This is a genomic window from Roseateles asaccharophilus (genome assembly GCF_004362405.1).
GTDB classification, from domain to species: Bacteria; Pseudomonadota; Gammaproteobacteria; order Burkholderiales; family Burkholderiaceae_C; genus Kinneretia; species Kinneretia asaccharophila.
Window position 1 is genome coordinate 201031 of record NZ_SNXE01000004.1, and the last position, 56415, is coordinate 257445.

A 56415-nucleotide genomic window follows, 5' to 3' on the forward strand; every position below is an offset into this window, starting at 1 on the left:
CCACCAGCAGCAGCACCGGCAGCACCAGGGCAATCGGCGTGATGGTGCGCCAGGCCAGGCGGCTGGCCAGGCGCTCACGCACCGCCAGCTCCTGGGCCACCTGCACGACCTGTCCGCCCGTCTGCATGGAAAGCACGCGGTAGGCCCGGCCATCCTCGCCCATCACATCGGCAAAGCCCATGACGGCGCGCTGGGGCAGGCGGGCCCGGGGCGGCGGAGCAAACAGCTGCAGGCCGTCCAGGCTCCAGCCCTGGATGATGAGCTCCAGCTCCTCGGGCATCACATGGCGTGCCCCGGGCGTCGCACCGCTGATGGACAGCGCCGTCTGCTGCATCTGGTAGTCGAAGATGGCATCGGCCTCGGCCAGGGCGGTGCGGTAGGCCGAGACGCCCTGCAGCAGGGCCGCCAGGCAGACCGCGCCCAGCACGAAGAGCATGAGACGCCGCCTGAGCGAGGGGGCCCGGTCGCGCAGCGGCTCGCTCATTGCTTGGGCACCAGATAGCCCAGGCCGCGCACGTTCTGGATCAGACCGGCGCCCAGCTTCTTGCGCAGGCCGTGGATATAGACCTCCACCGCATTGCTGCTGATCTCGTCCTTCCAGCTGTAGAGTTTTTCCTCCAGCTGTTGACGCGAGAGCAGCAGGCCGGGCCGGGCCAGCAGGGGTTCCAGCACCGCCCATTCGCGCGCCGTCAGCTGCACCGGCTGGCCATGCACCGAGGCCTCATGCGTGGCGGGGTTCAGCACCACCCCCATATGCTCGTACACCGGCTCGGCCACCCCCTGGGCGCGACGCAGCTGGGCACGGATGCGGGCCAGCAGCTCGTCCAGCTCGAAGGGCTTGATCACATAGTCGTCCGCGCCGGCATCCAGCCCCTCGATACGCTGGGCCAGAGCGTCGCGCGCGGTGGCGATCAGCACCGGCAGACGCTGCTTGCGGGCACGCAGGGCGCGCAGCACCGACAGCCCGTCACGCTTGGGCAGGCCCAGGTCCAGCAAGAGCAGGTCGTAGCTCTGGGACTGCAGGGCGGCGTCGGCCAGTTCGCCGTCGCGCACCCAGTCCACCGCATAGCCCTCGGCGCGCAGCAGGTCCAGCAGCTGCTCGCCAATCATCGCGTCGTCTTCCACCAGCAGTAGGCGCATGCGCCTATTCTCGCCCGCGGATGAGTCCCCAGGCTTAGACCCCGCTTAAGCCGGGCGCCTTGCGGGGGCTCAGGCCTTGAGCTTGAGCATATGAACCACGACGCGGGCCGTGGTCATCTCGGACTCCACGAAGCTGCGGAAATCGCTGCCCGCGCGGTAGGCCCCCACCCAGTCATTGCGGCGCAGCAGCTCGGTCCAGTCGGGCGAACGGGCGCCACGCTCGATCAGGGCCGCCAGGGCCTGGCTCTGGGCTTCGCTGATGCCGGCCGGCGCGAAGAGGCCGCGCCAGTTCGCCAGATCCGTGTCGATGCCGCCCTCGCGCAGGGCGGGCAGACCATAGCGTGAGCGGCGCGAACTCACGGCCAGCGCCCGGATGCTGCCGGCGGCCATGGCATTGCGGAACTCGCTGTAGCCGGAGATGCCGATCTGGGCCTTGCCTTCGGTCAGGGCGCGGACCGCGTCATTGCCGCTGCTGGTGGCCAGATAGCTGTAGTTGTCGGGGTTGCCGCGGCGTGCGCGCAACATCATGCCCAGCAGCATATGGTCCACCCCGCCAGCGGAGCCCCCGACCACGGTGGCTTTGTAGTCGGGACGCCCCAGGGCCTCGGCCAGATCCTTGAGGCTGCGCAGCGGCGAGCTGGCGGGCACCGCCACCACCATGTAGTCGCTGGTCAGACCGGCGATCGGATTGAGCTGGCTGAGCTCGACCTTGGGTCGGTGCAGGGCCACGCCGCCCAGCAGCACCAGGCCACCCACCATCAGGGTATTGGGCGTGCTGGCATAGCGCTCGACGAACTGGGCCAGGCCCACGGTGCCGGCCTTGCCACCGATGTTCTCGTACTGGACGCGTTCGACCAGCTTGGCGCTTTGCAGGGCGGCGCCGAAGGCGCGCCCCGTCTGGTCCCAGCCACCGCCCGGGTTGGCGGGAATGACGATGCGCAGCTCGGGCAGGGGCTCGCTCTTCTGGGCCCAGGCGGGTGCGGTGCACAGGCCGGCCCCCGCGCCGATCAGGATTTGACGTCGTTGCAGCATGGGGTGTCTCCCTAGACTTGTTCGTGAATAGTTGGCAAAAGAGCGGCGAGTCTAGGGGCCGACTCCTGCCACGGCCGCCGCGCTCGGCACAAAGGCGCCGGGGCCGTGCAATCCTTGGCACTCTGCGACCCCACTCAAGAAGCTTGCCCGCCACCCCGCAATCCATGGCTACAATGCGCCCCGTCAGGAGAGAGCTCGCTCGCGCGAGCCGCCGAAGGCGCAGTGGCACCGGTTGATCCCACGCTGCGAACGCTCAGGCAAAAGGACTGACAAGACGCTCTGACCCGAGCGTTCCTCACTGGAGAGAGGCGGACCTCTGAGTCCGTCCACCGAAGGGGCAAGCTTCTGGCGATACGCCGGGTGCCAATCTCTCAGGTAAAGCGGACAGCGAGGGCATATCCCCCACTCCCATATCGGGAGTGGCCATCAGATGATGCCCTCGGAGTTTCTCCCCATGTCCGCCGCCGAACTTCTCAAGACCCCGCTGCACGCGCTGCACCTCGAACTCGGCGCCAAGATGGTGCCCTTCGGGGGCTACGACATGCCGGTGCAGTACCCCCTGGGGCTGATGGCCGAGCACAAGCACACCCGCGCCGCCGCGGGCCTCTTCGACGTCTCGCACATGGGCCAGGTGCGCCTGGTGGGCGCCGATGCCGCCGCCGCGCTGGAAACCCTGGTGCCGGTGGACATCGTGGACCTGGGTGTCTTCAAGCAGCGCTATGCCCTCTTCACCAATGAGCAAGGCGGCATCCTGGACGACCTGATGGTTTGCCGCCGCCCCGACGACCTCTTCGTGGTCGTCAACGCCGGCTGCAAGGCCCAGGACATTGCCCATCTGCAGGCCAAGATCGGCGGCCGCTGCGAGGTCATCCCCATGCCCGAGCAGGCCCTGCTGGCCCTGCAGGGCCCCGAGGCCGTGACCGTGCTCTCGCGCCTGAACCCGGGCGTGGCCCAGCTCACCTTCATGACCGGCGGCTTCTTCGAGTTGGACGGCATTCCCACCTTCCTGACCCGCTCCGGCTACACCGGCGAGGACGGCTACGAGATCTCGGTCCACCAGGACCAGGCCGAGGCCCTGGCCCGCAAGCTGCTGGCCCACGCCGAGGTCAAGCCCATCGGCCTGGGTGCGCGCGACTCGCTGCGCCTGGAAGCCGGTCTGTGCCTCTACGGCCATGACATCGACACCGGCACCACGCCCGTGGAAGCCAGCCTGACCTGGGCCATCCAGAAGGTGCGCCGCGCCGGTGGCGCGCGCGCCGGCGGCTACCCCGGTGCCGCCGTGATCGACCAGCAGCTGGCCGAGGGCGCCGCCCGCAAGCGCGTGGGCCTGCTCAGCAGCGAACGCATGCCGGTGCGCGAGGGCGCCAAGCTGGTGGATGCCAGCGGCGCCGAGGTCGGCGTGGTCACCAGCGGCACCGTGGGCCCCACCGTGGGCAAGCCGGTGGCCCTGGCCTATGTGGCCAAGGAACACGCCGCCCTGGGCACCGAGCTCTTCGCCCTGGTCCGCGACAAGCGCACGCCCATGACCGTGAGCGCCACGCCCTTCACGCCCAACCGTTACTACCGCGGCTGATCCCGGCCCGGCCTCATTTCAGCCCACCTCTTTTTTGCACGGAGCCTCCCCATGAGCATCAAGTACACCCCCGACCACGAATGGGTCCAGATCGAAGCCGACGGCGTCGTCACCGTGGGCATCACGGTCCATGCGCAGGACGCCCTGGGTGATGTGGTCTTCGTGGACCTGCCCGAGGTGGGCAAGAGCTTTGCCGCCAAGGAGGTGGCCGGCGTGGTGGAGTCCGTGAAGGCCGCCGCCGATGTGTACATGCCCGTCAGCGGCGAGATCACCGAGGTCAACGAAGAGCTGCGCAACGACCCGGCCCTGGCCAATAGCGACCCGCTCAAGGCCGGCTGGTTCTTCAAGGTCAAGCTGGCCAACCCGGCCGAGCTGGACGGCCTGATGGACGCCACCGCCTACGACGAGCTGGTCAAGAACAGCTGATCCATTCCGCCGACCCAGTGTCGCGAAAACGGGCACAGCGGGTGCCCGTTGTTGTATCCCGAGGAACTCCCATGTTGATGTCTGCGCACCCGTCCCTGTCCGAGCTGGAAAACGCCGCCGAATTCCAGGCCCGTCATATCGGCCCCGATGCCGCCGATGAGGCAGCCATGCTGTCCGTGATCGGCCAGGCCTCGCGCCGCGCCCTCATCGAGGCGGTGGTGCCGGCCAGCATCAAGCGCAGCGTGGGCATGGACCTGCCGGCCGCGCTGAGCGAGGCCCAGGCCCTGGCCGAGCTCAAGACCGTGGCCCAGCAGAACCAGCTGCTCAAGAGCTTCATCGGCCAGGGCTACTACGGCACGCTGACGCCCGGCGTCATCCTGCGCAACATCCTCGAGAACCCCGCCTGGTACACCGCCTACACGCCCTACCAGGCCGAGATTTCCCAGGGCCGCATGGAAGCCCTGGTGAACTTCCAGACCATGGTCACCGACCTGACGGGCATGGCCATCGCCAACGCCTCCATGCTGGACGAGGCCACCGCCGCCGCCGAGGCCATGACCCTGGCCGCCCGCGTGGGCAAGAGCAAGAGCCAGGTCTTCTTCGTGGCCGACGATGTGCTGCCGCAGACCCTGGAAGTGATCCGCACCCGCGCCGAGCCCCTGGGCATCACGGTGCAGGTGGGTCGCGCCGAAGACGCCGGCAAGACGGAGTGCTTCGCGGCCCTGGTCCAGTACCCGGGCGTGAATGGCGAGATCCGCTCGCTGCAGACTATTGCCGACGCGGTGCACGCCCATGGCGGCCTGCTGATTGCCGCGGCCGATCTGCTGGCCCTGACCCTGATCAAGGCCCCGGGCGAGCAAGGCGCCGACATCGCCGTGGGCACGACCCAGCGCTTCGGCATGCCCATGGGCAATGGCGGCCCGCACGCCGCCTATATGGCCTGCAAGGACGAGTTCAAGCGCAGCCTGCCCGGCCGCCTGGTGGGCGTGAGCGTGGACAGCCACGGCAAGCCCGCCTACCGCCTGGCCCTGCAGACCCGTGAGCAGCACATCCGCCGCGAGAAGGCCACTTCCAATATCTGTACCGCCCAGGTGCTGCCGGCCGTCGTGGCCAGCATGTACGCGGTCTACCACGGCCCGCAAGGCCTCAAGCGCATTGCCCAGCGCGTGGCCAGCTACACCGCCATCCTGGCCAAGCTGCTGGGTGAGCGTGTAGCCAACCGCAGCGCCTTCGACACCCTGGAAGTGAAGACCGGCGCCGACACCGCGGCCGTGCTGGCCGCCGCCGTGGCCGCGGGCATGAACTTCCGCCGCGCTAGCGAGACCAGCGTCTCCATCTCGCTGGACGAGACCAGCACCCGCGCCGACCTGCTGGCCGTGCTGGCCGTGTTCGGCATTCGCAAGCAGTTGGCCGATCTGGCCGAGTTCGACAAGGGCATCGCCGCCCTGATCCCGGCCGAGCTGGTGCGCGTCAGCGCCTATCTGAGCCACCCGGTCTTCAACACCCACCACTCCGAGACCGAGATGCTGCGCTATATCCGCGCCCTCTCGGACAAGGACCTGGCCCTGGACCGCAGCATGATCCCGCTGGGCTCCTGCACCATGAAGCTGAACGCGACCAGCGAGATGATCCCCATCACCTGGCCCGAGTTCGCCCACATCCACCCCTTTGCCCCGCGCGAGCAGCTCAAGGGCTATGAGCTGCTGAACGAGCAGCTCACCGCGTGGCTGTGCCAGGCCACGGGTTATGCCGGCATCAGCCTGCAGCCCAATGCCGGCTCGCAGGGCGAGTACGCCGGCCTGCTGGCCATCAAGGCCTATCACGAGTCGCGCGGCGAAGGCCATCGCAAGATCTGCCTGATCCCCGAATCTGCCCACGGCACCAACCCCGCCTCGGCCCAGATGGTGGGCATGCAGGTGGTGGTGACCAAGTGCGACAAGGAAGGCAATATCGACCTGGCCGACCTCAAGGCCAAGTGCGAGCAGCACAGCGACAAGCTGGCGGCCATCATGATCACCTACCCCTCCACCTATGGCGTGTTCGACACCCATGTGAAGGAGATCTGCGCCCTGGTGAAGAGCCATGGCGGCCGTGTGTATGTGGACGGCGCGAACATGAATGCCCTGGTGGGCGTGGCAGCGCCCGGCGAGTTCGGCGGCGATGTCTCGCACCTGAACCTGCACAAGACCTTCTGCATCCCGCACGGCGGTGGCGGCCCGGGCGTGGGCCCGGTCTGCGTGGTGGCCGATCTGGTGCCCTTCCTGCCGGCGCACCGCTCGGCCGGCATCGGCGTCGCCAGCAATATCGGCGCCGTCTCGGCCGCCCCCCTGGGCAATGCCGCGGTGCTGCCCATCAGCTGGATGTATGTGCGCATGATGGGCGCCGAGGGCCTGACGGCCGCCACCGAGGTGGCCATCCTCTCGGCCAACTATGTGGCCGCCCGCCTCTCGGAGCACTACGACATCCACTTCAGCGGCAATATCGCCGGCGTGAAGGGCGGTGGCGTGGCCCATGAGTGCATCCTGGACCTGCGCCCGCTCAAGGACACGAGCGGCGTGAGCGCCGAGGACGTGGCCAAGCGCTTGATCGACTACGGTTTCCACGCGCCCACCCTCTCCTTCCCGGTGGCCGGCACCCTGATGGTGGAGCCCACCGAGAGCGAGTCCAAGTTCGAGCTGGACCGCTTCTGCGACGCCATGATCGCCATCCGCGGCGAGATCGCCAAGGTGGAGAGCGGCGCCTGGACCCGCGAGGACAACCCCCTGGTCAACGCCCCGCACACCGCCGAGAGCCTGCTCAAGAGCGAGTGGACGCATGGCTACGGCCGCGACGAAGCCGCCTACCCGGTGGCCTCGCTGCGCCAGCAGAAGTACTGGGTGCCGGTGGGCCGCGTGGACAATGTCTACGGCGACCGCAACCTGTTCTGCTCCTGCGTGCCCCTGTCCGAGTATCAGTAAGCCCCTCGCCCGGCCCATCATCCGTCACACCGGGCCGGGCTGTCCCCCGAGGGGACGCAATTCCTTCTTGGGGCGGCCCGGCGAAGGAATTGCCCGCGCCAACCAGGAGCCAGCATGGCAGTTTCCGTTTTCGACCTGTTCAAGATCGGCATCGGCCCGTCGAGTTCCCACACGGTGGGACCGATGCGCGCGGCGCGTCTCTTCGGCCTGCGGCTCAAGCACGAGGGCCTGTTGACGCAGACCGCGCGCGTGCAGGTCATCCTCTACGGCAGCCTGGGTGCCACCGGCAAGGGCCACGGCAGCGACAAGGCGGTGCTGCTGGGCCTGGCCGGCCATGAACCGGACACGGTGGACGTGGAGGCCATCCCGGCCCTGCTGGACGCCATCCGCGCCGGCGCACTGAACCTGATCGGCGAGCACGCGCTGCGCTTTGACGAGCCCAAGGACCTGGTCTTCAAACGCCGCGAGTCCCTGCCCTTCCATGCCAATGGCATGCGCTGCCTGGCCTTCGATGCCGAGGGCCGGGAAATCGCCAACCGCGTCTACTACTCGGTGGGCGGCGGCTTTGTGGTCAGCGACGAGGTGGCTGCGGACGGTTCCAAGCAGAAGGTGATCGCGCCCGACGCCACCGTCCTGCCCTACCCCTTCAAGACCGGCGACGAACTGCTGGCCCTGACCCGCGAACACGGCATCTCCATCGCCGAAGTCATGCGCCGCAACGAGCGGCACTGGCGCTCCGACGAGGAAACCCGCGAGGGCCTGCTCAAGATCTGGCGCGTGATGCAGGACTGCGTGACGCGCGGCTGCCGTACCGAGGGCATCCTGCCCGGCGGCTTCAAGGTCAAGCGCCGCGCCGCGCAGCTGCACCGTGACCTGACCAGCAACCCCGAGGCCGCGCTGCGCGACCCGCTGCAGGTGATGGACTGGGTGAATCTCTACGCCCTGGCCGTCAACGAGGAAAACGCCGCCGGCGGCCGCGTGGTCACCGCGCCCACCAATGGCGCGGCCGGCATCGTGCCCGCGGTGCTGCACTACTACTCGCGCTTTGTGCACAACGCCAGTGACGAGGGCGTGGTCGACTTTTTGCTGACCGCCGCCGCCATCGGCATCCTCTACAAGGAAAACGCCTCCATCTCCGGCGCCGAGGTCGGCTGCCAGGGCGAGGTGGGCGTGGCCTGCTCCATGGCCGCAGCGGCCCTGTGCCAGGTCATGGGCGGCACACCCGAGCAGGTTGAGAACGCGGCCGAAATCGGCATGGAGCACCATCTGGGCCTGACCTGCGACCCCGTGGGCGGCCTGGTGCAGATCCCCTGCATCGAGCGCAATGCCATCGCCTCGGTCAAGGCCATCAACGCCGCCCGCATGGCCCTGCGCGGCGACGGCACACACTTCGTGAGCCTGGACAAGGTCATCAAGACCATGCGCGACACCGGCGCCGACATGATGACGAAGTACAAGGAAACCGCCCGCGGCGGCCTGGCGGTGAATATCGTCGAGTGCTGAGCCGGGACAGCCCTAGAGGCTGTGCAGCTCGGACTTCAGGTACCAGGACTGCATGCGCTGACCATCCCAGACCAGGCTCACATGCTCGGCCTGGCGGGCCGGAGGCTGGGTGGCGCGCGGCGTGAACAGGGCCACGCAGCTACCCCCGGGTCGGCGCACGCTGTCATAGGCAATGCCCAGCGCGCCAGCTGCGCGCTGCTCCAGGGCAAAGCGCTGCGAGGCTTGGTAGCTCTGCGCGTCGTGCAGCTCGCCGCCTTGCCCACGCACATCCAGCAAACGAGCCCGCACCGCGACGCGGTAGCAGCGCAGGTCCAGCTCCAGCGGCGGCTCGGCGGTACTGGCGAGGAAACGTGCGCGGTGGTGGCTGACCTCGGCCACCGCCGTCTCCAGCGACTCGGCCGCGTAGTAGACGCCGTAGCTGCCGTCCGAGAAGCGCGAGCCCTCGGGGTTGAGATGGGTGAAGGCCGCCATGATGGCGCTGGTGCCGGGCCCGCTGATTCGCTCGGACGGCGGCACCAGGCTCAGATCGCCCACCTGCTGGCGCAGGCGCGGATTGCCCAGGGCCTCGATGGCGAACACGATGTCCAGATCGGCGGGCACGGCAACCCGCTCGAAAAGGCTGACCGGCGGAAAACGGCTGGGGATGAGCCGACAGCTGTCGGGCCAGAAGAGATCGCTCTCGGGTACCACGCTCAAGCCCAGCCCCCGCGCTGCGCATCCAGGTACTGGCGCACCGCATAGAGATCGGACACCTGGCCGCCCAGCATGCGCTCCAGGGCCGTGCCGCCGCCAAACAAGGGGGCGCTGTTGGCGCGGCGGATCCAGGCATTGGCCCGTTCTGGGAGGGGCAGCAGGATCTGCAGCGCGGCGTAGATGCCAAAGAGGTGGGAGAGGCGCTCCAGGGTCGCGCCGTCCAGGCCGCGCCTGATGCGCCCCGCTTTCCAGTCAAAGAAGGTGGTGCGGCCGCAGCCCAGCAGGCGCTGCTGCTCTTCATTGCTCAGACCCCAGGCCTGGGCGATATTGAAAAAGGTGCGCAGCCCCGCAGCCGCGGCGGCCACAGACGCCAGGTCGTAGGCCGGGACGGCCGACTCCCGGACTTGGTGAGCGCTGAGTGCCATCGGGATGCCTCCAACAGGAATCTGCCCCTGATGGCACTCAGTGTAAGTCCATTAAAGAACTTTTTCCATTGATTAGTTCGTTGCAGAACTCATCATCCGACCCTGCCGCCGCTAAGGCCGACTTACTTCTTGGCGCGAATCTTGGCCAGCTCGGCCTGCGCCTCATTCCACAGCTCCATGCCCACCTGGGTGGCCACGGTGGCGTTGATGCGAGTGAGCTTGTCGCGCATGCGGGCGGTCTCGGCGGGGCTCAGCTCGGTGATCTGCATGCCCTTGGCCTTGAGATCGGCGAGTGCACGCGCGGCTTCCTCGCGGGTGTCCTTGCGCTCGAAGTCGCGGCTCACCACGGCAGCCTTCTGCAGCACGGCGCGCTCGTCCTTGGACAGGCCATCCCAGAACTTCTTGCTGACGGTCACGATCCAGGGTGCATAGACGTGATTGGTCACGGTCAGGTACTTCTGCACCTCATAGAACTTGGCCGAGAGAATGGTGTTGTAGGGGTTCTCCTGGCCATCCACCGCCTTGGTTTCCAGGGCCGTGAAGAGCTCCGAGTACGGCAGGGGCACGGCATTGGCGCCCAGGGTCTTGAAGCTGTCCAGGAAGACATTGTTCTGCATCACGCGCAGCTTGATACCCTCCAGGTCTTCCAGCTTGGCCACCGGGCGCTTGTTGTTGGTGAGGTTGCGGAAGCCGTTTTCCCAATAGACCAGCCCCACCAACCCCTTGTCTTCCAGCTTGGCCTTGATCTTCTCGCCCACGGGCCCGTCGAGCAGCGCATCGGCTTCCTTGGTGTTATTGATCAGGAAGGGCGTGTCCCACAGGGCCATTTCCTTGGTGATACCCACCAGGGTGGCGGTGGAGCCCACCATCATTTCCTGGGCACCGCCGATCAAGGCCTGCTGCATCTGGGTGTCCGGGCCCAGGGCGGCGCCACCGATGGCACGCACCTTCATCTTGCCGCCCGACAGCTTTTCCACCTGCTCGGCAAAGACCTTGACCGCACGGCCCTGATTGCTGGCCTCGGCCAGACCATAGCCAAAGCGGATCAGTCGCGGCTTGATGTCCTGGGCCTGGGCCAGGGGGGCCAGTGCGGCCAGGGCCACGGCAGCCAGCAGGGTACGGCGAAGCGTCTTCATCATGGAGTCTCCTTGGTTGATTGAGCAGGGGCAGGAATTCGTCAGCGCATCCACGCCACGGGCGCGGTCACGATCTGGGGAAACACGACAAACAGGGCCAGGATCAATGCATAGGTGATCAGGAAGGGGTTCACGCCCCGGATCACCTGGTGCATGGTCAGGCGCCCCACGCCGGCGACCACGTTCAGCACGGTGCCCACCGGCGGCGTGATCAGGCCGATGGCGCCGTTGAGCACGAACATCAGACCGAAATACACCGGATCGATCCCGGCCTTGACGGCAATGGGCAGCATCACGGGCGCAAAGATCAGGATGGTGGGGGTCAGGTCCAGCGCGGTGCCGATGATGACCAGCACGATCATCATCACGGCCATCAGCAGGCGTGGCGACTCGATCAGCCCACCCAGCCAGCCACTGAGCAGGCCGGGTAGATCCGCCAGGGTGATCATGTAGCTGGCCACCTGGGCACCTGCGCACAGGAACATCACGATGGCCGTGGTCTTGGCCGCGCGCACCAGCACCTGGTGCAGCTCGGGCAGGCTGAGCTCGCGATGGATGAACAGCGCCACCACCAGGGCGTAGAAGGCCGCCACCACGGCGGCCTCGGTGGGCGTGAACACGCCCGACTTCATGCCGCCAATGATGATCACCGGCATCAGGATGGCCCAGAAGGCCCGGCCGGTGGCACGCAGGCGTTCGACCATCGGCAGCGCCGGCACGCCCGGCAGGTCCAGCTGGCGCAGCGTGATCTTCCAGGCCACGATCAGGCCCAGGCCCATGATCAGGCCGGGCACGATGCCCGAGAGGAAGAGCGCCGAGATCGAGGTATTGGTCGTCACGCCATAGATGACGAAGGGCATGGACGGCGGGATGATGGGCGCGATGATGCCGCCCGAGGCGATCAGGCCGGCCGAGGTGTGCATGGGATAGCCATGCTGGCGCATCATGGGCAGCAGGATGGTGGCCAGGGCCGCGGTGTCGGCCAGGGCCGAGCCGCTCATGCTGGCCATCAGCACCGCCGCGCCGATGGCCACGAAACCCAGGCCGCCGTGGATATGCCCGACCCAGGCCTGGGCCATGCTGATGATGCGGCGGCTGATGCCGCCGGCATTCATCAACTCCCCCGCCAACACAAAGAAGGGCACGGCCAGCAGCGGAAAGCTGTCAATGCCGGCCACCAGGTTCTGGGCCAGCAGCTGGGTGTCCCAGAAGTCCAGGGCCCAGGCCATGCCCGCGCCGGTCAGCACCAGGGCAAAAGCCATGGGCATGCCGATGGCCATGAGCACCAGCATGCCGGCCGAGAACATCAGAAATGCGAGCGCTTCATTGCTCATGAGGGTCTTCTTTCTTGCTCAGCCCGGGGCTTACTCGACATCGACTTCATGACCCAGATCCAGGGCCTCGCCGCGGATCAGCTGCCACAGAGCCATCAGGGCTATGGCTACGGCGCACAGCAGGGCCGGCAGCGGCAGCAGGGCCATCGGATAGCCCAGCACCACCGAATGGCTGTCCATGCCCACCACCACCTGCTGCCAGGCGCCCCAGGCCAGCAGGACACAGGCCGTGATCACCGACAGCCGGATCAGCACCGTCATGGCCTGTAGCGCGCGGGGCTTGCTGCGCAGGGGCAGCAAGAGGCTGGTGAAGGCCATGTGCTCGCCGCGCGGATAGGCCGCAGTGGCACCGACAAAGACCATCCAGACAAAGAGCAGCCGCGACAGCTCCTCACTGGCCGCAATGCCGCTGCCAAAGCCGTAGCGCAGCACCACGTTGACGAACACGGCCAAGGCCATCACAGCCAGACAGGCCGCCATGAGCGCATCGGTGCATTTGCGCAGGGTTTCACTCATGCTTGTTCTCCTTGTACGCATCCAGCCAGGACAAGGCCCGCTGCAACTGGATGTCGGGGGCCAGTTCGGCCGGCACCGCCACAACGCCCGGCTCGCCCACCGGCGACTCCAGGGCTGCAAACTGGCTGTCCACCAGGCTGGCTGGAAACAGGTGCTGGGCCGCGCGGGCCGCCACACGGCTCAGGGCCAGCTCACGCGAGATCTCGATGAAGACAAAGCCCAGATCCGCTCGGGCCGCGCGCAGGCGCTCACGATACGCCCGTTTCAGCGCCGAACAGGCCAGCACCACGCCTTGGGGATGGGCCTGCAGCTGACGGCCCAGCTCGTCCAGCCAGCCGGCGCGATCGGCGTCATCCAGCGCAATGCCGGCGCGCATCTTGGCGATCGAGGCCGGGGCATGGAAGGCATCACCCTCCACATAGGTCCAGCCCAGTGTCTGCGCCAGGGCGGCACCCAGACTGGACTTGCCGCAACCGGCCACACCCATCACCACCACTGCCTTCATTGGGATAGCGCTATCCAAATCAATCAAACAAAAGGCGGCGAGCTCAAGAGCCGACACCACCCGATACACCCAAGCGGCTTCCAGACGACGGCTAGGGGCCGGCCCGGATGGCAACCATGTTGGATAGCGCTATCCTAGCTTCTCGTTACCATCGGGTTACATCAGGGAAACTACTGAAATGAGCGCACATCGCGGCGAAACCACGCCGGCTGCGGAACGAGGGGCGCGTCGGCGCCGCTCCAGTGGGCGGGTCACCTTGCAGGATGTCGCGCAGGCGGCCGGGGTCAGTCCCATCACGGTCTCCCGTGCCTTGCGAGGTGAGCGCGCCGTGGCGCCGGACCTGGTGGCGCGGGTTCAGGCCGCCGTGGACCAGCTGGGCTATGTGCCCGACCCCGCGGCACGCGCCCTGGCCTCCAGCCGCAGCTCGCAGGTGGCGGTGCTGATCCCCCTGCTCTCCAACGCCCTCTTCGTGGATCTGCTGGATGCGGTACAGCGCAGCCTGCTGAGCGCCGGCTACCAGACCCTGATCGGCGTCACCCACTACGACCCGGCCGAGGAAGAGGCCTTGTTGCGCAGCTATCTGCTGCATCGCCCGGCCGGCCTCATCGTCACCGGCTTTGACCGCAGCCCGGCCGCCGCTGGCCTGATTGCGTCCAGCGCTGTGCCCTGTGTGCATGTGATGGAGACCAGCCAGCGCGAAGGGGTCTACAGCGTGGGCTTCTCCCAGAACGCCGCCGGCCGTGCCATGAGCGAGGCCTTGCTGGCACGCGGGCGGCGCCGCATCGCCTTTGCCGCGGCCCAGCTCGACCCGCGCACCCTGCAGCGCGCTGAGGGCTACCGGGCCGCCCTGCAAGCCGCCGGCTGCTACGACCCGACGCTGGAGTTCCTGGACCCGGCGCCCTCCTCCCTGGCCCTGGGTGGCGCCTTGCTGGAGCGGGTGCTGGCTGCCGCCCCCGAGGTGGACGCCATCTTCTTCAACAACGACGACCTGGCCCAAGGGGCGCTGCTGGCGGCGCTGCGGCTGGGCATCAAGGTGCCCGAACGCCTGGCCGTGGCGGGCTTCAATGATCTGACCGGCAGCGACCAGATGCTGCCGCCGCTCTCCACCGTGCGCACCCCCCGCAGCGAGATCGGGCGCGAGGCGGCCGCCATGCTGCTCAAGCTGATGCGCGGCGAGTCGCTGGCCGAACCCCACCGCGATCTGGGTTTCGAGGTGCTGATGCGCGGGAGCTGCTAAGGCCGAGACTGCGGGGACGCGTCTGAGCGCAATTGATGGGCAAATGAGCGGCGCTGCCATAGCCAGGCCACCCGCATGGGCCCTAGACTTTGTAACAAGTCAGCAGGAAGCGGGCGGCCCCGGCGCGCTCGGCTTCCAACATTGCCACGTTCAAACGCGGCCATGAGATGCCGCTTGAGCCAGCGGCTCGTCTTGACCATTCACCAGCCCGCAGTCCGCCCATTCCTGGGCGGACCGGCGCGCTCGACGCTGCGGCACGCCTGTGCCGTCCCCATCGCGGCCGATTCCAAGGGAATCCCGCAAGCACACGGAAATGCCCCATGCTTCATCTGCCCTACCTGCCTCATCTGGCCTACCTGTTCGCCGTCCTTTTTGTCACGGCGCTTGCCGCGCTGCTCATCCAGCACCGGCGCCTGCGCCGACAGGAGATTCGCATCAAGGTTCTCGTTCACCAGTCCAAGCAGCTGGTTCAGGCGCTTCAGCACTCGCAGGCCGAGGTGCGCTCGTTGGAGCGGCAGCGGCGTGATCTTTCCGAGCGACTCAGCAATGACGCCAACAAGCGCAGACGCACCGAAGCCCGTCTGCGCCAGCTGATCGTGCTGGAGGATGAGGTACCGCAGGCTCAGGCCTCTGCCAACCAGTCCGGCTTTTCCGACACCGTCCCCATGTCCCTGGACGAGCTTCCCATGCGGGCATGAAGACGGGCCGGGCGAATCACTTGGCCGGTAGCGCAGCCGCCTCTGGCGCCCCACTCCCCACGCTGCCCGTGGCCGGCTTGCGCTCCCGCACCAGGTAGGAATAGAGCACCGGCACCACGATCAGGGTCAGCAGGGTCGAGGTGATCACACCCCCTATGATGGCCCGGCCCATGGGAGCCTGGATCTCACCACCTTCGTTGAGCGCGATGGCCATGGGCAGCATGCCAAAGACCATGGCCGCGGTGGTCATCATGATGGGCCGCATGCGGATCAGGCCGGCCTGCAGCAAGGCATCGGCCACGCTGGCGCCAGCCTGGCGCGCATGGTTGGCGAAGTCCACCAGCAGAATGGCGTTCTTGGTGACCAGACCCATCAGCATCACCAGGCCGATCATGGAAAACACATTGAGCGTGGAGTTCCACAGCAGCAGGGCCAGCATCACACCGATCAGCGAGAGCGGCAGCGAGGCCATGATGGCAATGGGTTGCACAAAGCTGCCGAACTGGCTGGCCAGCACGATGTAGATGAAGATCACCGCCAGACCCATGGCCCCCAGCAGCCCCTTGAAGGCCTCGGCCTGATCCTTGGTCTGGCCGCCGACGTCGAAGGACAGGCCGGGCGGGAGCTGGGTCTCCTTGACCAGCTTCTGCACATCGGCCCCCACCTCGCCGGCGCTGCGGCCCTGCACGCCGGCAAAGATGGCCTCGCGGCGCTGCAGGTTCTGGCGGCGGATGACCTCAGGGTTGTAGACCGGCTCGATGCTGGCCACCTGGTCCAGGGCAATGGGAGCGCCATTGGCGGCATAGGCCACGGGCAGCTTGTTCATCTGCTCGATGCGCTCGCGCAGGGAGCCCGGCAGGCGCAGATTCACCTCAACCTGGGTGCCGTCCGGCGTGGTCCAGTAGGTGGCGGTTTCACCATTCACATAGGCTCGCAGCGAGGCGGCCACCTGGGGTGGGGTCAGCCCCAGCTCACGGATGGCCGAGTCCTTGAGCTTGACCGCATAGGCGGGCAGACCAGGCTTGGCCGACAAGTCCACGTCCACGATGCCTGGGATCTTCTTGAGCTTCTCGGCAAAATCCTGGGACGCGCGCGTCAGCAGATCGGCGTCCGAGCCCAGGATGGCGACATAGATGGGCCGGTTGAAGCCTACCGACACCTCGATGCCCGGGATCTTGGCAATCGCCTCACGCGCCGCGTTCTCCACCTCTTTCTGCGTGCGCTTGCGGCTCTTGCGGTCCGTCAGCGCGATGTTCAGCGCCGCCTGATTGCGGCCAGTGGACAGGCCCTCGCCGCTGCTGCCCACCACGGTGGAGATGGTCTTGATCTCGGGGAAGGCCAGCAGAATCTCCTCCACCTGGGCCACCTTGGCATGGCTGCGCTCCAGGCTGGAGCCCACGGGCATGCGCAGATTGATCTGGGTAAAGCCCTGGTCGGTCTCGGGCACGAACTCGCTGCCCACCAGGGGCGTCAGGCCCAGGGCCAGCACAAAGCTGCCGGCACCGGCGGCCATGACCACGCCGCGCGGCGTGAGCGTGGCCCAACGCAGCCGGCGGGGCGCCGTCTTGTCGCGTCGGCCATCGGCACCAAAGGGGCGGCCGTAGACCGGCAGCAAGCACAGACGGTAGCGGCGTCCCGAGAAGGCCCAGCGCAGGGTTCGCTCATAGACGGCGTGCAGCAGGTCCATCATGCGGTCGGTGCCGCGGATCAGGGCGCCGATCACGGGCAGGCGCTTCATGCGCGTGCCGGGCGGATCGGGCCAGACGGAGGACAGCATGGGGTCCAGGGTGAAGCTCACGAAGAGCGAGACCAGGACCGCCACCACCACCGTGATGCCGAAGGGATAGAAGAACTTGCCAATGATGCCGCCCATAAAGGCCACGGGCACAAACACGGCGCAGATGGCAAAGGTGGTGGCCATCACCGCCAGGCCGATTTCATTGGTGCCGTCCTCGGCCGCACGGTGGTGATCCTTGCCCATGCCCACATGGCGCACGATGTTCTCGCGCACCACGATGGCATCGTCGATCAGCAGACCGATGCACAGCGAGAGCGCCATCATGGTCATGAAGTTCAGCGTGAAGCCGAAGGCATGGACCGCGATGAAGCTGGAGATCACCGCGATCGGCAGGGTCAGGCCGGTGATGATGGTGGAGCGCCAGCTGTGCAGGAAGAGGAAGACGATGGCCACGGTCAGCAGCGCGCCTTCGATGAGGGTGTGCTGCAGGCCCTTGAGCGAGCCCTTGACGAAATCGCTGCTGGCAAAGATCAGGCGCAGCTCCACGTCCTGGGGCAGGCTCTTGCGCAGCTCGTCGGCGGCGGCCTGCACCGCGTCGCCGGTCTTGACGATATTGGCGTCCTGCTGCTTGAAGATATTGAAGCTCACGGCCGGCTGGCCGTTGATGCGCGCCAAGCTGTCGGGCTCGCGCTCACGTTCCACCAGGGTGCCCAGGTCGCCCAGGGTCAGCACAAGATTGCCGCGCCGCGCCACCACCACGCTGGCGAACTGCTTTGGATCGCGCACCCGACCCTCCACGCGCAGCGAGGCGTCCTGGTAGCGGTCGGAGAGCAGGCCCACGGGCTGGTCGGCATTGGCCGCGGCCAGAGCCTGGGAAATCTCGGCCGGCGTGATGCCATAGGCGCGCAGGCGCAGCGGGTCCAGATCGATGCGCACCTCGCGCTGGCTCAGGCCGCCGATGTCCACGGTGGCCACGCCCTCCACGCGCTGCAGGCGCTTGGCGATGGTGAGCTCGCCGATCATGGACAGCTCCCGTGCCGAGCGGGTCTTGCTCATCAGGGCCATCACCACGATGGGCTGGCTGTTGTCGCCCTGGAAGCGCGAGATATTGGCCGGCTTCACATCCTTGGGGAATCGTGCCTGGGCCAGGGACAGGCGGTCGCGCAAGTCCTGCATGGCGCGGCCCATATCGGTGTCCAGCGTGAACTCCACGCTGGTCTGGGCCCGACCTTCGAAGCTGCGCGACTGGATGCGCTTGACCCCGGCGATGGAATTGATCATCTCCTCCAGGGGCTTGGCCACCTCACGCTCGACGGCCTCGGGGCTGGCGCCGGGGTAGCGCACATCGATCCAGGCGCCCGGCATGGAGATGTCGGGCATCTGCTCGACGCCCAGCTTGGCATAGGAGAACAAGCCCAGCACGCACAGGGCCACCATCACCATGGTGGCAAACACGGGGTGCCGGATGGAGACACGGGTCATCCACATGATTGATTCCTCCGTGTCGGCTTATTGGTGAGCGCGCGCGGCGCCGCTGGCGGCGCTGGCCACGGCCGCCGGCTGCTTGCCGGCCAGCACCAGGGCCTTGCTGCCCTCGCGCAGATTGTCATAGCGCGCGGCCAGCACCTGGCTCTCGGGACTCAAGCCCTGCAGCACCTCCACCCTGCCCTCGCGTGCGTCGCGCCGCCCGGTCGTGATGATGCGGCGCACCAGCGCCCCCTGCTCGATCAGCCAGACCTGCTCCTGGCCGGCATTGCTGCTCACGGCCGTCTGCGGCACGGTCAGGCGCTCGCGCTCGTCGGGCAGTTCGACCCGGGCCACGGCGTACTGACCGGCTCGGAATTGCTCCTTGGGATTGGCCAGCTCCAGGGTCACGCCGATGGAGCGGGTGCCGGGCTCGGCGGCTGGTGCGATGCGCGTGATGTGGGCCTGCACAGCCTGCTCCACCCCCTCGATACGCACCTGCACCGCCATGCCGGGCTGCAGACGGCTCACCTCATGCGTGCCCACCAGGCCGGCGAGCTCAAGGCGCGAGAGATCCACGATGGTCAGAATGGGCTGCTCAGCCGTCAGCTTCTCGCCGGGCAGGGCCTGGCGCTTGGCCACCACGCCGTTAATGGGCGAGACCAGGGCGGCCTGGCGCAGCCCGACCTGGCTGGTGTCGAGCTGGGCCTGTGCCACCTGCAGCTGGGCGCGTGCAGCTTCCAAGGCGGCGCGCGAGGTTTCGAGGGCGGTGGGGGCCACGAAGTTCTGCGCGGCCAGCCCCTCATTGGCCCGATGTTGGCGCTCGGCCTGGGCCAGCTGGGCCCGGGCGGACTCCAGGCTGGCGTGGCGCTCGGCCACACGCAGGCGCTGTTCTTCCAGATCGGCCTGCCCCAGGGCCTGACCGGCTCGCACACGGCTGCCCTCGCCCACGGCCAGGCTGAGCAGCGTGCCGGCCGACTTGCTGCGCACGATCACCGTGCCCGGCGCGACCAGGGGGCCGGAGAACTCGATCAGTCCGGGCATGGCGGCCTGAATCGGCCTGACCACCTCGGTGGGCCGGAATTCAAGCGCCGCCGGGGTCGACTTGTCGCCGGCCCCATCGGCGCTACCCGCACCCTTGGATGCCAGGACGGCCACACCGGCTCCGCCCGCCAGCGCCACGACCACCACACCATAAAGCCATTGCTTGCGCATGCTCTCCCCCACATCCGTCTCTGTAGAAAGTGCCGGCAGTGTAGGGAGGCGCCGGGCCGCCGCCGCCAGCACTTGCGACGAATCGCAGAAAGCGGGGCACGACCTGCACCGCCGGCCGACCAGATCAAGCGCTGGCGCTACCCTGCTCGTGCCAGCGCATGCTGCGCCAGCAGCAGAGCGCACCCAGCAGGCCCATGGCACTGGCCGCCCAGAACACGCTGGCATAGCCCGCATGCTGGGCCAGCCAGCCCCCACCCAGTCCCCCCAGCACCCCCGAGAAACCATAGCCCAGGACCGAATACAGGGCCTGACCACGGCCGCGCAGCGGGCCAGGAAAGTAACGGGTGATGAGCGCGATGCAGGCCGTGTGCTGCACGGCAAAGGTCAGGGCGTGCAGGCACTGGGCCAGCATCAGCAGCAGCAGACTCTGGCCGAAGGCCGCGGTCACGGCAAAGCGCAGCGCCGTCAGCAGGGCCGACACCAGCAGCCAGCGATGCAGGCTGGCGCTTTCCATCAGGCGCCCCTGGAAGGCGAACCAGGCGATCTCCACTCCCACGGATACGGCCCAGAGCAGCCCGACCATGCCCTTGCCATAGCCCAGCTCGATCAGGTAGAGACTGAAAAAGGCGTAGAGCGCCGAGTGCGCCAGCACGGTCAGAAAGAGTCCGGCGAAGAACCAAGCCACCTCTGGGCGACGCAACACGCTGGCGATAGGTGCAGCGGTGCCCTGCTCAGTACGCCTCACACGCTGCATGGGCAGGCGCCAGGCTGCCAGTACAACCAGACTCAGCAGCACCAGGGTGGTGGCGGCAAAGACTCGCAGACCCAACCACTGGTACCACCAGCCGGCCAGCACCACGCTGGCGAGAAAACCCACCGATCCCCAGACGCGCACCCGGCCATAACGGCGTGCGTCCATATTGCCCTGTTCATCGGTGATGCGGGCTGCCACCACCGTTTCGGTCAGGGGAACAATGGCGGCGTTGAAGCTGAACATCAGGAACACCACCAGGCCGAGCCCCAAGGGCCCGACGGGCAGCAAGAAGCCCACCCCCGCTACAAAGCTGGCCAGAGCGGCCACGCGAATGATCCAGACCCGCTGGCCGCTGCGATCCGCCAAAGCCCCCCAGGCATAGGGCGCGAAGAGCCGGGTCCAGCTCTGCAGCGAGACCAGCACCCCGATCGCGAAGACCGAGAGCCCGAGTTCCTTGAACCAAAGCGGCGCGTAGGGGTTGAAGGCGCCGATCGCCGCGAAATAGGCGCAAGACAGCAGTGCGCTGGCGCCCAGGGTGCTGCGCCCCGTGTCGGGCGCGCGCTCGTTCATCCGCGTTGACCGGGAATCGGGGGCTGGCTCAGCTGCACATCACCGCACTGGGCGCGGTGGCGCAGCGCATGGTCCATCAGCACCAGGGCCAGCAAGGCCTCGGCAATGGGCGTGGCGCGTATGCCCACACAGGGGTCGTGACGGCCGAAGGTCTCCACCTGGGTGGGCTGGCCGGCACGGTCGATGGAGGCCTTGGCCGTGCGGATGGAGCTGGTGGGCTTGATGGCCACCGAGACGCGCAGATCCTGACCGGTGGAGATGCCGCCCAGCACGCCGCCGGCGTGGTTGCTGGCAAAACCCTCGGGCGTGAGCTCGTCGCCATGCTCGCTGCCGCGCTGGGCCACCACGCCGAAGCCGTCACCGATCTCCACGCCCTTGGCGGCGTTCAGTCCCATCATGGCGTAAGCGATGTCGGCATCCAGGCGGTCATAAAGCGGCTCGCCTAGGCCCACCGGCACGCCGGTCGCCTCCACATAGATGCGGGCGCCGACCGAGTCGCCGGACTTGCGCAGCGCATCCATATAGGCTTCGAGCTCGGCCACCTTGCTGCTGCCGGCGGCAAAGAAGGGATTGAGCCCGGTCTGGCTCCAGTCCTCGATGGGGATCTCGATCTCGCCCAGGGCCGTCATGCAGCCGCGGAACTCGGTGCCATAGGCCGCCTTGAGCCATTTGCGCGCCACCGCGCCGGCGGCCACCGTGGGCGCCGTCAGGCGGGCCGAGCTGCGGCCGCCACCGCGCGGGTCGCGAATGCCGTACTTGCGCCAGTAGGTGTAGTCGGCGTGACCGGGGCGGAAGGTGTCGAGGATATTGCCGTAGTCCTTGCTGCGCTGGTCGGTGTTGCGGATCAGCAGGCAGATGGGCGCGCCGGTGGTCTGGCCCTCGTAGACGCCGGAGAGGATCTCCACCGCATCGGCCTCATTGCGCTGGGTCACATGGCGGCTGGTGCCGGGGCGGCGGCGGTCCAGCTCGGGCTGGATATCGGCCTCGGAGAGTGCCATGCCGGGCGGGCAGCCGTCGATCACGCAGCCAATGGCGGGCCCGTGGCTCTCGCCGAAATTGGTGACGCGGAACAGGGTACCGAAAGTGCTGCCTGACATGGGAATCCGTGGTTGCTGGGCCTCTTGATTCTAAGAGCAGGCGCACAAAGCAAAGGCGGCCCGCAGGCCGCCTTGGGGCGTGGGCGCGGCTGGCGCCCTTCGCGACTCGTGGATCAGAGCTTGGGTTCCGGCGAAGGGTTTTCCTCCAGCGGCCAGTCACGGATATAGGCCTTGAGCATGCGGTTCTCGAAGTCCTGGCTGTCCACCACGGCCTTGGCCACGTCATAGAAGGAGATCACGCCCTGCAGGGTGCGGCCGTTGAGCACGGGCATATAGCGCGCATGGCGGCCCAGCATCATGCGGCGCACCTCGTCGATCTCGGTCTCGGGCGTGCAGGTCAGGGGATGGTCGTCCATCACGCTGCGCACCAAGCTGGCGCCTACCGTGCCACCGTTCTTGACCACGGCCTGGATGACCTCGCGGAAGGTGAGCATGCCCACCAGATCGCCATGCTCCATCACGACCAGGGAGCCGATATCGAATTCGGCCATGGTGGCCACGGCCTGAGCCAGGGGCTGGTCGGGCGCAACGGTGTAAAGAGTGCCGCCTTTGACGCGAAGGATGTCGACGACTTTCATGATGAAACCTCCAGGAATCCAGGGACCCAACATAGCACACAATCCCCGCATCAAATACCTCGGAGACACCATGGCGGGCTACACCGACCCCGGCTTTGACACCTTGGCGCTACACGCGGGCGCTGCGCCCGACCCCGCCACCGGCGCGCGCGCCACGCCCCTGCATCTGAGCACCTCCTTTGTGTTTGAAAGCGCGGAGCACGCCGCCTCGCTCTTCAATTTGGAGCGCGCCGGCCATGTCTATTCGCGCATCTCCAATCCCACCACCGCCGTTTTTGAGGAGCGCATGGCCGCACTCGAAGGCGGCGTGGGCGCCATTGCCACCGCCAGCGGCCAGGCCGCCCTGCATCTGGCCATCGCCACCCTGGCCGGCGCGGGCTCGCACATCGTGGCCTCAGCCGCGCTCTACGGCGGCTCGCACAATCTTCTGCACTACACCCTGGCGCGCTTCGGCATCACCACCAGCTTTGTGCGCCCCGGCGATCTGGACGCCTGGCGCGCTGCCATCCAGCCCAACACCAAGCTGCTCTTCGGCGAGAGCCTGGGCAACCCGGGCCTGGACGTGCTGGACATCCCGGCCGTGAGCGCCATCGCCCACGAGGCCGGCCTGCCCCTGCTGGTGGACGCCACGCTCACCACCCCCTATTTGCAGCGCCCCGTCGAGCTGGGCGCGGACTTGGTCTATCACTCGGCCACCAAATTCCTCTCGGGCCATGGCACGGTGGTGGGCGGCGTGCTGGTGGACAGCGGCCGCTTCGACTGGCAGGTCGCCCATGACAGACATGGCCGCTTCCCGGAGTTGTGTGAACCCTATCCCGGCTTCCACGGCATGGTCTTCGCCGAGGAGAGCACGGTGGGCGCCTTCCTGCTGCGCGCGCGGCGCGAGGGCCTGCGCGACTTCGGCGCCTGCCTCAGCCCGCACAGCGCCTGGCTGATCCTGCAGGGCATCGAGACCCTGCCCCTGCGCATGCAGCGCCATGTGGCCAATGCCCAGAAGGTGGCCGAGTTCCTGGCGGGCCAGGCCCAGGTCAGCCGCGTCGGCTACCCCGGCCTGGAAAGCCATCCGGACCACGCCCTGGCGCAGCGCCTGCTGCCGCGCGGCTGCGGCTCGGTCTTCAGCTTCGATCTGCAGGGCAGCCGCGAGCAGGGTCGGCGCTTCATCGAGGCGCTGCAGCTCTTCTCCCACCTGGCCAATGTGGGCGACTGCCGCTCCCTGGTGATCCACCCCGCCAGCACCACGCATTTCCGCATGGACGACGCGGCCCTGGCCCAGGCCGGTATCGCGCCGGGCACCATCCGCCTGTCCATAGGCCTGGAAGACCCGGACGATCTGATCGCCGACCTCAAGCGCGCGCTCAAGATCGCGGCCAAGTAAGCCCCAGGACCTCGCACGATGAAACTCACCGTCAACGGCCACGAGGCCTATGCCTACACCGGCGGCCGCCCGCTGGACACCTCCCTGCCCTGCCTGGTCTTGCTGCACGGCGCCCTCAACGACCACAGCGTCTGGACCCTGCTGGCGCGCTGGTTCGCCCATCACGGCCATGCGGTGCTGGCGCCCGATCTGCCCGGCCATGGCCGCAGCGCCGGCCGGCCGCTGGAGAGCGTGGGAGCCCTGGGCGCCTGGGTCTGGCAGCTGCTGGACGCCGCCGGCTTTGCGCCCGATGCCCAGGCCGCCCTGGTGGGCCACAGCATGGGCTCCCTGATCGCGCTGGAGGCCGCGGCCCAGGCGCCGCAGCGCGCCCGCGCCCTGGGCCTGGTGGCCACGGCCTTTCCGATGAAGGTCTCGGAACAGCTGCTCAGCACCGCCCGCGAGCAGCCCGGGCGCGCCATCGCCATGGTCAACACCTTCTCTTTCGGCGGCATCGCGGCCAAGCCCTCCTACCCAGGCCCGGGCGCCTGGCTGCAGGGCGGGGAGCTGGCGCTCAAGCACCGGATCCAGTCACGCCAGAGCGGGCTCAATCTCTTCGAGCACGACTTCAGGCTGTGTGACAGCTATGCCCGCGGCCTGGAGGCCGCCGCCCAGGTGCGCTGCCCCACCCAGCTGATCCTGGGTGAGCGCGACCAGATGACGGCGCCCAAGCAGACCACCGCGCTGCAGGCCGCCTTCAGCGCGCCGCCCCGGGTGCAGCGCCTGAATGCCGGCCACTCCCTGATGGCCGAGGCGCCGGACGCCATGCTGCGCGCCCTGCGCGAGCTGCTGGGCGCCTGAGCGCCTGCGGGGCTACCAGCGGCAGCCCTTGTCGCTGCCCGCGCCCAGCACCAGGGGCACGGCGGCGAGCAGGCCCTTGTCGGCATGAGCCTCGCGGCAGTCCTTGCGGGCCGCATCCTCGATGCCCTGCTGCAGCTTGTTCTTGCGCTCGGGCGGGTGCGGCATGAGCTGTAGCACGCTGCGCGACTCCCGGCCCGAAATCTCACCGCCGCGCGGCAAGCTCAGATTGAGCTTGGGCGCCGGCGCGCTGGCGGCGGCCGAAGGCGGTGTGGCCACATCCTGACCCAGGCGCGCACCGGCATCGGGTGCGCCGATCACGGGCGGCGGTGGCAAGGCCGGCAGCATGGATGGCGTCGCCGCCACGGCGGGCAGGGCCTGACCGGGGCTCAGCGCTGCTGCCTGCGACGCATTGGGGCGCTGCAGGCCTTGGCTGCCAGCGCCATCGCTCGGCAGCTGCTGCAAGCGCCGCTCGGGCAGGTCCGGCAGCGCGGGCGCGAGCGGTGCCTGGCTCAGCGACTCGACCGCGCTGGCCGCGGCGCTCACCGGGCTGAGTGGGGCCAGGGCTTGCGAGGGTTTCGCGGGGGCCAGGGCCGCCGGGGCCGGCAGGCTGCGCGTCACCGGCTCGGGCAGAGCGGGCAGCTCCGCCTGGGGCAGCGGGCTGAGGCTGGACATGGCGGCCGCGGGCAGGCGGTCGGCAGCCAGCGGCGCGGGCGCGAGCTGGGGCAAACGCGGAGCGCGGGGTGCTGGCGGCAGCGCCTGCAAGGCCTCGGCCGCCAGCGTCGGCGCTGGTGCGAGAGCGCCGGTTGACGAGCTCGGCGCGCTGAGGGCGGGTGCGGGCAACTGGCGCAAGACCGGCGCGGGCAGGCTGGGCGCCTCGGGCAAGGGCTCCAGCGATGGCAGGGGCTTGATGGTCGCTGGCGTCAGGGCCGGCGCCGGCATAGGCGCCGGAGCCGCCACCGCCTCGCTCAGACTGGGCGCGACCGAGGTCGGCTGGGGCACGGGCTGAGGCTCGGGCTGGGGTTGCGGCTGAGGGGCCGAGGTTTCGCCTTCCAGCACCTGACCGGACTGCGCATTCCACAGGCCCTCGCGCGCGGCGCCAGGTGTTGCTGGCAAGCGCCTGGACTCCTCTTCACGACGCACCTGGCCGCCGATGCGCTCCCCGCGTGCCTGGCCCTTGGGCCCCTGTGCCAGCCGCGGAGTTTCGGGCGGCGCGGCGCGCGGCGGGCCGGGGCGGGGGTCGCTCGCCTCGCCGCTGCGCAGGCGCACGCTCAGCGAGCCCCAGACGCCCTCCCCCGGCTTGGCACTGCCGCCCGGGGCATTGCCCACCAGCAATACCAGCAGCAGATGCAGCAGCAGGGCCAGCAGCAAGGCGCGGCCGAGCTGCGGATCGCGGCTCAGCGCGGCGGCCAGGGCCGAGGGGATGGGGAAGCGAGGCCCGCCCGGCGAGGGGCGGGGCCAATTCAGAGCGAGAGACACGGCGCGCAGTGTCGCCCAGCGCCGCATCAGACCGCAACCGGCGCGGCGGCCGGGGTTTCACCAATCCAATGCGGCAGGCGGCTGCACAGAGATCAGGTGGCCAGCTGCGGCCGCAGCTGGAAGGATCAGGCAGCCAGCTGCGGCCGCAGCTGGGTGAGCATGTCCTGCGCCATGGCGGCCAGGTCGTACTCCAGCTTCCAGCCCCAGTCGGCCTGGGCCACGCGATCATCGATGCGCTGAGGCCAGCTGGCGGCAATGGCCTGGCGGAAGTCGGGCGCGTAGTCGATCTGGAAGTCCGGGATGTGCTTCTTGATCTCGGCCGCGATCTCGGCGGGGGTGAAGCTCACGCCGGCCAGGTTGTAGCTGCCGCGCTGGGTGATGGCCTCGGCCGGGGCTTCCATCAGCTCGATCGTGGCACGCAGCGCATCGGGCATGTACATCATGGGCAAGGCCTGACCCTGCTCCAGGAAGCAGGTGTAGCGGCCGGCCTTGAGCGCGCCGTGGAAGATGTCGATGGCGTAGTCGGTGGTGCCGCCGCCGGGCGGGGTCTTGTAGCTGATCAGGCCCGGATAGCGCAGGCTGCGCACGTCCACGCCGTGCTTGGCGTGGTACCAGGCGCACCAGCGCTCGCCGGCCAGCTTGGAGATGCCATAGATGGTGGTGGGGTCCATCACCGTGGTCTGGGGCGTGTCCAGCGCGGGCGTGCTGGGGCCGAAGGCTGCGATGGAGCTGGGCCAGAAGATCTTGTCCAGCTTCTGGGTGCGGGCCAGCTCCAGCACATTGAGCAGGCCCTTCATGTTCAGGTCCCAGGCCCACATGGGGTGCTGCTCCCCGGTGGCAGAGAGCGCGGCGGCCAGGTGGTAGATCTGGGTGATGCCGTGGCGCTTGACCACGGCGGCCAGGGCGGCGGCGTCGGTCACGTCCAGCATCTCGTGGCGCAGGGCCGGCACGCGGCCTTCGGGGGCCACATCGCTGGTGATGACGTTGTCGTTGCCGTGGCGTTGGGCGAGTTCCACCGCCAGCTCGCTGCCGATTTGGCCGTTGGCGCCGATGATCAGGATCTTGGTCGTCATGGTCGTTCTGTGTACTGCGGGTGGATTTACTTGATCAGGCCCAGCTCGCGGCCGGCCTGGGCAAAGGCGGCCACCGCCTTCTCGAGATGCTCGCGCTCATGCACGGCCGAGAGCTGCACGCGGATGCGCGCCTGGCCCTTGGGCACCACGGGGTAGAAGAAGCCCACGGCATAGACGCCCAGCTCCAGGATGCGGGCACTGAGCCTCTGGGCCATCACCGCGTCGTAGACCATGATGGGCACGATGGGGTGGGTGCCGGGCTTGATCTCGAAGCCGGCGGCCTGGATGGCCTCGCGGAAGTAGGCGGTGTTGGCCTCCAGCTTGTCGCGCAGGGCGGTGGAGGCTTCGAGGATGTCCAGCACCGCAATGGACGCGCCCACGATGCTGGGCGCCACGGTGTTGGAGAAAAGATAGGGGCGCGAGCGCTGGCGCAGCAGCTCGATCACTTCCTTGCGGCCGGTGGTGAAGCCGCCCGAGGCGCCGCCCAGGGCCTTGCCCAGGGTGCCGGTGATGATGTCGATCTGGCCGAACACGCCACGGTGCTCATGCGTGCCGCGGCCGGTCTGGCCCAGGAAGCCGCTGGCATGGCACTCGTCGATGCCCAGCAGGGCACCGTAGCGCTTCGTGATCTCGCGGATCTTGTCCAGCTGGGCGATGGTGCCGTCCATGGAGAAGACGCCGTCGGTGAAGACCAGGATGAAGCGCGCGCCCGCGGCCTGGGCGGCCTGCAACTGGGCTTCCAGATCGGCCAAGTCATTGTGCTTGTAGCGGAAGCGCTTGGCCTTGCACAGGCGGATGCCGTCGATGATGGAGGCGTGGTTCAGCTCGTCGCTGATGATGGCGTCCTGCTCGGTGAGCAGGGGCTCGAAGAGGCCGCCGTTGGCATCGAAGGCGGCGGCGTAGAGGATGGTGTCCTCGGTGCCCAGGAAGCGGGCGATGCGCTGTTCCAGGGTCTTGTGGATGTCCTGCGTGCCGCAGATGAAACGCACGCTGGACAGACCATAGCCATGCGTGCGCAGGGCTTCGTGGGCGGCTTCAATGACCTGGGGGTGGGAGGACAGGCCCAGATAGTTGTTGGCGCAGAGATTGATCACCTCGCGGCCATCGGCCGTGCGCACCACCGCGCCCTGGGGGCTGCTGATGATGCGTTCGCTCTTGTACAGGCCCGCCTCGCGGATGCCGGCCAGCTCGGTCTGCAGATGGGCGTAAAAGTCTTGGGCGCTCGCGCTCATGGCATGGCTCTCCTGGTGCACAATTCACTAAACAGAACGTGGTTCGATATATCGAACTTTCGTGCAGTATCTGAGAATTGCTTTTCAAGGTCAAGCATGTCCGCCAACCTCACCGAGTCGCTGGAGCCGCCCAAGGTCGGAGCCACTCTGCAGAACCTGCGCCAGGCCCAGGGTCTGTCGCTGGACGAGCTCTCGCGCCGCGCCGGGGTATCCAAGTCCATGCTCTCGCAGATCGAGCGCAACCAGGCCAATCCCACGGTGGCCGTGGTCTGGCGCCTGGCCAATGCGCTGCGGGTCGAGCTCTCGGAGCTGCTCAGCGGCGAGCGCCCGGCGGCGCCGGCCATCGAGACCGTGGCGGCACACGCCACGCCCAGCCTGGCCAGCCCGGACGGGCTGTGCACCCTGCGCATCCTGGGGCCCATCGACCTGGCGGGCCAGTTCGAGTGGTACGAGCTGACGGTGCAGCCCGGCGGCGCCCTGGAGTCGGCCGCGCATGAGCCGGGCTCGCGCGAGCATCTCTCGGTGCTGGGCGGTGAGCTGGAAGTGAGCGCGGGCGGGCTGAAGCAGCAGCTGCGCAGCGGCGAGACCGCGCGCTATGCGGTGGATGGGCCACATGCGATCCGCAATCGCAGCGCGGCCCCGGCCACGGCCCTACTGGTCGTGCTCCACCCCTAGGAGCTCGACCAGGGTGCAGCGGGCCCAGTCGCCACGCTTCCACAAGGGGCTCAGCGGGCCGCCGCGCCGCGCCAGCAGCTGCTGCAACAAGGGCGCGGCCAGGGTCTGGGCGGGTTCGCACAGCAGTACCAGGCGCTGTTCGCCGGCCTCCTCCAGGCGGCCCAGCCAGTCCAGTTCCAACAGCGCATCCAGCGAAGGCTCAAGCTGCAAGGGATCCACCCTGAGGCGCTGCGCCAGCGTCTGGGCCGAGAGGCCGGCCGACCCCTCCTGACGGGCGCGCCACAGCAGGCGCAGCGCTTCCAGCGCCAACTCCAGCGCAAGACCTGGCACCTCGGGCCGACGCAGCATGCGGCCGCTGAGTGCGGGCAGATTGGCCGCCAGCAAGGCTCCCAGCAGCATGATGACCCAGCCCAGATAGAGCCAGATCAGGAAGATGGGCACGGTGGCAAAGGCGCCGTAGAGCGTGGAATAGGTCGGGACCTGCTTCACATACCAGGCCAGCACCGACTTGGCTGCGTGGAAGGCCAGGGCCACGAACAGCCCGCCCGCAAGCGCATGACGCCAGCGCACATGGGTGTTGGGCACGTAGTGGAAGAGGCCGGCCACCGCGGCGGTCAGCACGCCCAGTTCCAGCAGAGTCAGCACCGCGGACAGCCCGCCCGGCAGCACACCCACCACGCCCTTGCCCGCACTCAGTGCATAGCCCGTGAGGGTCAGGCTGCCGCCCAGCAGCAAGGGCCCCAGGGTCAGGGCGGCCCAATACACCAGCACCCGCTGCATCATGGGCCGCGGCTGACGCACGCGCCAGATGGTGTTGAGCGTGCGGTCGATGGTGAACATCAGGGCCAGGGCCGTGCCGCCCAGCACGGCCAGTCCGAGCAGGCCCAGGCGGTTGGCCTTGGCGGCAAACTGCGTGAGCGCCCCCAGCACGGGCTTGGCGATATTGGGGGGAATGAGGCTCTTGAGGAAGTACTGCTCCAGCGACTGCTGAAAGCTGCCAAAGATGGGAAAGGCCGTAAACAGGGCCAGCATCACCGTGAGCAGGGGCACCAGGGAGATCAGGGTGGTGAAGGTCAGGCTGCCGGCCGTCTGCCCCAGGCGGGCCTCGGCAAAGCGCAGGCGCAGGGTCTGAAGGGTGGCCAGCCAGGGCCAGTGCAAGAGGCGCTGCAAGAGCTGCTCGCGCACCGCGGCGGTGGAGAACTTGGAAACCGTCATGCTGGCTATGATGCCAGCCATGTCAGCCTCCCCTGCCCCGACTTCACCCGAAAACACCCCGAGCCCCAGTGCCGCCACCCTGCGCAGCCAGGCCACACCCCAGGAGCGCCTGAGCCGCAATCTGGCCCTGGGCGGTCTGATCGCCCTGGCCATGCTGTGCCTGGCCTGGGAGTTGTGGCTCGCGCCCACGGGCAGTGGCACCCTGGCCATCAAGGCCCTGCCCCTGCTGATCCCCATCCTGGGCCTGTGGCGCTACCGGCTCTACACCTTCCGCTGGCTGAGCCTGATGATCTGGCTTTACGCGGCCGAGGGCGCGCTGCGCGCCAGCAGCGACCGCGGCCCCTCGGTGATCCTGGCCTGGATGGAGCTGCTGCTCTCGGCCCTGATCTTCACGGCCTGCGCCTTGCATGTGCGCCAACGTCTGGCCGCCGCCAAGCAGGCACAGTAGGCATGAACGCTTTTGTCGAGGCACTGCGCGCGCTGCTGGGGCCGGCCCATGTTCTGCAAGGCGCGGACGCCGCGCCCTTCGAGCGCGACTGGCGCAAACGCTATGAGGGCCGGGCCTTGGCCGTCGCCAAACCCGGCAGCACGGCCGAGCTGGCCGCCCTCGTCAAGCTCTGTGCAGCGCATGGCGTGGCCATCGTGCCCCAGGGGGGCAATACGGGTCTGGTGGGCGGCTCCACCCCCGACGAGACTGGCCGTCAGCTGCTGCTGAGCCTGGCCCGCATGAACCGCATCCGCGAGCTGGACGCGGCCAATCTGACCCTGACCGTAGAGGCCGGCTGCGTGCTGCAGGCCGTGCAGGAGGCCGCGGCTGCGCAAGACCTGCTCTTTCCCCTGAGCCTGGGCTCGGAGGGCAGCTGCACCATTGGCGGCAATCTGGCCAGCAATGCCGGCGGGACCCAGGTGCTGCGCTATGGCAATGCGCGTGAGCTCTGTCTGGGCCTGGAGGTGGTGACGGCCCAGGGCGAGATCTGGGATGGGCTCTCCGGCCTGCGCAAGAACAACAGCGGCTACGACCTGCGCGATCTCTTCGTGGGCAGCGAGGGCACGCTGGGCATCATCACGGCGGCCACGCTCAAGCTCTATCCGAAGCCGCTGGCGCAGATGACGGCCCTGGCCGCCTGCGACAGTCTGGAGTCTGCGGTGGCCCTGCTGGGCCTGGCCCAGGCCCGCGCGGGCTCGGGGCTCACCGGCTTCGAGGTGATGAACGCCTTCTCGCTGTCCCTGGTGCGGCGGCACTTTGCGCAATTGCCCCAGCCGCTGCCGGAGTCCCCCTGGACCGTGCTGCTCGAACTCTCGGACGCCGAGGGCGAGCAGCATGCCCGCGCCCTGTTCGAGACCCTGCTGGAGCAGGCGCTGGAGCGCGGGCTGATCCTGGACGCGGCGGTGGCCGAGAGTCTGGAGCAAAGCCGCGGGCTGTGGCATCTGCGCGAGTCCATTCCCCTGGCCCAAAGCCAGGAGGGCCTCAATATCAAGCACGATATCGCCCTGCCCGTCTCGCGCATCCCCCGCTTCGTGGCCGAGACCGACGCCTCGCTGCAGGCTGCCATCCCGGGCGTGCGCCTGGTCAACTTCGGCCATCTGGGCGACGGCAATCTGCACTACAACGTGCAGGCGCCGCAGGGGCAAGACCCGGCCCTGTTCCTGCGCGAGCAGGAGCCCCGGGTCAATGCCCTGGTGTTTGACGCCGTCATGGCCCATGGCGGCAGCATCTCGGCCGAGCATGGCATCGGCCGGCTCAAGCGCGAGGAACTCGGCCGCCGCGGCCACCCGGTGGCGCTGGATCTGATGCGGGCCATCAAAAAGGCCCTGGATCCCCAGGGCCTGCTCAATCCGGCTCGCGTCCTCTAGCGCGTCGACCGCCTCGGTCGGCGCCTTGTTACAGCGCCTGGGCGCGGCGGCCCCGGGGCAGCCCCCTCAACTTCAGCAAGCCGCGCCAGAGCAGACGCAGGCCCAGCAGGGCCAGGATGGCCTCGAAAAAGGTGAGCGTGAAGGCGACGGCCGTGTTCCAGCGCGACTCGCGGCGGCGGAACTTGGCCAGCATGCGGTCGCGCGCGATCTCGATGCTGTCGTAGAAGCTGGGCACCATCAGCAGGGTCAGGAAGGTGGAGGTGATGGTGCCGCCAATGATGGCCACGGCCATGGGGCGGTAGAACTCGCCGCCCTCGCCCACCCCGATGGCCACCGGCAACATGCCGGCAATCAGGGCGAAGGTGGTCATCAGGATGGGGCGAAAGCGCTGGCGGCCCGCATGGATCAGCGCCTCCTCGCGCGGCACGCCCTTGGCCTCTTCCTGGCGCGCCGCGTCCAGCAGCAGGATGGCGTTCTTGGCCACCAGGCCGGCCAGCATGATGATGCCGATGAAGCTCATCAGATTCAGCGTTCCCTGGGTCAGCAAGAGCGCCACCACCACGCCGATGAGCGATAGCGGCTGCGACAGCATCACGCCCAGCGGTGCGGTAAAGCTGCCGAATTGCATGACCAGGATCAGGTACATCAGGGTGATGCCGGAGACCAGGGCAATGCCCATGGCGCTGAACACTTCCTGCTGGTCCTTGGATGCACCCGCCAGCTCGATGCCGTAGCCCGGGGGGAAATTGATGGACTTGGCGAGCTTGATCGCGTCGGCTGTGACCTCGCCGGGCGAGCGGCCCTGGGCATTGGCGGTGACCGCGATCATGCGCTTGCCATCGGCGTGCTGGATCTTGGCCGGGCCCTTGCCCATGGTGACCGTGGCGATCTGCTCCAGCGGCACCATAATGCCGCTGCCCGCCACCGTGATCGGCAGTCGCTCGATATTGCTGGCGTCCACGCGGTCGCTGGGGTGAAGGCGAACCGCCACATCGCGGGTCTCGCCGCTGGGGTCCACCCAGTCACCCACCTCGACGCCCGCAAAGGCCACGCGCAGAGCGGTCGCGGTGTCCCCCACCGAGATCCCCATGGCATTGGCCAAGCCGCGGTTCAGTTCGATCTGCAACTCGTCCTGCGGATCCTGTTCCGACAGGCCCACATCCACCGCGCCCGGTACCTGGCGCAGCTTGGCCATGTACTCGTTGGTGATCTCCAGCAGCTTGCGCGAGTCGGTGCCCGAGAAGCGGATCTGCACCGGCTTTTGTGCGCCATTGTTCAGGTCATCCAGCACCACATACTCGGCACCGACCAACTGCGCCACACGCCCGCGCAGATCCTTGGCGATCTCCGCGGCGCTGCGCTGGCGCTCGGTGCTCTTGCCCAGATCCACATAGATGCGCCCACCGGAGACATTGATCTGGCTGTTGGTAGCCTTGGTCTCGGGGATCTCGCGCGCCAGCTTGGCGGCGGCTTCCATCTTCAGCTTGGCGTACTCCAGGCTGGAGCTGGCGGGGGTGCGCACCTCAATCGCGATGGTGCCCGCATCGGAAGCCGGCAGGAAGCTGGAGCCGCCGAACTTGGCCTGCAGCACAATGGCCAGCACAAAGCTCAGCACCGCGAAGAAGGCCATCCAGCGCCGGTGGTGCAGCGCCCAGGCGATCACCTTGCCATAGCGGTCGGCTTGGCGATCAAACCAATCATTGAAGCGCTGCAAGTGCAGGGAGATGCCCTTCTTGGGCGCCTGGTGGTGGCCCGGTGGGTCACCCCAGTAGGCCGACAGCATCGGGTCCAGCGTGAAGGAGATGAACAGGCTCACCAGCACCGAGGCCACCACCGTCAGGCCGAAGGGACGGAACCATTCGCCCGAAACGCCCGGCATGAAGGCCACCGGCACGAAGACCGCGACGATGGAGAAGGTGGTGGCGGCCACCGCCAAGCCGATCTCGGCCGTGCCCTTGAGCGCGGCCGTCATGCGGTCGGCGCCGCGCTCCATATGGCGCACGATGTTCTCGCGCACCACGATGGCATCGTCGATCAGCACGCCGATGGCCAGGGACAGGCCCAGCAGGCTCATGAAGTTGAGCGTGAAGCCGCACAGCCAGACCGCGATGAAGGCCGCCACCACCGAGGTCGGCAGCGACAGCGCGGTGATCAGGGTCGAACGCCAGCTGTTGAGGAAGACATAGACCACGGCCACGGTCAGGCCTGCACCGAACACCAGGGCGTGAATGACGTTGTAGAGGCTGTTCTCGGCGTCCTTGCCGCCGTCCTGCGTGATCTCCAGCGTGGTCCCTTGGGGAAGGGTCTTGGCAAGCTCGTCAACAAGCTTGCGCACCTCCTGCGCCACGGTGACCGTCGAGGCATCCCGCGAGCGGGTCACGGACAGGCCGACATTGGGCTGGCCGTTGCGCATGCTGAGGCTCTGGCGCTCGGCGAAGCCGTCCTGAATGGTGGCGACCTGGCCCAGACGCACCAGTTGCTCGCCGTTTCGCCGCACCACGATCTGCTCGAACTCGGCCGGCGATTCGATGCGGCCCAGCAGGCGGATGCTCTGGTCCTGCAGGGTGCCGCGCACCTTGCCCACCGGCGCGGTCGTGTTCTGCGCGCGCAGCGCTGCGACGACCTCGGTGACCGAGACATTGAACTCGCGCAGCTTCTGCGCATGCAGCAGCACCGAGAGCTCGCGGCTCAGCGAGCCGTTGACATTGACCGTGGCCACGCCGCGCAGCGCGCGGAAGCGGTCGGCCAGCTGATCCTCGGCCAGGCGCGAGATCTCGGCATGGCTCTGGCTGCTGGACGACAAAGCCAGCTGCATGATGGGCTGGGCCGCCGGGTCGATGCGCTGCAGCACCGGCTCGCGCATCTCGACGGGCAGCTTGTGGCGCACCGCACCGATCGCATTGCGCACCTCATCGGCCGCCTCGATCATGTTCTTGTCGAAGTTGAAGATCAGCACCAGCTGGGCGTTGCCCTCGTTGGCGGTGGCTCGGACCTCGTCGACGCCGGAAATACTTTGCAGCGACTTCTCGATTCGATTGATGATCTCGCGCTCGGCGGTCTCGGGCGAGGCGCCCGGGTAGTTGATGCTGACCACCAGCACCGGCGCCTGGACATCCGGGATCTGGTTGACCCTCAGCTTGTTGAGGGCCAGCAGGCCCAGCGCCATCAGGGCAATGATCACGACAATGGTCGCGACCGGTTTCTTGACACTGAAGTTGGACAGGAACATCTCAGGACTCCCGCGGGGCCGAGGCGCGGGCGGAGGCCGCTGAGGCCGCTGAGGCCGCAGATGCCGCTGATGCCGCCGCGGCCGCCTGGGCCGAGGGCTTGGCGAACTGCACCGGACGGCCATCGCTCAGTGTGGCGCCGGGGTGGCGCAGTACCTGATCACCCGCTTCCAAGCCGGCCGTGACCCGGTACAGACCCAGGCGCTGATCGCGCTCACCGAGCTTGATGGCCACCTTGTGCAGCTTGCCGTCCTTGAGCTTCCAGGCGTAGCTGAGATCACCTTCGCGCTGGATGGCGCCGTCGCCCAGCATCAGCGCGCTGACACTCTGGCTCTGCACACGCCCCTCGGCATAGAGCCCTGCCACGCCGGGTTGCTCACTGCCCGCAAAGCCGACCAGCACCTCAACCTGCCGGGTGTTCGGATTGGCCGCCGCCGCAATGCGGCGCACCTGACCTTCGAAATCGGTCTGGCCATAGCCATTGACCTTGAAGAAAACCGTCTGGCCGGGCTTGAGCTCCGCCATGCGGTCCGCAGAAACAAAGCCCTCGAAGCGCATGCTGGCGGGGTCGATGACCTTGGCCAATTCCTTGCCGATTTGGGCGGTGTCGCCGGGCGAGACCTTGCGGTCGGCCACGATGCCGTCAAAGGGCGCGCGGGCCTCGGTGCGCTGGAGTTGCTGGCGCGCCGTGGCGGCACGGGCCTTGGCGGCGAGCAACTCGCTCTGCGCATTGTTGCGGCGGTTCTCGGCGTCTTCCATGGCCTGGATCGAGCTCATGCCCTGGGCCTGAAGCGTCTTGATGCGCTGGAACTGCCGCTCCGCCTGCTCAAAGCTCTGTGCGGCCGCACGCGCGCTCTCTTCGGCCGAGGAAAGACTTTCGCGAATGGCGCTGTCGTCCAGCCGCACCAGCAGCTCGCCCCGCTTGACGCGCTCGCCGTTCTCCTTGAGCACCTGCAGCACCACCCCCTGTACCTCGGCGCGCAGGTCGGCGCGCTTCTCCGGCTGAATCGAGCCGGTGATGACGGGGCCGCTGCTGTAAGCCGACAAGCCCAGGGTCTGTACGTCCTCTGACGAGATCAACAGGGGCTTGAGGGCAGCAGACGCGCTGTCAGCTTTCGCCTGATCGCCCTTGGCATGCCCGGAGTCCCCCGACTTTCCGCAAGCGCTCAGGGCAATGGCTAGGGCGAGGACAAGCAGGCGATGTCGCTTCATCAGGCGGACTCCGGTGAGGGATGATCAGAAAACGTGCATCCTGCCATGCGAAGACCATCGGCTTCCACCGCCTTGCGATGAACGCGCGCTTGGGGCCCCTCAGCTGCAAGCGTGAGGAATGAGCGGTTGATCGCGCCTTTGAAGTGCCGCCGATGCGGACGCGGCTACTGGAGATTGCTCTTGAACGGCTCGGGCAGGGCAATCAGCTCAATGCCCTCTTCCACCAACTCCTGGGCCTGCTGGCGTGTGGCCCGACCGCGGATCGCGCGCTCCTCGGCTTCACCGTAGTGCATGCGACGCGCCTCATCGGCGAAGCGCTCGCCGACGTCCTCGGTCTTGCCGATCAGCTGGCGCAGCGCCTGCATGGCAAGCTGCTGGAGCTGCTGAAGCTGTTGCGAGGCATCCTCGGGGACGGCGGCTGCATCGGGCCGAGCGTCAGACGGGGCGGGTCGGTTTTCCTGGCCAGTCGGCGCCGCGCCCGTGGACTTCTGCTCCCGCAGATGCGCAACATTCAATCTGGGCGCGCTGGGCAGGCGTTGGACCTGGACGCTGCCGCACAGCGGGCAGCTGATCAGCCCGCCAGACTGCTGGGATTCAAAGTCCTGCGCCGAGCCAAACCAGCCTTCAAAGCGGTGGCCCTGGGCGCAGCCAAGATTCAGGACGAGCATGGTGGACCGAATTGTGGGGCCGCGGCCCTCAGGCTGCAGGCTGCCAGTCCAATTCCCACTGCCCGGCCTGCCAACGCGAGAGCCAGAGCAAACCGATCAAGGTCTTTGCGTCGGTGAGTTCGCCGCACGCGGCCAGCTGATCCAGCTCGGCGGACGTATGCGTCACCAAGTCCAGGAATTCACCCTCGTCGAGCTGTCGCTCGCCAGCCACCAGACCCCGGGCAAAGAAGATCTCTATGCCTTCGTCCGAGTAAGCGATGGCGTTGTGCAGCACACCGGCATGGGCCCATTCGGCCGCACGATAGCCGGTTTCCTCCAGCAACTCGCGCTGGGCACAGGCCAGCTTGGTCTCACCGGCATCCAGCTTGCCGGCCGGAAACTCGAGCATCACCCGTTCCATCGGATAGCGATACTGGCGCTCCAGCAGCAGGCGGCCATCGTCCAGCAGGGGCACGATCATGACGGCACCCGGATGACGGATAAATTCGCGCGCGGCCTCCCGCCCATCCGGCAGCCGGATGCGATCGCGGCTGACCTTCAGAAAATGGCCCTCATAGACCAGGCTGGACTCCAGCCGGGTCTCGCGAAGATGTTCGTCGCCTTGCGCGTGTGGGGCGCGGCGTTCAGGCTCAAGCATGGCGCTGGCGGCGCAGATAGCGCCACACAAAGCCCGGGAAGGCCAGGGTCAGGAACAGACACAGGCCAGCCGCATAGAACTCCCAGCCTTGCGGGTGTCGCTGGCCGGCGCGGGCTTCAAGCACAAAACCCAGACCTACGCTCAGCAGCGCCATCAAGGCGAGTTCCGCGAGCCGCCACCCCAGCCCCTTGGGGCTGAGCCTGGGGCCGAGAAAGAACACCCGCTCAGAGAAGAACGGTGCATTGGCCGCCACCAAGGCGACCAAAAGCACCAGCCAAACGGCAGCGGACTGATCCATCCGCGTCGACTCAGGCGGCCAGCAGCTTGACCATGGCCTGGGCGCACCAAGCCATCAGCCCGCCGGGCAGAAGACCGAACACGAGCACGGCCAGGCCATTGAGCGACAGTACGGCACGCACATCACCGGGCGCGGTGATCGGTGCGGTATCGCTGGCCTCGTCAAAGAACATGACCTTGATGACACGCAGATAGTAGAAGGCGCCCACCAGGGACAGCAGCACGGCGACCACGGCCAGGCCGATGTAGAACGGCACATTGGTCGCGACCATGGCCTGCAGCACCGACAGTTTGGCGTAGAAGCCGGCCGTGGGCGGGATGCCAGCCAGGGAGAACATGAAGATGGTCATGACCAGCGCATACCAGGGGCTGCGCTTGGCCAAGCCCGCCAGGTCCTTGATCTCCTCGGCCTCGTGCCCCTGGCGCGACAGCAGGAGGATCACACCGAAGCTGCCCAGGGTGGTGATCACATAGACGATGACGTAGAACAGCGCCGAGCTGTAGGCATTGGCGGCCAGATCACGGCTGTCACCGACAACGCCGGAAGCCAGACCCAGCAGCATGAAGCCCATCTGCGCGATGGTCGAATAGGCCAGCATGCGCTTGAGGTTGCTTTGGGCGATGGCGGCCAGATTGCCCAGCACCAGGGACACCACGGCCAGCACCAGCAGCATCTGCTGCCAGTCGAAGGCCAGGCCCAGCATGCCTTCCACCAGCAGGCGGATGGTGATGGCGAAGGACGCGAGCTTGGGCGCTGCGCCCAGCAGCAGGGTCATGGCCGTGGGGGCACCCTGGTAAACGTCAGGCACCCACATATGGAAGGGCGCTGCGCCGAGCTTGAAGGCCAGACCCGCGACCACAAAGACCACGCCGAAGACCAGCACCGACTTGTTCGGCGCGCCGGTGGCAATGACCTCGAAGACACGGCCGATATCCAGCGAGCCGGTGGCACCGTACATCATGGACAGGCCGTACAGCAGGAAACCGCTGGCCAGAGCGCCCAGCACGAAGTACTTCATGGCCGCCTCGGTCGAGCCGGCATGGTCGCGTCGCAGGGCCACCAGGGCGTAGAGCGAGAGGCTCATCAATTCCAGGCCGAGATAGACGACCAGGAAATTGTTGGCCTGCAGCATGATCATGATGCCCAGCAGGGACAGCAGGGACAGCGTGAAGAGCTCACCCTTGAGGATGTCACGCACGCCGGCATAGGGGCGCGCATAGACCAAGGTCACAAAGGTGGCCACGCAGGCAAAGAAGCCCAGCAGATGCCCCATGGGGTCGGACACGATCATGCCCTGCATGCCGATCTCGGTGCGGCCGTCCTGGAAATAGAACAAATGCATGGCACCGACGACGACCAGGGTGAGCTGGGTCAGCCAGTAGGTCGGACGACGCTGCTCGTCGGTGACGAAGAGGTCGATCATGGCCACGGCAAGCGCCATGACCAGCAGCACGATTTCGGGGTAGACCGAGAACCAGTTCATATCGTTCATCTTGGTTGGCCTCTCAGCTTAGGGAGCGACCAGCTTGGACTGGGCCACATGCTTGAGCAGCTCGGTGACCGAGACATGCATCACATCGGTGAAGGGCTTGGGATACAGGCCCATGTACAGCACGGCGACGGCGAGCACGGCCAGCATCAGGAACTCGCGGGCGTTGATGTCCTTGAGTTCGCGCACATTGTCGTTGGTGACCGCACCGAAGTAGACGCGCTTGTACATCCACAGCGTGTAGGCGGCGCCGAAAATCAGGGCGGTGGCCGCGATGGCACCCAGCCAGAAGTTGTACTGCACGGTACCCAGGATCACCATCCACTCACCCACGAAACCGGCGGTGGCGGGCAGGCCGCAGTTGGCCATGGCAAACAGCAGGGCAAAGGCGGCGAACTTGGGCATGGTGTTGACCACACCGCCGTATGCGGCGATCTCACGGCTGTGCACACGGTCGTAGAGCACACCGATGCACAGGAACATGGCCCCCGACACGAAACCGTGCGAGATCATCTGCACCAGCGCGCCCGAGACGCCCAGCTCGTTGAAGATGAAGAAGCCCAGGGTCACGAAACCCATGTGCGCGACCGAAGAGTAGGCCACCAGCTTCTTCATGTCCTGCTGGACCAGGGCCACCAGACCCACGTACACCACGGCGATCAGGGACAGGGCGATGATGAACCAGTCGTACTCGCGTGCCGCATCGGGAGCGATGGGCATGGAGAAACGCAGGAAGCCATAGGCGCCCAGCTTCAGCATGATGGCGGCCAGCACCACGGAACCACCGGTGGGTGCTTCCACGTGGGCGTCGGGCAGCCAGGTGTGAACCGGCCACATCGGCACCTTGACCGCGAAGGCCGCGAAGAAGGCGAAGAACAGCAGCGTCTGCGCGCTCATCGGCAAAGGCAGCTTGTGCCAGGTCTGGATGTCGAAGCTGCCACCGCTCTGGATGTAGAGGTAGAGCAGCGCAATCAGCATCAGCAGCGAGCCGGCCAGCGTGTACAGGAAGAACTTGAAGGCCGCATAAACGCGGCGCGGACCGCCCCAGACGCCGATGATGATGTACATCGGGATCAGGGTCGCTTCAAAGAACACGTAGAAGAGCAGACCGTCCAGGGCCGAGAACACGCCGACCATCAGGCCGGACAGCACCAGGAAGGCGCCCATGTACTGGTTCACACGGTGCTCGATCACCTCCCAGGCCGCGATCACCACGATGATGGTGATGAAGGCGGTGAGCGGCACGAACCACATCGAGATGCCATCCACACCCAGGTGGTACATCACGTTGAAGCGTTCGATCCAGACCTGTTTCTCGACGAACTGCATGCCCGCAGTCGCGGTATCGAAACCTGAGACTAGCGGCAGGGTGACGAGGAAACTGATGAGCGCCGCGACCAGCGCCAGCCAGCGCACGGTGTTGGCCTGTTCATCACGCCCCAGAGCCAGCAGCAGCAGACCGCAGGCAATGGGCAACCAAATGGCAAGACTAAGCAACATTCTTGTTCTCCGCCCTCGCCTCAGAAGCCCGCCAGGGCCTTGAATTGGGGCCAGATGTAAGGCCAGAGCTTCCAGGTCATCAGGCCGATCACGCCCAGAATCATGACGAGCGCATACCAGTAGAGGTGGCCGGTCTGAACGCGACGAACCAGGCCGGCGATGCCACCGATGCCACGGGCCGAGCCGTTGATCAGCACGCCATCAATCACGCCCTGGTCGCCCACCTTCCAGGCGGCCAGACCCAGACCACGCGCGAGACGGGCCAGGATGTTCTCGTTGATCCAGTCCATGAAGTACTTGTTCTCCAGGACCACGACCAGGGGGCGCAGCACCTTGGCCAGGGTGGCCGGAATGCTGGGAGCCACCATATAGAACACATAGGCGGTGACGACACCGGCCAGGGCCAGCCAGAAGGGCAAGGTCTGCAGGCCGTGCAGCGCCATGGCGGTCGCGCCATGGAACATCTCGCGCAGCGCACCCATCGCGCCGTGCGCCTCATGGTTGACGTGGATGGCGTCCTTGAAGAAGTCGCCGAACAGCATGGGCTGAATGGCCACGAAACCGATCGCCACCGAGGGAATCGCCAGCAGCACCAGGGGTGCCGTCACCACCCAGGGCGACTCGTGGGGCGTGTGCGAATGGTCATCATGGTGATCATCGTGGTGGTCATGCTCGCCCGGGAAGGGCTTGTGACGGAAGTTCTCCTTGCCATGGAAGACCAGGAAGTACATCCGGAAGCTGTAGAACGCCGTGACGAAGACACCGGCGACCACGGCGAACATGGCAAAGCCCGCGCCCGGCAGCTTGCTGGCTTCGACCGCCAGGATGATGGAATCCTTGGAATAGAAGCCCGAGAAGAAAGGCGTGCCGATCAGCGCCAGCGAACCCAGCAAGGAGGTAATCCAGGTGATGGGCATGTACTTGCGCAGGCCGCCCATATTGCGGATGTCCTGATCGTGGTGCATGCCGATGATCACCGAGCCCGCGCCCAGGAACAGCAGGGCCTTGAAGAAGGCGTGCGTCATCAGGTGGAACACGGCGACCGAGTAGGCCGACACACCCAGGGCCACAGTCATATAGCCCAGCTGCGACAGCGTGGAGTAGGCCACCACGCGCTTGATGTCGTTCTGGATGATGCCCATGAAGCCCATGAACAGCGCCGTGATCGAACCAATGACCAGGACGAAATTCAGTGCGGTGTCCGACAGCTCGAACAGCGGGCTGAAACGAGCGACCATGAAGATGCCGGCCGTCACCATGGTGGCGGCGTGGATCAGGGCCGAGATCGGGGTCGGGCCTTCCATGGAGTCGGGCAGCCAAACATGCAGCGGGAACTGGGCCGACTTGCCCATGGCACCGATGAACAGGCAGATGCAAGCCACCGTCAGCATCATCCAATCGCTGCCCCACAGAGGCATGTTGAACTTAATCTGAGAGAGCTCGCCGGCCTTGGCAAAGGTCTCGGTGTAGTTCAGCGAACCGCCATAGGCGACCAGCAGGCCAATACCCAGAATGAAGCCGAAGTCACCCACCCGGTTGACCAGGAAGGCCTTCATATTCGCGAAGATGGCCGTCGGCTTGGTGTACCAGAAGCCGATCAGCAGATAGGAGACCAGACCCACCGCTTCCCAGCCGAAGAACAGCTGCAGCATGTTGTTGCTCATCACGAGCATCAGCATGGAGAAGGTGAACAGCGAGATGTAGCTGAAGAAGCGCTGGTAGCCCGGGTCCTCTTCCATGTAGCCGATGGTGTAGATGTGCACCATCAGCGACACAAAGGTCACCACCACCATCATCATGGCGCTCAGGCCATCGACCAGGAAGCCGATCTCCATCTTCAGACCGCCCAGCACCATCCATTCGTAGATGGTCTGGTTGAAGCGGGCCCCGTCCAGGGCCACCGACTTCAGGGTCATCACCGAGATGATGAAGGAAACCAGCACGCCCAGGATGGTGACGGTGTGAGCTCCGCGGCGACCGACTTGCTTGCCGAACAGGCCAGCCACGATGGCGCCGAACAGCGGGGCCAGCGGTACCGCCAGCAGCATGTTCTGAGAAAGTGTTGCAGACATCTTGATGCGTCCTGTTCCTTTAGCCCTTCAGCGTGTCCAGCTCTTCCACATTGATCGTGGCGCGATTGCGGAACAGCACGACCAGAATGGCCAGGCCGATCGCCGACTCGGCGGCCGCCACGGTCAGGATGAAGAACACGAAGACCTGTCCGGCCATATCACCCAGGTAGTGGGAGAAGGCCACGAAGTTCAGGTTGACGGCCAGCAGCATCAGCTCGATGGCCATCAGCAGCACGATCAGGTTCTTGCGGTTCAGGAAGATGCCGATCACCGACAGCGCGAACAGGATCGCGCCCAGCGTGAGGAAATGTCCCAGGGTCAGCGCAGCCATCTCAAGCGCCTCCTTGCGTGTTGTTCTCGGCGGCCGCAGGGGCCGGCGTGTCGATGCTGGGCTGCACCTTGATGACCTTCAGGCGATCGGCCTTCTTGACCTTGACCTGCTCGGCCGGGTCCTGGTAGCGCGAATCCTTGCGGCGGCGCAGTGTCAGGGCGATGGCCGCAATGATGGCCACCAGCAGCAGGACGGCGGCAATCTGCAGCGGGTAGAGATAGTGGGTGTAGATCTCGATGCCCAGCAGCTTGGTGTTGCCCATCTTCACGGCCTCGGCCGAGAGCTCGGGCGCCTGCGAGACCTGGAAGCCTCCCATCAGGATCACGGCCATCTCGAGCGCGATCAAGGCACCGACCAAGCCGGCGAGCGGCATGTGCTTCCAAAAGCCCTCACGCACCTTGTCGGAATTGATGTCCAGCATCATCACGACAAAGAGGAACAGCACCATGACGGCGCCGATATACACCAGCACCAGGGTGATGGCGAGGAACTCGGCCTTGAGCAACATCCAGATGCAGGACGCATTGAAGAAGGCCAGGATCAGGAACAGGGCCGAGTGCACGGTGCTGCGTGCCGTGATCACACGGAACGAGGCGCCGAGCAGGACGGCCGAGAAAACGTAGAAGAGCGCGGTGATGGTGTCCATGCGGTTCCAGCAAGCTCACACGAAGATCGGCCCGGATGACCGGGCCGGGCTTCAGCGGTACTTGGCGTCGGCCTCCTTGTTGGCTGCGATCTGCGTCTCGTAGCGGTCACCGACGGCCAGCAGCATGTCCTTGGTGAAATAGAGGTCGCCCCGCTTTTCACCGTGGTATTCGAAGATGTCGGTTTCGACGATGGAATCGACCGGGCAGCTCTCTTCGCAGAAGCCGCAGAAGATGCACTTGGTCAGGTCGATGTCGTAGCGGGTGGTGCGGCGCGAGCCGTCAGCACGCACATCCGACTCGATGGTGATGGCCATCGCCGGGCACACGGCCTCGCAAAGCTTGCAGGCAATGCAGCGCTCCTCGCCGTTTTCATAACGGCGCAGTGCATGCAGACCACGGAAACGCGGCGACAGCGGGGTCTTTTCCTCGGGGAACTGGACCGTGATGTTGCGCGACAGGAAATGCCGACCGGTCAGGGCCATGCCCTTGAACAGTTCGGTGAGCATGAAGCTCTTGACGAAATCTTTCAGCATCGCTTCTTCTCTTACTTCCAGATATTGAAGGGCGACTGGATCCACAGACCGACCACGACCAGCCAGACCAGGGTCACGGGAATGAAGATCTTCCAGCCCAGACGCATGATCTGGTCGTAGCGGAAGCGCGGGAAGGTCGCGCGCACCCACAGGAACATGGTGACGACGGCGAAGGTCTTGGCGAACAGCCAGAACCAGTTCCAGAAGGCCATGGTGCTCTGGATGAAAGCCGGCGTTTCCATGCCCAGCAGACTCCAGGAAATCGGAGCACTCCAGCCGCCCAGGAACATCACGACAGCCAGGGCCGACACCAGGATCATGTTGGCGTACTCGGCCAGGAAGAACATGGCGAAGGACATGCCCGAGTACTCGATCATGTGACCGGCCACGATTTCCGATTCACCTTCCACCACGTCGAAGGGGTGACGGTTGGTTTCAGCCAGGCCCGAGATGAAGTAGACGACGAACACGGGAAGCAGCGGCAGCCAGTTCCAGGACAGGAAGTTCAGACCCATGTCGGCGAACAGACCCTTGGTCTGCGCCACCACGATATCGGTCATGTACATGCTGCCGGTGACCATCAGCACCACCACCAGGGCGAAGCCCATGGCAATCTCGTAGGACACCATCTGGGCGGAAGCGCGCAGCGCACCCAGGAAGGCGTACTTGGAGTTCGAGGCCCAGCCGGCAATGATCACGCCATAGACCTCAAGCGAGGTGATGGCCATCAGGAACAGCAGGCCGGCGTTGACATTGGCCACCGCCGCATCGGGACCGAAGGGCACCACGGCCCAGGCCGCCAGCGCCGGCATGATGGTCATCACCGGGCCCAGGAAGAACAGGCCACGATTGGCCGCCGTCGGAACGATGATCTCCTTGAAGATCAGCTTGACCGCGTCGGCAATCGGGGTCAGCAGACCAAAGGGACCCACGCGGTTCGGGCCCGGGCGGATCTGCGACCAGCCGATGGCCTTGCGCTCCCAAAGCGTCAGATAGGCCACGCACAGCATCAGCGGTGCGACGACCGCGATGATCTTCAGCAGACTCCAGACCAGGGGCCAGAGGCCACCCAGCAGCGAGGCGCCGGAGGTGTAGAGGGTATCGATCATGGTGTTATCGCTCGCGTCCTCAGGCCTTGCTCACATTCAGGGCGCCAAACAGCGCGCCCAGGGCGGAGGTCTCGACCACGCCGGCCGGCACGCGCACCACATTGGCGGGCAAGCCTGCTTCCAGCTTGGCATTCAGCTCGGCGGCGCCGGCGCCTTCCTGGGTGATGCGCACACGGGCGCCCTGCTCCGGCAGGCCCAGCTGGTCCCACAGGGCCTGGGGCAAACCGGCCACGGCGGCCTGGCGGCCGTCATTGCTCAGCTGCAGCGAGCTGGCATGGCGCACGAGATTGTCGGCGGCGTAAATCGGCACCGAGCCCAGTCGCTCCAGACCGGCGGCCGGGGCTACGATCTGCACGGCAGCGCCGCTGGCATTGGACAGGCGGGCCGAGAGGTCCGCGAAGTCGGTACCCAGGGCTTCGCCACGGACCTGCTCCGAGCTCTCCTGGGCAAAGCCTTCCAGGCCCAGCAGATTGCCCAGCACGCGCAAGATCTTCCAGCCCGGACGGGTCTCGCCCAGGGCCTTGACCACGCCGACGAAGCTCTGTGCGCGACCTTCGGCGTTCACGAAGGTGCCCGAGGTCTCGGTGAAGGGCGCGGTCGGCAGCAGCACATCGGCGTACTCCAGGCCGGTCTTGAAGGGGCTCATCACCACCACCATCTCGGCGGCAGCCAGGGCTTTGGCGGCCGCGGCGGCATGGGCGCTGTCCAGCACCGGGTCGGTGTTGAGCAGCAGCACGGCCTTGAGGCTTTCGCCGCCCAGCATCTGGCCGGCGTTCAGGCCGCCCGCCTGGGGCAGTGCACCCACCAGCTGGGCGCCCACGGTATTGGCGGCTTCGCTCAGGTAGCCGACGCTGGCGCCGGTCTGGGCACCGATCCAGTTGGCCAGGGCCAGCAGGCTGGCGGCCTGAGGGTGCTGCGCGGCGGCATTGCCCAGCAGCACGGCCTTCTTCTGGCCCGAGAGCAGGGCCGCGGCAATGGCCTTGGCTTCATCGTTGGCGGTTCCGGCGGCAGGCGCTGCGGCGCCGGTGCTGGCGGCCACGGCGGCGGCCACATCGGCCAGGCTCTGCACCCAGGCGCTCGGGGCGGCGGCCACACGGGCGGCCACGGGCATCAACCAGTCTTCCTGGCTGGCGCCCAGGGCCACGATCTTGGCACCGCGACGGGCGGCCTGACGCAAGCGCTGGGCAAACAGCGGGTGATCCTTGCGCAGCTGCGAGCCGATCACGAAGGCACGGTCCAGCTCGGACAGGGAGGCGATGCTGGTGCCCAGCCACAGGGCCTTGCCGGCCTCGGCCACATTGCCGAAATCGGCGTGGCGCAGGCGGTGGTCCACGTTCTGGCTGCCCAGACCGCGCACCAGCTTGGCCAGCAGGTGCAGCTCTTCCACGGTGCTGTGGGCGGAGCCCAGCGCGCCGATGGCGGCGGCGCCATGGTCGTTCTTGATGCTCTTCAGGCCGGTGGCGACGTATTCCAGCGCCGTGGTCCAATCCACCGCCTTCCAGGCGCCGCCCTGCTTGATCATGGGCTGCTGGACGCGGGCATCGCTGTTCAGGGCTTCGTAGGAGAAGCGGTCACGGTCGGCGATCCAGCACTCGTTGACGGCCTCGTTCTCCAGCGGCACGACGCGCATCACCTGGTTGCCCTTGACCTGGACGACCAGGTTGGCGCCGGTGGAGTCATGCGGCGAGACGCTCTTGCGGCGCGACAGTTCCCAGGTGCGGGCGCTGTAGCGGAAGGGCTTGCTGGTCAGCGCGCCGACCGGGCAGACATCGATCATATTGCCCGACAGCTCGGAGTCGATGCTGCGGCCGACGAAGGTCTGGATCTCGCTGAACTCGCCGCGGTGGGCCATGCCCAGTTCCATCTGGCCGGCGATTTCCTGGCCGAAACGCACGCAACGGGTGCAATGGATGCAACGGCTCATCTCCTCCATGGAGATCAGCGGGCCCACGTTCTTGTGGAAGACCACGCGCTTCTCTTCCGAGTAGCGGCTCTTGCTGCCACCATAGCCCACGGCCAGATCCTGCAGCTGGCACTCGCCGCCCTGGTCGCAGATCGGGCAATCCAGCGGGTGGTTGATCAGCAGGAACTCCATCACACCCTGCTGGGCCTTGATGGCTTTCTCGCTCTTGGTGCGCACGATCATGCCCTGGGTCACGGGCGTGGCGCAGGCCGGCATGGGCTTGGGTGCCTTCTCCACGTCGACCAGACACATGCGGCAGTTCGCCGCGATCGAGAGCTTCTTGTGATAGCAGAAATGCGGGATGTAGGTGCCGGCCTTCTCGGCAGCATGCATGACCATGCTGCCTTCCTTGACCTCTACCTTCTTGCCGTCGAGTTCGATTTCAACCATGTTCTGTCCTGGCTCGCTCAGGCCGCCTTGGCAGCGCTGCGCTGCTGCGCCTGTTCGATCATCTGCACAAACTCGTGCTTGAAGTGCTTGATCATTGCCCGCACCGGCATGGCCGCCGCATCACCCAGAGCGCAGATGGTGCGGCCCTGGATGTTGTCGGCCACGGAGTTCAGCAGGTCGAGGTCTTCGGCCCTGCCCTGCCCGTTGGCGATGCGCTCGATCACGCGGTGCATCCAGCCCGTGCCTTCGCGGCAGGGCGTGCACTGACCGCAGCTCTCGTGGGCGTAGAAGTACGACAGACGCAGCAGGCTGTTGACCATGCAACGCGAATCGTCCATCACGATCACCGCGCCCGAGCCCAGCATGGAGCCGGCCTTGGCGATGGAGTCGTAGTCCATGGTGCACTGCATCATGATATCCGCAGGCAGCACCGGGGCCGAGGAACCACCGGGGATCACCGCCTTGAGCTTGCGGCCGGTACGCACGCCACCCGCGAGCTCCAGCAGCTTCTCGAAAGGTGTACCCAGGGGCACCTCGTAGTTGCCGGGCTTGTTCACATCACCCGACACGGAGAACAGCTTGGTGCCGCCATTATTGGGCTTGCCGATCTCGAGATAGGGCTGACCACCGTGGCGGATGATCCAGGGCACCGCCGCAAAGGTCTCGGTGTTGTTGATCGTGGTGGGCCGGCCATACAGACCGAAGCTGGCCGGGAACGGCGGCTTGAAGCGCGGCTGGCCCTTCTTGCCTTCCAGCGACTCCAGCAAGGCGGTTTCCTCGCCGCAGATGTAGGCACCAAAACCGTGGTGGGCATGCAGCTGGAAGCTGAAATCGGAACCCAGGATCTTGTCGCCCAGGAAGCCGGCGGCGCGCGCCTCTTCGAGTGCGGCCTCGAAGCGCTCGTAGACCTCGAAGATCTCGCCGTGGATGTAGTTGTAGCCCACGGTGATGCCCATCGCGAAGGCGGCAATGGCCATGCCCTCGATCACGATGTGCGGGTTGTGCATGAGGATCTCACGATCCTTGCAGGTGCCCGGCTCGCCCTCGTCCGAGTTGCAGACCAGGTACTTCTGGCCCGGGAACTGGCGGGGCATGAAGCTCCACTTCAGGCCGGTGGGGAAGCCGGCGCCGCCACGGCCGCGCAGGCCCGAAGTCTTGACCTCGGCGATGACTTGGTCCGGCGTGAGCGGCGCGCCGTCGGCCGTGCCCTCGCCCTTGAGAATCTTCCTCAGCGCCTGGTAGCCGCCACGCGCGATGTAGTCCTGGATACCCCAGTTCTTGCCATTCAGGCCGGCATAGATCTGCGGGCTGATGTGACGGTCATGGAAACAGGTCTCGGCACCGGTGGCCTGGAATTTGGAAAGGTCCAGCATGCTTCCCATCCCTCAGTTCTTGGCAGCGGCGGCGTGCGCACGCAGCGTGTCGACCAGCTCGTCCAGACGCTGCTCGCTCATGAAGCTGCACATCTGGCGGTCGTTGACCAGCATCACCGGCGCGTCGGCGCAGGCGCCCAGGCACTCGCTCTTCTGCACGGTGAACAGGCCGTCGGCGGTCGTGCCGCCCTGCTCCACCCCGAGCTTGCGGCACAGATGATCCAGAGCAGTCTGGCCATCGCGCAGCTGGCAAGGCAGGTTGGCGCAGACATTGAGCTTGAACTTGCCCACCGGCTGCTGGTTGTACATGTTGTAGAAGGTCGTGACCTCATACACCGCGATGGCGGGCATGCCCAGGTAGGCGGCGATCACGTCTTCCGCGGCGCGCGAGACATAGCCCTGCTCCTGCTGCACGATGGACAGGCAGGCCATCACGGCCGACTGCGCCTGATCGGCCGGGTACTTGGCGACCTCGCGGTCAAAGCGGGCCCGCGTGGACTCGCTCAACACATATTCGTTATTGCTGCTGCTCATCGCTGCGCTTACCGGTCAATTTCGCCGAACACAATGTCCATGGTGCCGATCACGGCCACGGCATCGGCAATCATGTGGCCACGGGCCATCTCATCCAGGGCGGCCAGGTGGGCAAAGCCCGGGGCACGGATCTTCAGGCGATAGGGCTTGTTGGCGCCGTCGCTGACGATGTAGATGCCGAACTCGCCCTTGGGGTGCTCGACGGCGGCATAAGCCTCACCCTCGGGCACGCGGAAGCCCTCGGTAAAGAGCTTGAAGTGGTGGATCAGCTCTTCCATGCTCGACTTCATGTCGACACGGCCGGGGGGCGCCACCTTGTGGTTGTCGGTAATGACCGGGCCCGGGTTGGCCTTGAGCCACTTGACGCACTGCTCGACGATGCGGCAGCTCTGGCGCATTTCCTCGACCCGCACCACATAGCGGTCATAGGTATCGCCATTCGTGCCGACCGGGATGTCGAAGTCCATCTTGGCGTAGACATCGTAGGGCTGGCTCTTGCGCAGATCCCAGGGGATGCCCGAGCCGCGCAGCATGGCGCCGGTAAAGCCCATATTCAGCGCGCGCTCCGGCGAGACCACGCCGATGCCCACGGTACGCTGCTTCCAGATGCGGTTGTCCGTCAGCAGGGTTTCGTAGTCGTCGACGTTCTTGGGGAAGCGACGGCAGAAGTCCTCGATGAAGTCCAGCAGCGAGCCCTGGCGGTTCTCGTTGAGCTGAGCAATCGTCTTGGCATTCTTGATCTTGCTGACCTTGTACTGCGGCATGCTGTCCGGCAGGTCGCGGTAGACGCCGCCCGGACGAAAGTAGGCTGCATGCATGCGCGCACCCGAGACCGCTTCGTACATATCGAAGATGTCTTCGCGCTCGCGGAAGCAGTAGATCAGGATGTTCATGGCACCGCAGTCCAGACCATGACAGCCGAGCCACAGCAGGTGGTTCAGGATGCGGGTCAGCTCGGCGAACATCACGCGGATGTACTGGGCGCGCTCGGGCACCTCAATACCCAGCATCTTCTCGATGGCCAGGCAGTAGGCGTGCTCATTGGCCATCATCGACACATAGTCGAGACGGTCCATATAGGGCAGCGACTGGATATAGGTCTTGCTCTCGGCCAGCTTCTCAGTGGCACGGTGCAGCAGACCGATGTGAGGATCGGCACGCTGGATGACTTCGCCGTCCAGCTCCAGCACCAGACGCAGCACGCCGTGTGCGGCCGGGTGCTGAGGCCCGAAGTTCAGGGTGTAGTTCTTGATTTCGGCCATGGTTTACAGCCCGCCGTAGTTGTCTTCGCGAATGACGCGCGGCGTGATCTCGCGCGGCTCGATGGTCACCGGCTGGTAGATCACGCGCTTTTGCTCGGCGTCGTAGCGCATTTCCACATGACCCGAGACCGGGAAGTCCTTGCGCATCGGGTGGCCGATGAAGCCGTAGTCCGTCAGGATGCGGCGCAGGTCCTCATGGCCCTCGAAGATGATGCCGTACATGTCAAAGGCTTCGCGCTCGAACCAGTTGGCCGAATTCCAGACCGGGTTGACCGAGGCCACCTGGGGCAGGTCATCGTCGGCCGCGAACACCTTCAGGCGCAGGCGCCAGTTCTTGCTGACAGACAGCAGGTGCGAAGCCACGGCGAAGCGCGGACCCTCGGCCACGGTGCTCGCGCCATTGCCGTAGTCGCTGTAGTCCAGACCGCAGAGGTCGATCAGCTGCTCGAACTTGAGCTCGGCATGATCACGCAGGGTGTGGGCCACATCCAGGTAATGCTCGGGGCGCACACGCAGGGTCAGCTCACCCAGTTCGCGCTTGAGTTCCAGGATCTTGTCGCCAAGGACGGCTTGAAGCGCCGCCTGCAGGGTGTCGAGTTTGGTGCTCATGGGTGCTTAGCGGGCGATGGTGTTCTCACGGCGGATCTTGGCCTGCAGCTGCAGGATGCCGTAGAGCAGCGCCTCGGCCGTGGGCGGGCAGCCCGGCACATAGACGTCCACCGGCACGATGCGGTCGCAGCCCCGCACCACCGAATAGCTGTAGTGGTAGTAACCGCCGCCATTCGCGCAGGAGCCCATGGAGAGCACCCAGCGCGGCTCGGCCATCTGGTCATAGACCTTGCGCAGGGCCGGCGCCATCTTGTTGCACAGGGTGCCGGCCACGATCATCAGATCGGACTGCCGCGGGCTGGGACGGAACAGCATGCCGAAACGGTCGATGTCGTAGCGCGCCGCACCGGCGTGCATCATCTCCACCGCGCAGCAGGCCAGACCGAAGGTCATCGGCCACAGAGAACCGGTCTTGGACCAGTTGATCAGCTTGTCGACCGAGGTGGTGACGAAGCCTTCCTTCAAAACGCCTTCAATGCCCATGGCAAGAATCCCAAATTGCCGAGGCGGCCAAGGCCGCCCCATTTGCAGCCACCTTGCCAGGCAGGGCGGCCGACGCGCTTATCCGAGGGGAAGCGAACTCACTCCCAGTCCAGAGCACCCTTCTTCCATTCGTAGGCAAAACCCACGACCAGAATGCCCAGGAAAATCATCATCGCCCAGAAACCCGCCGCGCCGATATCGCGCAACGCCACCGCCCAGGGGAAGAGGAAGGCGATTTCCAGGTCGAACAGGATAAACAGAATGGCCACGAGGTAATAGCGCACATCGAATTTCATGCGCGCGTCTTCAAAGGCCTCGAAGCCACATTCGTAGGGGGAGTTCTTGGCCGCGTCAGGGCGACGCGGGCCCAGCAGAGCGCCGAGCAACTGAGGTGCCACTCCAACACCCGCGCCGACAAGAATGAAAAGGATGACGGGCAGGTACTGTTCCAGATTCATGGCGAAAAACTCAGTTATCGAGAATGAATCGCATTTGGCTTCCGCCAAAAGCTACGGGCGCGCCGCCAGCAATGATAGATTGCTTACGGACCGCGCCCGCTCTGTCCCCAGCAACACAGACCCTTAGATCCAGCGTCACTTCGGGGCGCATCAGCCGATCATCCACCCCTCGGAGCGCGGATGCCGCTATCGGCCGATTATTGTTTTGGTGCCGTCGGCGAGACTCGAACTCGCACAGCTTTCGCCACTACCCCCTCAAGATAGCGTGTCTACCAATTTCACCACGACGGCTTGTTTTGCTTGCTGTCTGTTCGCTTGAGGTTTGCTTCCCAGACAGCCTCGCATTCTATACCGAAATTCCCTAGGGCTTAGAGAGAAATGGCAGAAATTTGCAGCTCGGCAGGCACGAAACGCAACACTGCCGCGCCGCAGACCGCAGCGCCTTACTTGGAAGCGGCCGGCGCGGGCGCAGCGATGGGCGCAGGCACCACAGCGGCAGGCACGGCGGCAGCGCCGGAACTGGCAGCGCTGGCCGGCGCAGCACGGTCCAGCACGCTTTCGCCAGCCGGTGCGGTGCTGCGTTGGTTGGCCATGAAGGCCAGGGCCAGGGTGCAGACGAAGAAGATGGTGGCGCAGACAGCCGTGCTGCGCGACAGGAAGTTGGCGCTGCCGGTGGCGCCGAACAGGCTGCCCGAGGAACCACTGCCAAAGGAGGCCCCCATATCGGCGCCCTTGCCATGCTGGACCAGCACCAGGCCGATCATGACCAAGGCCGTCAGCAGTTGCAGCACCAGCACCAGATTCATCAGAACTTGCATCTCAAAATACTCCAGTAACTCTTGTCAGATTGGGCAGAACATTCAGCCTGCGGCGCGGCAGATGGCCGCAAAGTCGGCCGCCTTGAGGGCCGCACCACCGATCAAGCCCCCATCGATATCCGCTTGGGCGAACAGCTGCGCTGCGTTATCGGGCTTGACGCTGCCGCCATAAAGAATGCGCATGGCATCCGCCTTCTTGCTGGCCGCCTGCAGCTGCTGGCGCAGCACATGGTGGACGGCCTGAGCCTGCTCGGGCGTCGCCGTGAGGCCCGTGCCGATGGCCCAGACGGGCTCATACGCCACCACGATCTCGCCGATGCAGTGCGTCAGCGTGTGGATTACGGCCGCCAACTGGCGCTTGACCACCTCTTCGGTACGGCCGGCTTCGCGCTCGGCCAGGGTCTCGCCCACACAGACGATGGGCGTCACCCCATGGGCCAGGGCCGCCTTGGCCTTGTCCGCCACCAATTGGTCGCCCTCGTGGTGGTAGGCACGGCGCTCGGAATGCCCCACGATCACATAGCGGCAGCCGATGTCTTGCAGCATGGCCGAGGACACCTCGCCCGTATAAGCACCCTGCTCGTGAGCCGAGCAGTCCTGCGCCCCGAAGGCGATGGCCGTGCCGGTCAGGGCCAGCGCGGTCTCGCTGATGTAGGGGAAAGGCACGCAGACCGCCACATCGGCGTTCCAGGGCCCCGCCTCCTTCAAACCGGCCAGCAGCACCGCGTTGGCGGCGCGGCTGCCGTGCATCTTCCAGTTGCCAACAACAAGCTTCTTGCGCATTGCGTCGCCCTCTTCTTCTCTCTTGTCTTCGCTTACCAGCTCAGCACGATCTTGCCGACATGCTCGCCCGACTCCATCAGCGCGTGCGCCTGGGCGGCCTCGGCGGCCGGCAGCTCACGGTAGATGACGGGAGCGATGCGGCGCTGCTCAAGCAAGGGCCAGACCCGCTCGCGCAGCGCGCGAGCGATGCCAGCCTTGAACGCCAGCGAGCGCGGCCGCAGGGTGGAGCCGGTGATGCTGAGGCGGCGGCGCAAGACCTGACCCGCATCGAACTCCGCTTTCACCCCGCCCTGCACCGCGATGATCACCGCCCGGCCATCATCGGCCAGGCACTGCACATTGCGTGCGACATAGTCGCCCGCCACCATATCCAGGATCACATCCACGCCCCGGCCGCCGGTAGCAGCCTTGGCCTCGGCCACGAAGTCCTGTTCACGGTAGTTGATCGCCACATCCGCCCCCAGGCGCACACAGGCCGCGGCCTTCTCGGCCGAGCCCACAGTCACCAGCACGCGCGAACCCAGGGCCTTGGCCAGCTGGATCGCGGTGACGCCAATGCCGCTGCTGCCGCCATGCACCAGCAGGCTTTCGCCCGGCTGCAATGCGGCGCGCTCGAAGACATTGCTCCACACGGTGAAGAAGGTCTCGGGCAGGCTGGCGGCCTCGGCCATGCTCCAGCCCGCGGGCACCGGCAGGCACTGGCCCACGGGGGCCACGCAGCGCTCGGCATAGCCGCCGCCCGCCACCAGAGCGCAGACGGCATCACCCAGCCGCAGGCCGGCGGCCGCCAGGGCCGCGGCGTCGCCGCCGATGATGCGCCCCGCCACCTCCAGGCCCGGCAGATCGCTGGCACCGGCGGGAGGTGGATAGGCACCCTTGCGCTGCAGCACATCGGGGCGGTTGATGCCATAGGCCTCGACCGCGATCAGGCACTCACCGGCCCCGGCGACGGGGTCGGCGCGCTCAATCAGCTGCAGCACCTCGGGGCCGCCGGGGCGGCTGATGGCGATGGCTTTCATCGCAGCAGGCTTACTCCGCGACGCCTTCTTCGGCGGCCGGGGCTGCCGGGGCGGGTGCCGGAGCGGCTTCACGCTCGATCAGGGCCTTCATGGACAGCTTGATGCGGCCCTTCTCATCGGTCTCCAGCACCTTGACCTTGACGATCTGGCCTTCGCTCAGGAAGTCGGTCACCTTCTCCACGCGCTGGTGAGCGATCTGGCTGATGTGCAGCAGACCGTCCTTGCCCGGCAGGATGTTGACCAGGGCGCCGAAGTCCAGGATCTTGGTGACCGGGCCTTCGTAGACCTTGCCGATCTCGGCTTCGGCCGTGATCTGCTCGATGCGCTTCTTGGCCAGATCGGCCTTGTCGGCATCGGTGGAGGCGATGGTGATGGTGCCGTCCTCAGCGATGTCGATGGTGGTGCCGGTTTCCTCGGTCAGCGCACGGATGGTGGCGCCGCCCTTGCCGATCACGTCGCGGATCTTCTCCGGATTGATCTTCATGGTGTAGAGGCGGGGCGCGAACTGCGAGACCTCGGTCGAGGCGCCGGCCACGGCGTCCACCATCACACCCAGGATGTGCATGCGGGCCTCCTTGGCCTGAGCCAGGGCGACTTGCATGATTTCCTTGGTGATGCCCTGGATCTTGATGTCCATCTGCAGGGCGGTGATGCCGGTGGTGGAACCGGCGA

General features: G+C 66.6%; 52 protein-coding genes, 1 tRNA gene and 2 riboswitches (2 of these 55 cut by a window edge). Of the genes, 11 read left to right on the plus strand and 42 right to left on the minus strand.

What is annotated here, in order from left to right; translation table 11 throughout:
• The 3 genes from DFR39_RS11085 to DFR39_RS11095 form a co-directional block, all read right to left on the minus strand.
• A protein-coding gene (locus DFR39_RS11085) for an ATP-binding protein (protein WP_133603618.1) crosses the window boundary here: on the minus strand, positions 1 to 484 show its 5' portion. 842 nt of this gene lie to the left of the window's left edge; 484 of the gene's 1326 nt are visible here — the first part of the coding sequence; its start codon is at positions 482 to 484; its stop codon lies beyond the left edge, outside the window.
• Positions 481 to 1140, minus strand: coding sequence for a response regulator (locus DFR39_RS11090; RefSeq protein WP_133603619.1), 660 nt, complete (start codon positions 1138 to 1140; stop codon positions 481 to 483). The genes DFR39_RS11085 and DFR39_RS11090 overlap by 4 nt, the downstream gene beginning before the upstream one ends.
• A gap of 69 nt (positions 1141 to 1209) precedes the next feature.
• The gene (locus DFR39_RS11095) at positions 1210 to 2172 is read right to left on the minus strand and encodes a Bug family tripartite tricarboxylate transporter substrate binding protein (RefSeq protein ID WP_133603620.1); all 963 of its coding nucleotides are present in this window, start codon (positions 2170 to 2172) and stop codon (positions 1210 to 1212) included.
• 174 nt (positions 2173 to 2346) lie between these two features.
• Positions 2347 to 2451, plus strand: a riboswitch (glycine riboswitch).
• Between the two features lie 9 nt (positions 2452 to 2460).
• A riboswitch (glycine riboswitch) is annotated at positions 2461 to 2570 on the plus strand.
• Positions 2571 to 2626: 56 nt separating this feature from the next.
• On the opposite strand from DFR39_RS11095, the gene gcvT reads away from it, so the two are divergent.
• The 4 genes from gcvT (at position 2627) to DFR39_RS11115 (ending at position 8631) form a co-directional block, all read left to right on the plus strand.
• Positions 2627 to 3745: a glycine cleavage system aminomethyltransferase GcvT gene (gene gcvT / locus DFR39_RS11100; RefSeq protein ID WP_133603621.1), complete on the plus strand. Its 1119-nt coding sequence runs from the start codon at positions 2627 to 2629 to the stop codon at positions 3743 to 3745.
• A 51-nt stretch (positions 3746 to 3796) separates the two neighbouring features.
• A complete protein-coding gene (gene gcvH, locus DFR39_RS11105; protein WP_133603622.1) occupies positions 3797 to 4171 on the plus strand; it encodes a glycine cleavage system protein GcvH in 375 nt (124 codons plus the stop codon).
• A 71-nt stretch (positions 4172 to 4242) separates the two neighbouring features.
• Entirely contained in the window at positions 4243 to 7128 is a 2886-nt protein-coding gene (gene gcvP / locus DFR39_RS11110; protein WP_133603623.1) for an aminomethyl-transferring glycine dehydrogenase, read from the plus strand.
• A 114-nt stretch (positions 7129 to 7242) separates the two neighbouring features.
• The gene (locus DFR39_RS11115; protein WP_133603624.1) at positions 7243 to 8631 is read left to right on the plus strand and encodes an L-serine ammonia-lyase; all 1389 of its coding nucleotides are present in this window, start codon (positions 7243 to 7245) and stop codon (positions 8629 to 8631) included.
• Between the two features lie 12 nt (positions 8632 to 8643).
• On the opposite strand, the gene DFR39_RS11120 is transcribed toward DFR39_RS11115, so the two are convergent.
• The 6 genes from DFR39_RS11120 to DFR39_RS11145 form a co-directional block, all read right to left on the minus strand.
• Positions 8644 to 9321 (minus strand): RES family NAD+ phosphorylase, encoded by a 678-nt coding sequence (locus DFR39_RS11120; protein ID WP_246030806.1) that lies wholly within the window; start codon positions 9319 to 9321, stop codon positions 8644 to 8646.
• A 2-nt stretch (positions 9322 to 9323) separates the two neighbouring features.
• Positions 9324 to 9749, minus strand: coding sequence for an MbcA/ParS/Xre antitoxin family protein (locus DFR39_RS11125; RefSeq protein ID WP_133603626.1), 426 nt, complete (start codon positions 9747 to 9749; stop codon positions 9324 to 9326).
• Positions 9750 to 9871: 122 nt separating this feature from the next.
• Positions 9872 to 10885, minus strand: coding sequence for a TRAP transporter substrate-binding protein (locus DFR39_RS11130; RefSeq protein WP_133603784.1), 1014 nt, complete (start codon positions 10883 to 10885; stop codon positions 9872 to 9874).
• A 41-nt stretch (positions 10886 to 10926) separates the two neighbouring features.
• A complete protein-coding gene (locus DFR39_RS11135) occupies positions 10927 to 12219 on the minus strand; it encodes a TRAP transporter large permease (RefSeq protein WP_133603627.1) in 1293 nt (430 codons plus the stop codon).
• A 30-nt stretch (positions 12220 to 12249) separates the two neighbouring features.
• Positions 12250 to 12735, minus strand: coding sequence for a TRAP transporter small permease (locus tag DFR39_RS11140; protein ID WP_246030797.1), 486 nt, complete (start codon positions 12733 to 12735; stop codon positions 12250 to 12252).
• Positions 12728 to 13240, minus strand: a complete 513-nt coding sequence (locus tag DFR39_RS11145; protein WP_246030798.1) for a gluconokinase — start codon at positions 13238 to 13240, stop codon at positions 12728 to 12730. The genes DFR39_RS11140 and DFR39_RS11145 overlap by 8 nt, the downstream gene beginning before the upstream one ends.
• A 178-nt stretch (positions 13241 to 13418) precedes the next feature.
• Between DFR39_RS11145 and gntR the strand changes: the two genes are divergently transcribed.
• Positions 13419 to 14477 (plus strand): HTH-type transcriptional regulator GntR, encoded by a 1059-nt coding sequence (gene gntR / locus DFR39_RS11150; protein ID WP_133603629.1) that lies wholly within the window; start codon positions 13419 to 13421, stop codon positions 14475 to 14477.
• A 320-nt stretch (positions 14478 to 14797) separates the two neighbouring features.
• On the plus strand, positions 14798 to 15175 hold the full coding sequence (locus tag DFR39_RS11155; protein ID WP_133603630.1) for a hypothetical protein: 378 nt from the start codon (positions 14798 to 14800) through the stop codon (positions 15173 to 15175).
• A 16-nt stretch (positions 15176 to 15191) separates the two neighbouring features.
• Here DFR39_RS11155 and DFR39_RS11160 read toward each other — a convergent pair whose 3' ends face one another.
• The 5 genes from DFR39_RS11160 to DFR39_RS11180 all read right to left on the minus strand — a co-directional run bounded on the left by DFR39_RS11160 (position 15192) and on the right by DFR39_RS11180 (position 22591).
• Positions 15192 to 18401 (minus strand): efflux RND transporter permease subunit, encoded by a 3210-nt coding sequence (locus DFR39_RS11160; protein WP_133603631.1) that lies wholly within the window; start codon positions 18399 to 18401, stop codon positions 15192 to 15194.
• 21 nt (positions 18402 to 18422) lie between these two features.
• A complete protein-coding gene (locus DFR39_RS11165) occupies positions 18423 to 19592 on the minus strand; it encodes an efflux RND transporter periplasmic adaptor subunit (protein ID WP_133603786.1) in 1170 nt (389 codons plus the stop codon).
• Between the two features lie 124 nt (positions 19593 to 19716).
• Positions 19717 to 20916, minus strand: coding sequence for an MFS transporter (locus DFR39_RS11170; protein WP_133603632.1), 1200 nt, complete (start codon positions 20914 to 20916; stop codon positions 19717 to 19719).
• Entirely contained in the window at positions 20913 to 22013 is a 1101-nt protein-coding gene (gene aroC, locus DFR39_RS11175) for a chorismate synthase (protein WP_133603633.1), read from the minus strand. The genes DFR39_RS11170 and aroC overlap by 4 nt, the downstream gene beginning before the upstream one ends.
• 113 nt (positions 22014 to 22126) lie before the next feature.
• On the minus strand, positions 22127 to 22591 hold the full coding sequence (locus DFR39_RS11180) for a CBS domain-containing protein (protein ID WP_133603634.1): 465 nt from the start codon (positions 22589 to 22591) through the stop codon (positions 22127 to 22129).
• A gap of 70 nt (positions 22592 to 22661) precedes the next feature.
• Here DFR39_RS11180 and DFR39_RS11185 point away from each other — a divergent pair, with 70 nt between their 5' ends.
• Both DFR39_RS11185 and DFR39_RS11190 read left to right on the plus strand, forming a co-directional pair.
• A complete protein-coding gene (locus tag DFR39_RS11185; RefSeq protein ID WP_133603635.1) occupies positions 22662 to 23966 on the plus strand; it encodes an O-acetylhomoserine aminocarboxypropyltransferase in 1305 nt (434 codons plus the stop codon).
• An 18-nt stretch (positions 23967 to 23984) separates the two neighbouring features.
• Positions 23985 to 24803 carry an alpha/beta fold hydrolase gene (locus DFR39_RS11190; protein WP_133603636.1) on the plus strand — a complete coding sequence of 273 codons (819 nt, stop codon included), beginning with the start codon at positions 23985 to 23987 and terminating at the stop codon, positions 24801 to 24803.
• A 12-nt stretch (positions 24804 to 24815) separates the two neighbouring features.
• Here DFR39_RS11190 and DFR39_RS19855 read toward each other — a convergent pair whose 3' ends face one another.
• The 3 genes from DFR39_RS19855 to kbl all read right to left on the minus strand — a co-directional run bounded on the left by DFR39_RS19855 (position 24816) and on the right by kbl (position 28584).
• Positions 24816 to 26279: a hypothetical protein gene (locus tag DFR39_RS19855; protein ID WP_162849498.1), complete on the minus strand. Its 1464-nt coding sequence runs from the start codon at positions 26277 to 26279 to the stop codon at positions 24816 to 24818.
• A gap of 125 nt (positions 26280 to 26404) precedes the next feature.
• Positions 26405 to 27352, minus strand: a complete 948-nt coding sequence (locus DFR39_RS11200; protein ID WP_133603637.1) for an NAD-dependent epimerase/dehydratase family protein — start codon at positions 27350 to 27352, stop codon at positions 26405 to 26407.
• A gap of 26 nt (positions 27353 to 27378) precedes the next feature.
• On the minus strand, positions 27379 to 28584 hold the full coding sequence (kbl, locus tag DFR39_RS11205) for a glycine C-acetyltransferase (RefSeq protein ID WP_133603638.1): 1206 nt from the start codon (positions 28582 to 28584) through the stop codon (positions 27379 to 27381).
• Positions 28585 to 28680: 96 nt separating this feature from the next.
• On the opposite strand from kbl, the gene DFR39_RS11210 reads away from it, so the two are divergent.
• Entirely contained in the window at positions 28681 to 29259 is a 579-nt protein-coding gene (locus DFR39_RS11210; protein ID WP_133603639.1) for a helix-turn-helix domain-containing protein, read from the plus strand.
• Here DFR39_RS11210 and DFR39_RS11215 read toward each other — a convergent pair.
• Positions 29236 to 30495 carry a YihY family inner membrane protein gene (locus DFR39_RS11215; protein ID WP_133603640.1) on the minus strand — a complete coding sequence of 420 codons (1260 nt, stop codon included), beginning with the start codon at positions 30493 to 30495 and terminating at the stop codon, positions 29236 to 29238. The genes DFR39_RS11210 and DFR39_RS11215 overlap by 24 nt on opposite strands.
• On the opposite strand from DFR39_RS11215, the gene DFR39_RS11220 reads away from it, so the two are divergent.
• Both DFR39_RS11220 and DFR39_RS11225 read left to right on the plus strand, forming a co-directional pair.
• On the plus strand, positions 30494 to 30922 hold the full coding sequence (locus DFR39_RS11220; RefSeq protein WP_133603641.1) for a DUF2069 domain-containing protein: 429 nt from the start codon (positions 30494 to 30496) through the stop codon (positions 30920 to 30922). The two genes, DFR39_RS11215 and DFR39_RS11220, sit on opposite strands and share 2 nt — an antisense overlap.
• A gap of 2 nt (positions 30923 to 30924) precedes the next feature.
• Positions 30925 to 32328 (plus strand): FAD-binding oxidoreductase, encoded by a 1404-nt coding sequence (locus DFR39_RS11225; protein WP_133603642.1) that lies wholly within the window; start codon positions 30925 to 30927, stop codon positions 32326 to 32328.
• 28 nt (positions 32329 to 32356) lie between these two features.
• Here DFR39_RS11225 and DFR39_RS11230 read toward each other — a convergent pair whose 3' ends face one another.
• The 24 genes from DFR39_RS11230 to pnp all read right to left on the minus strand — a co-directional run.
• Positions 32357 to 35557, minus strand: coding sequence for an efflux RND transporter permease subunit (locus tag DFR39_RS11230; protein WP_133603643.1), 3201 nt, complete (start codon positions 35555 to 35557; stop codon positions 32357 to 32359).
• A 1-nt stretch (position 35558) separates the two neighbouring features.
• Entirely contained in the window at positions 35559 to 36635 is a 1077-nt protein-coding gene (locus tag DFR39_RS11235) for an efflux RND transporter periplasmic adaptor subunit (RefSeq protein ID WP_336622254.1), read from the minus strand.
• A gap of 296 nt (positions 36636 to 36931) precedes the next feature.
• The gene (locus tag DFR39_RS11240) at positions 36932 to 37435 is read right to left on the minus strand and encodes a DUF1178 family protein (RefSeq protein WP_133603645.1); all 504 of its coding nucleotides are present in this window, start codon (positions 37433 to 37435) and stop codon (positions 36932 to 36934) included.
• 28 nt (positions 37436 to 37463) lie between these two features.
• Complete coding sequence (locus tag DFR39_RS11245; protein WP_133603646.1) at positions 37464 to 38072, minus strand: NUDIX domain-containing protein; 609 nt, start codon at positions 38070 to 38072, stop codon at positions 37464 to 37466.
• Positions 38065 to 38370, minus strand: a complete 306-nt coding sequence (locus DFR39_RS11250) for a DUF2818 family protein (protein ID WP_133603647.1) — start codon at positions 38368 to 38370, stop codon at positions 38065 to 38067. The genes DFR39_RS11245 and DFR39_RS11250 overlap by 8 nt, the downstream gene beginning before the upstream one ends.
• Before the next feature lie 10 nt (positions 38371 to 38380).
• Positions 38381 to 39862, minus strand: coding sequence for an NADH-quinone oxidoreductase subunit NuoN (gene nuoN / locus DFR39_RS11255; RefSeq protein WP_133603648.1), 1482 nt, complete (start codon positions 39860 to 39862; stop codon positions 38381 to 38383).
• A gap of 18 nt (positions 39863 to 39880) precedes the next feature.
• Positions 39881 to 41359 (minus strand): NADH-quinone oxidoreductase subunit M, encoded by a 1479-nt coding sequence (locus DFR39_RS11260; protein WP_133603649.1) that lies wholly within the window; start codon positions 41357 to 41359, stop codon positions 39881 to 39883.
• Between the two features lie 20 nt (positions 41360 to 41379).
• Complete coding sequence (nuoL, locus tag DFR39_RS11265; RefSeq protein WP_133603650.1) at positions 41380 to 43431, minus strand: NADH-quinone oxidoreductase subunit L; 2052 nt, start codon at positions 43429 to 43431, stop codon at positions 41380 to 41382.
• Positions 43432 to 43450: 19 nt separating this feature from the next.
• Complete coding sequence (gene nuoK / locus DFR39_RS11270; RefSeq protein WP_133603651.1) at positions 43451 to 43762, minus strand: NADH-quinone oxidoreductase subunit NuoK; 312 nt, start codon at positions 43760 to 43762, stop codon at positions 43451 to 43453.
• A gap of 1 nt (position 43763) precedes the next feature.
• Positions 43764 to 44408: an NADH-quinone oxidoreductase subunit J gene (locus DFR39_RS11275; RefSeq protein ID WP_133603652.1), complete on the minus strand. Its 645-nt coding sequence runs from the start codon at positions 44406 to 44408 to the stop codon at positions 43764 to 43766.
• Positions 44409 to 44459: 51 nt separating this feature from the next.
• The gene (gene nuoI, locus DFR39_RS11280; protein ID WP_133603653.1) at positions 44460 to 44942 is read right to left on the minus strand and encodes an NADH-quinone oxidoreductase subunit NuoI; all 483 of its coding nucleotides are present in this window, start codon (positions 44940 to 44942) and stop codon (positions 44460 to 44462) included.
• An 11-nt stretch (positions 44943 to 44953) separates the two neighbouring features.
• Complete coding sequence (gene nuoH, locus DFR39_RS11285) at positions 44954 to 46051, minus strand: NADH-quinone oxidoreductase subunit NuoH (protein WP_133603654.1); 1098 nt, start codon at positions 46049 to 46051, stop codon at positions 44954 to 44956.
• Positions 46052 to 46070: 19 nt separating this feature from the next.
• A complete protein-coding gene (gene nuoG, locus DFR39_RS11290; protein ID WP_133603655.1) occupies positions 46071 to 48404 on the minus strand; it encodes an NADH-quinone oxidoreductase subunit NuoG in 2334 nt (777 codons plus the stop codon).
• 17 nt (positions 48405 to 48421) lie between these two features.
• On the minus strand, positions 48422 to 49777 hold the full coding sequence (nuoF, locus tag DFR39_RS11295; RefSeq protein ID WP_246030799.1) for an NADH-quinone oxidoreductase subunit NuoF: 1356 nt from the start codon (positions 49775 to 49777) through the stop codon (positions 48422 to 48424).
• Positions 49778 to 49789: 12 nt separating this feature from the next.
• Positions 49790 to 50311, minus strand: a complete 522-nt coding sequence (gene nuoE / locus DFR39_RS11300) for an NADH-quinone oxidoreductase subunit NuoE (protein ID WP_211343852.1) — start codon at positions 50309 to 50311, stop codon at positions 49790 to 49792.
• A gap of 8 nt (positions 50312 to 50319) precedes the next feature.
• On the minus strand, positions 50320 to 51573 hold the full coding sequence (locus tag DFR39_RS11305; protein ID WP_133603657.1) for an NADH-quinone oxidoreductase subunit D: 1254 nt from the start codon (positions 51571 to 51573) through the stop codon (positions 50320 to 50322).
• 3 nt (positions 51574 to 51576) lie between these two features.
• Positions 51577 to 52182, minus strand: coding sequence for an NADH-quinone oxidoreductase subunit C (locus tag DFR39_RS11310; protein ID WP_133603658.1), 606 nt, complete (start codon positions 52180 to 52182; stop codon positions 51577 to 51579).
• Between the two features lie 6 nt (positions 52183 to 52188).
• Positions 52189 to 52665: a NuoB/complex I 20 kDa subunit family protein gene (locus DFR39_RS11315; protein WP_046113908.1), complete on the minus strand. Its 477-nt coding sequence runs from the start codon at positions 52663 to 52665 to the stop codon at positions 52189 to 52191.
• A gap of 98 nt (positions 52666 to 52763) precedes the next feature.
• On the minus strand, positions 52764 to 53123 hold the full coding sequence (locus DFR39_RS11320) for an NADH-quinone oxidoreductase subunit A (RefSeq protein WP_133603659.1): 360 nt from the start codon (positions 53121 to 53123) through the stop codon (positions 52764 to 52766).
• Positions 53124 to 53329: 206 nt separating this feature from the next.
• A tRNA-Leu gene (locus DFR39_RS11325) sits at positions 53330 to 53414 on the minus strand.
• A gap of 152 nt (positions 53415 to 53566) precedes the next feature.
• Entirely contained in the window at positions 53567 to 53941 is a 375-nt protein-coding gene (gene secG / locus DFR39_RS11330; protein ID WP_133603660.1) for a preprotein translocase subunit SecG, read from the minus strand.
• Between the two features lie 42 nt (positions 53942 to 53983).
• A complete protein-coding gene (tpiA, locus tag DFR39_RS11335) occupies positions 53984 to 54724 on the minus strand; it encodes a triose-phosphate isomerase (RefSeq protein WP_133603661.1) in 741 nt (246 codons plus the stop codon).
• A gap of 32 nt (positions 54725 to 54756) precedes the next feature.
• Positions 54757 to 55743 (minus strand): NAD(P)H-quinone oxidoreductase, encoded by a 987-nt coding sequence (locus DFR39_RS11340; protein WP_133603662.1) that lies wholly within the window; start codon positions 55741 to 55743, stop codon positions 54757 to 54759.
• 10 nt (positions 55744 to 55753) lie between these two features.
• Positions 55754 to 56415 carry the 3' end of a polyribonucleotide nucleotidyltransferase gene (gene pnp / locus DFR39_RS11345; RefSeq protein WP_133603663.1) on the minus strand. It continues 1489 nt past the right edge of the window, so 662 of the gene's 2151 nt are visible here — the last part of the coding sequence; its start codon lies beyond the right edge, outside the window; its stop codon occupies positions 55754 to 55756.

Bases quoted from the DNA above. Each gene is read 5' to 3' on its own strand.
- nuoH (WP_133603654.1), bottom strand. From the start codon at position 46,051: ATGATCGATACCCTCTACACCTCCGGCGCCTCGCTGCTGGGTGGCCTC.
- DFR39_RS11125 (WP_133603626.1), bottom strand. From the start codon at position 9,749: ATGGCACTCAGCGCTCACCAAGTCCGGGAGTCGGCCGTCCCGGCCTAC.
- DFR39_RS11115 (WP_133603624.1), top strand. From the start codon at position 7,243: ATGGCAGTTTCCGTTTTCGACCTGTTCAAGATCGGCATCGGCCCGTCG.
- DFR39_RS11095 (WP_133603620.1), bottom strand. From the start codon at position 2,172: ATGCTGCAACGACGTCAAATCCTGATCGGCGCGGGGGCCGGCCTGTGC.
- gntR (WP_133603629.1), top strand. From the start codon at position 13,419: ATGAGCGCACATCGCGGCGAAACCACGCCGGCTGCGGAACGAGGGGCG.
- DFR39_RS11210 (WP_133603639.1), top strand. From the start codon at position 28,681: ATGTCCGCCAACCTCACCGAGTCGCTGGAGCCGCCCAAGGTCGGAGCC.
- nuoK (WP_133603651.1), bottom strand. From the start codon at position 43,762: ATGGCTGCGCTGACCCTGGGACATTTCCTCACGCTGGGCGCGATCCTG.
- DFR39_RS11230 (WP_133603643.1), bottom strand. From the start codon at position 35,557: ATGTTCCTGTCCAACTTCAGTGTCAAGAAACCGGTCGCGACCATTGTC.
- tpiA (WP_133603661.1), bottom strand. From the start codon at position 54,724: ATGCGCAAGAAGCTTGTTGTTGGCAACTGGAAGATGCACGGCAGCCGC.
- DFR39_RS11225 (WP_133603642.1), top strand. From the start codon at position 30,925: ATGAACGCTTTTGTCGAGGCACTGCGCGCGCTGCTGGGGCCGGCCCAT.
- nuoI (WP_133603653.1), bottom strand. From the start codon at position 44,942: ATGCTGAAAGATTTCGTCAAGAGCTTCATGCTCACCGAACTGTTCAAG.
- DFR39_RS11155 (WP_133603630.1), top strand. From the start codon at position 14,798: ATGCTTCATCTGCCCTACCTGCCTCATCTGGCCTACCTGTTCGCCGTC.
- DFR39_RS11245 (WP_133603646.1), bottom strand. From the start codon at position 38,072: ATGCTTGAGCCTGAACGCCGCGCCCCACACGCGCAAGGCGACGAACAT.
- DFR39_RS11180 (WP_133603634.1), bottom strand. From the start codon at position 22,591: ATGAAAGTCGTCGACATCCTTCGCGTCAAAGGCGGCACTCTTTACACC.
- gcvP (WP_133603623.1), top strand. From the start codon at position 4,243: ATGTTGATGTCTGCGCACCCGTCCCTGTCCGAGCTGGAAAACGCCGCC.
- DFR39_RS11215 (WP_133603640.1), bottom strand. From the start codon at position 30,495: ATGGCTGGCATCATAGCCAGCATGACGGTTTCCAAGTTCTCCACCGCC.
- secG (WP_133603660.1), bottom strand. From the start codon at position 53,941: ATGCAAGTTCTGATGAATCTGGTGCTGGTGCTGCAACTGCTGACGGCC.
- DFR39_RS11165 (WP_133603786.1), bottom strand. From the start codon at position 19,592: ATGCGCAAGCAATGGCTTTATGGTGTGGTGGTCGTGGCGCTGGCGGGC.
- DFR39_RS11160 (WP_133603631.1), bottom strand. From the start codon at position 18,401: ATGTGGATGACCCGTGTCTCCATCCGGCACCCCGTGTTTGCCACCATG.
- aroC (WP_133603633.1), bottom strand. From the start codon at position 22,013: ATGTCAGGCAGCACTTTCGGTACCCTGTTCCGCGTCACCAATTTCGGC.
- kbl (WP_133603638.1), bottom strand. From the start codon at position 28,584: ATGAGCGCGAGCGCCCAAGACTTTTACGCCCATCTGCAGACCGAGCTG.
- nuoN (WP_133603648.1), bottom strand. From the start codon at position 39,862: ATGAACGATATGAACTGGTTCTCGGTCTACCCCGAAATCGTGCTGCTG.
- DFR39_RS11190 (WP_133603636.1), top strand. From the start codon at position 23,985: ATGAAACTCACCGTCAACGGCCACGAGGCCTATGCCTACACCGGCGGC.
- DFR39_RS11170 (WP_133603632.1), bottom strand. From the start codon at position 20,916: ATGAACGAGCGCGCGCCCGACACGGGGCGCAGCACCCTGGGCGCCAGC.
- nuoG (WP_133603655.1), bottom strand. From the start codon at position 48,404: ATGGTTGAAATCGAACTCGACGGCAAGAAGGTAGAGGTCAAGGAAGGC.
- gcvT (WP_133603621.1), top strand. From the start codon at position 2,627: ATGTCCGCCGCCGAACTTCTCAAGACCCCGCTGCACGCGCTGCACCTC.
- DFR39_RS11310 (WP_133603658.1), bottom strand. From the start codon at position 52,182: ATGAGCACCAAACTCGACACCCTGCAGGCGGCGCTTCAAGCCGTCCTT.
- DFR39_RS11260 (WP_133603649.1), bottom strand. From the start codon at position 41,359: ATGTTGCTTAGTCTTGCCATTTGGTTGCCCATTGCCTGCGGTCTGCTG.
- DFR39_RS11320 (WP_133603659.1), bottom strand. From the start codon at position 53,123: ATGAATCTGGAACAGTACCTGCCCGTCATCCTTTTCATTCTTGTCGGC.
- DFR39_RS11305 (WP_133603657.1), bottom strand. From the start codon at position 51,573: ATGGCCGAAATCAAGAACTACACCCTGAACTTCGGGCCTCAGCACCCG.
- DFR39_RS11130 (WP_133603784.1), bottom strand. From the start codon at position 10,885: ATGAAGACGCTTCGCCGTACCCTGCTGGCTGCCGTGGCCCTGGCCGCA.
- DFR39_RS11185 (WP_133603635.1), top strand. From the start codon at position 22,662: ATGGCGGGCTACACCGACCCCGGCTTTGACACCTTGGCGCTACACGCG.
- DFR39_RS11250 (WP_133603647.1), bottom strand. From the start codon at position 38,370: ATGGATCAGTCCGCTGCCGTTTGGCTGGTGCTTTTGGTCGCCTTGGTG.
- DFR39_RS11340 (WP_133603662.1), bottom strand. From the start codon at position 55,743: ATGAAAGCCATCGCCATCAGCCGCCCCGGCGGCCCCGAGGTGCTGCAG.
- DFR39_RS11220 (WP_133603641.1), top strand. From the start codon at position 30,494: ATGTCAGCCTCCCCTGCCCCGACTTCACCCGAAAACACCCCGAGCCCC.
- nuoL (WP_133603650.1), bottom strand. From the start codon at position 43,431: ATGTCTGCAACACTTTCTCAGAACATGCTGCTGGCGGTACCGCTGGCC.
- DFR39_RS11200 (WP_133603637.1), bottom strand. From the start codon at position 27,352: ATGACGACCAAGATCCTGATCATCGGCGCCAACGGCCAAATCGGCAGC.
- DFR39_RS11140 (WP_246030797.1), bottom strand. From the start codon at position 12,735: ATGAGTGAAACCCTGCGCAAATGCACCGATGCGCTCATGGCGGCCTGT.
- gcvH (WP_133603622.1), top strand. From the start codon at position 3,797: ATGAGCATCAAGTACACCCCCGACCACGAATGGGTCCAGATCGAAGCC.
- DFR39_RS11240 (WP_133603645.1), bottom strand. From the start codon at position 37,435: ATGCTCGTCCTGAATCTTGGCTGCGCCCAGGGCCACCGCTTTGAAGGC.
- DFR39_RS11315 (WP_046113908.1), bottom strand. From the start codon at position 52,665: ATGGGCATTGAAGGCGTTTTGAAGGAAGGCTTCGTCACCACCTCGGTC.
- DFR39_RS11145 (WP_246030798.1), bottom strand. From the start codon at position 13,240: ATGAAGGCAGTGGTGGTGATGGGTGTGGCCGGTTGCGGCAAGTCCAGT.
- DFR39_RS11135 (WP_133603627.1), bottom strand. From the start codon at position 12,219: ATGAGCAATGAAGCGCTCGCATTTCTGATGTTCTCGGCCGGCATGCTG.
- DFR39_RS11275 (WP_133603652.1), bottom strand. From the start codon at position 44,408: ATGGACACCATCACCGCGCTCTTCTACGTTTTCTCGGCCGTCCTGCTC.
- DFR39_RS11090 (WP_133603619.1), bottom strand. From the start codon at position 1,140: ATGCGCCTACTGCTGGTGGAAGACGACGCGATGATTGGCGAGCAGCTG.
- nuoE (WP_211343852.1), bottom strand. From the start codon at position 50,311: ATGAGCAGCAGCAATAACGAATATGTGTTGAGCGAGTCCACGCGGGCC.
- nuoF (WP_246030799.1), bottom strand. From the start codon at position 49,777: ATGCTGGACCTTTCCAAATTCCAGGCCACCGGTGCCGAGACCTGTTTC.